Source organism: Pirellulales bacterium, assembly GCA_036267355.1.
Lineage (GTDB): Bacteria > Planctomycetota > Planctomycetia > Pirellulales > DATAWG01 > DATAWG01.
This window is the reverse complement of sequence record DATAWG010000095.1, coordinates 1-48504: the sequence shown is the minus strand read 5'-3', so window position 1 is coordinate 48504 and position 48504 is coordinate 1. Positions and strand designations below refer to the sequence as shown.

Genomic DNA, 48504 nt, shown 5'->3' with positions numbered 1-48504 from the left:
AGCTACCGCCGCTTTTGACAGGCCTGCGGCATGTGCGGCGCAGCGCCGGGCCGCCGGCAGTGCGATCGCAGGCCGGTTCAGCTTCGCACGATCCGCACCGGGTGGAAATCGCCGTCGAGCACCGGTTTGCTGGAGATGCCGAGCCATTGTTCTAGCACGGCGGCGTAGACCTGCCGGAAATCGGTGTGGTGGCGGAGCTTGTCCATCACCAAATCGCTGAGGCTCGGATGCGCGCCGATCACGCCCGGGCGCACGCGGCCGCCGATCAAAAACATCGGAGCGGCCGAGCCGTGGTCCGTTCCTTGGCTTTGGTTTTCCTTCGCGCGGCGGCCGAATTCAGAGAACGTCATCAGCAGCACGCGGTCGCGATGGCCGCGGGCCGACATGTCTTTGAAAAACGCGGTGGCGGCTTCCGACAGCTCGCGCAGCAGATTGGCGTGGATCGTCAATTGGTTGGCATGCGTATCGAAGCCGTTCAGCGTGACATAGAAAATGCGAGCTCCGATGTCGGCCTCGATAAGCTGGGCGACAAGTTTCAAGCGCCCGGCCAGCCCGCTATCGGGATACGGCACGGAGGGCTGATAATTTTGCGACAGATCGTGGAGTCGGCGGCTGTTGGCGTAGGTGTTCACCGCGGTGTGGCGCACGAAGTCGAGCAGCGCGGCGCGGCCCGAGCTATCGCTTGCCGGAGTGCGGCGGGCGGCATCAAGTTCGATCAGTTTGCGCTGGCGATCGTGGTCTGCCCGGCTGGCGGCGAACGTTTGCAGTTGAAATTCTTGCAAGCTGGTGAGCGACGGCACCTTGGAGGGCGCTCCGGTGAGTGCCAGCCAGCTTTGTTCATTCGGCGCCGCCACGTGAAATGCCGGGCTCGCCGGCATCTGCACCAGCGATTTGCCGAGCCAGCCTTCGGTCAACTCCTCGGCCAGACTCGCGGATTGCCAAATATCCATCGAGCGGAAGTGCGATTCGTTCGGATTCGGATAGCCGACGCCTTGCACAATCGCCAGCGCCTGATCTTGGACCAACTCGGCAAAGCCCGCGAGCGACGGGTGCAGGCCGATCGAGTCGTTGATCTTTTTCAAATTGGCCGTCGGAATGCGGAGCGCCTTGCGGAGCTTTGGATAGCCGTCGTCGGCGAACGGCACGACGGTGTTCAGCCCATCGTTGCCGCCGGTGAGCTGCACGACGACAAGAATCGTTTCCTTGGCGCCCGGCTTGTGGGTCGACGGCACGGCGGCAGCGGCGCGGCTCAAAAACAGCGGAGCCGTTTGCCCGCAGGCCACAATGCCCGCGGCCGTCATTGAATTCGCGAGGAAAGTGCGGCGGTTGTGCATGGTTGGCCTCCGGTGAGAGGGATGGCTGGATGCGGATGCAAGTACTCGTTTTGAGCGGTTGGAAACTCAGTTCCGATTTAAGGATAACTTTTGGCTTCGAACCGCTCACCCGGGCCCTCTCGCGCGCGGGAAGAGTGAGCTGACGAGTTGTTAATCCTTCGGTCGGCCCGTTAGTTCAACTGAAACTCGGCTTGTGTCAGCAGCAGATGACAAACGGCTCGCACGCGGTGGTCTTGTTGATCCTGCGCGCTCCAATAGGCAGGATATTTTTGCTTGTGGGCTCCGGCCAAATAGTCGAGCAGGCTGGCGCGGGCATCGGCAGGAATATCGTCTTGCAGAAACAGGCGAACGAAGAAAGCGACGATTTCGTCGTCGGAATGCTTGCCGCGCTTGCGAGCCAGCTCGGCCGGATCGGTGCGGCGGCCGAATCGATTGTCTTGCGTCGAAGTGATATTCAGGGCCAAGTTATGCCGCAGCAGCAGCGTCGTGGAATTGATCCACACGTCGCCTCCCGGCCAGCCCTTCACCGATGGCGGCGAGAACAGCCGCTGGCCCAAACCCTCGAGCGCGTCGGCCAACGGAATCGCACCGACATGGCCTTCAAGGGCGCGCACGATGCCGACGGCGAAATCGACCGGCGATTTGATCTGGGTGCGATAGACTTCCGGCGAGAAGAACAGGTTCGAGCGGAGCATGGTTTCGACCAGTTCGCGAAGGTTGTAGTCGCTTTGGCGGAACCGCGTGGCAAGCGGCTTGAGCAGTTCGGGAGAAGGGACGAGCGTTTCGCTGACGAAGAGGCGAAATAGCTTGCCGGCGATAAAATAGGCGGCGGCTTCTTGCTCGAGGCAGATTCGAACGATGTCTTCGCCGCCGAAGTTTCCGCGCTGGCCCAAATATTGTTTCAGGCCGTCGTCGTGTTGCGCGGCATTGAATGCAAACTTGTTGTCTCTTATTTCCCAGCCGGTGAAAGCGCGGGCCCCCTCGCGAACGTCTTGCTCGGTGTAGTGGCCGATGCCGAGGCAGAAGAGCTCCATCAGCTCGCGGGAATAATTTTCGTTGGCGGTTCCCTTCTTATTCAAGCTGGTATCGAGCCAGATCATCATCGCCGGATCCTTGGAGATTTCGGCGAGCATCGTGCGGAAGCTGCCCAAGGCATTGCGGCGCAGCAGTTGGTTCTGATCGAACATGTAGCGCAAGTTGCGGACCTTCGCGTTGCTGGTGGCGAAATGATCGTGCCAGAAGAGCGTCAGCCGCTCTTGCAACGGATGGGGCGTCTGCAGAATGCGAAGCAGCCACCAGGCACGCAATTCGGCCTCGTTGGTGTAGTCGAGCGAAGCGGCGATATCGGCCATTTGCCGCTCGAATGCTTGCTGCACGAGTGCCGGTTGGGCGGTGCCGCCGGCGAGTAGATTGCCGATCGTTTTCTCCGGACCGTCGGCAAGCGATCTATCCAACTCGTCGGAGCTCGCGCTGAAGCCGGCGCGGCGATAGAGATGGCCGACCTTGGCGAGGTTCCAAGGATTTTTGGCGTCGGGGTGGTACGCCTTCCAAGCCCAGTCGGGATCGATGGCCATTGGAAATCAAGCTCCTTGTGGCACGACTATAATAGGGCTCGGCCGAAAAATAACTTCCGCTTTTCGAACCCCTCACCCGCCTCTTCCGCAAGGGGGGGCCTGCGGAGAAGTTATTTTTCCCTAGTCTAGGGCACAATCCGGACGTCGAACTCGTAGCGGTTCGGCTCGATGCGCGTGTTGGTTTCGAGCGTTCCGAGCTGGTCGATCAGATTCAACAGCAGCGATATTTCTTTCGCTGCTCCCTCGGGACTATTGCCTTGCTCGAGCATATTTCGCGTAATGAATTGTTTCTTGAAGTAGCCGAGATAATCGGAAACACCGCCCCAGACGAGCCGGCTATGCACGGTCGTGACGCTGGAATTCGCTGCGCTCCGGCCATTTGCGCTGCCACTGCTCGGGCCGCCGCTGCTTGGGCTGCCGGGTTGCGAAGCCGCGTTGGCAGGCGATTCTTTTTGCGACGCTTCTTTTTGAATCGTGTCGACCAGCTGGCGGGCCAATTCGTGTGTCGAACTGATGATGTATTGGTTGCCGACCTTTGCACGGCAGGGGCTGAAGTTGAAGAGCCGGCCCCCGGCGCGGGCTTTGTTGGCGTCGTTCTCCACGAACCGGTAGCCGCTGATTTTTACGCCCTTGTAGGTTTCGTCGATCGAATCGAGCGGCACCTGCAAGCCGGCCAAGAAGGCGAGACCGATGAGCGGCTTGTCGATCGCGCTAGCGAAGGAATCCGGCGTGCGCAGCTCCATCACCCAGGCGAAGGCCGGATAATGCGTATCGCTCTGGAACGAATAGCCGGTGTTTTCTTGCCGCGCGACGACGAACCTGTGGCGTGTGCCGGAGAATTCGAGGAATTGGCTGAATCGAGTTCCTTGCAGAATCGCTTCCGATCGCTTGTCGCCCGCTTCGAATTGCTTCACCAGTTCGGCCGGAAGAAGCACCGTCCGCTGTTTCCAGAATTCGCCCAGATCGAGGTAGAAGCTTGTGCTGTAGAGCGTTCCTTCCGGGCAGAGGAGCGGCAGGGCGCCGGGCTGGCCCGGCGGCGGCACATGGGCCCGCACGAGTTCGTGCATGCCGTCGGTGCCGCGCGGCAATTGCACGGCCAGCGCCAGACCGCCGCTCTCCGGCCGAATCGATGCCACGAGGCAAGGCGACCGCCGCGCCACGTCGAGAAAGCCGCCGAACAACACATGCTCCGGAAAAAACGTGCTGGGCAACTGAAACAGCGTTTTTACCTCGGGCGATTGGTGGGCGTAGTTCAGGCTGAGCCACGCCCAGGCCAGCGAGTCCGGCGCGACGAGCGATCGGCCCTCCGCGAGCGCCTTGTCGTCGAGCAGGTTCGGTTTCGTCGGATCGAGATGCTGATCGATGGCCGTATGCAATGTCTGCGGCAGGTTGCTGTAGACGAGTGCCGCGTCGAGCGCCGCGGCATAGAGATCCTTGCCGACCTGATACGTCTCGATGCCCCGATAGGTTTCGGATTTGTAGCTTTCGGTCGTTCCTTGGCGGGCTTGTTCGTCGGCCACCATTGCGCGAAGGTTTTGGAAGAAGCGAGCGGTGAGTTTCGGATCGCGTCCTTGCAGCACAAGCAGAACCGGGGCCGGCTGTTTGGGTTGAAATTTCACCGCCACCACGATCCCGCCACCGGCGACTTGATCGAGCAGATCGGGCCACGAATGACCCAGCTCGCTTTCGAAATGGGCGACAAGCTGGCGGAACAGTTGATAGTTGGTCGAGCCGATGAAGTCGCGATAGCCGCGAAAGCCTTGCAGTTCCGGCTTGCCGGCGAGCAGGACTATCAGATCGGCAATCGCCCGCGGCTTCTCCACTTTGAGCACAAAGTCGGCCGCCGGCGCGACGAGGCGAAGCGGTTCGGCTGGCGCGGCCGATGCCGTGGCAGGCCGCGCCGCGGATGGTGGCGCGCAGACACCGATCGAGGGCGAGGAGCAAGCCACCGCGACGATCGCCGCAGAGAGGAATCTTGACCGAATCATTGCGGACCTCCGATGGTTTTATGGCCGGCGTGCGGAATCGTGCTTCGCAGCGCATCGAAAAGCAATCGGCAAATCCTCGGCCCGTTTGCGGCTTTGCGGCCCCGATACACAGCCGCGCGACGTAACCACGATTCTGCGATATCAATCTGTATATCGCAGTCGGGCGCCGGCATACAAGCTTATACCCGTAAAAGAGGGACGCGGTTGCTGCATTTTCAGCCGAGCGTGTCCGTGGCTGCCGTCAGCGGCGTACCTGCCATTCGCCGCTGCGCGCGATTTCGATCGTCACCGCGACTCCGTCGCACATGGTTTGGAACGTCGAGCGCGCGGCGTCGTGGTTGGTCGAGGTGGCGGCATCGAGTTTGGCCAGATCGGCGTCCGGCGGATGCGGCACGACGAGAAGGTTCAGATACGCCGCCTGGCCGGCTCGCATCGCAAGCCTGGCGTAGGCCGTGCGCAGGTCCAGATCGCGTTGAATTTCGCGATACATGCCGAGCCGGGCGCGTGGCACGATTTGCTTGCCGACCCTGGTGCCCATCGGACCGGAGAAATAAGCGCTCATGCCCCGGCGATAATGGCGGGTGTCGCCGAGAACGCAGGAAGGATAGGCACATTCGCCACGCGTGGAAAAACGGTTCGGCCCCTCACTGTCGATCGAATACATCTGCCAGAGCGAAAATGCCGGGCGGCCGTCCGCGCTCGCGCCGGGTCGAATGTCGTCGCGGACGGCCAGCACCCCTTCACGAGTAAGCACGATTTGGCGAATCAGGCCGCTGTCGAATGTCCCGTAGCTCGAGTACTCGAGCCGTGCCCAACAGTCGTCGCCATGCCGCTCGGTGCGGACATTTTTCAATAGCGCCAGCAGCGACGTCTCCTCGACCGGCATCCAGGACCGAGAGTCTGTCGTCGGCCGAAGCTGCGCACTGGGCCGTCCGCGGCCGGACAGGCCATCGGGGGGGCCGCCGAACCATTTCACATCGCAAAGCAGTTCGACGTATTTTTGCGGATCGAACTTGAGCGGCGAAAAACTTTTGAGCGTGCATCCATTCCCGTCGGCGAGGACGCGGATGGCCCGCGCTCCGGGCTGTTTTCCAGCGGTCACCGAATGGCTGTTCCCGCGCCAGGATCCCTGCGACAGATCGCAGACCGATTTTGTTCCGCCGGGGCCGGACAGCCGCAGATTGTCGAGCACGAAACCTCGATCGACCGATTTCTTGCGATCATCGGTGCGCAGCGAAACCGCATCGATTCGGGCGCTGCCATCCGCTTCGGTCAGTCGGTCTGCCGGAATGGAAACGGTCCGCCATGTGTCTGCTGGCCAAACGGGGTCGGGCTCGCTAGCGCCGGACTGGCCAAGGAAGATCTGGTTCGCACGGCTCGCTCCGCTGATGTAGCGGCCATATTGATAAAACAGCGGCACATGATTCGATTCGTAATAACCGATCGATGCGACAAATTCCGGCTGGCAATGGTCTCCCTGGCCCAGTAGATCCATCAGGATCATCGGCGCTGCGGGCACGAGCGATGGCCGCAAAATGAGGAAACCGGGCCGCTCGCCGCCGATTCTGGCGATGCGCCGCGTGACACCCGAGACAAACTCCGCTTGCGGCGCCGGCCCGCGCCGAATCGGAAAATCGTCGAGCAACTGCGGCATCACGTGAACACAACTGTGGATCGCGCTACTGATATTGGTGTCGCGAGCGGGGCCCGACTGGATCAACAAATTGAAATAGCGCCGCGCAGCGGCGGAAAAAGTTGGCTCGTGGTAGAGCGCCGCGGCATATTCCAAGAAGATCGGCGTGCACGCATAGCGATTGGGCGAAAAATAGCCGGCCCCGAATTCCGGCAGGAAACCGTTCGGGCTGATCGCATCCCGAAAATTGGCAAACATTCGCTCGAAGGTCGGCGATCGGGCGATCTCGTCCTCGCGGCCCAGATCGCGTGCGATTTGAATGAAGAAAACCAGCGACACCTCGAAATAGTTGCGCGAATCGGTGTAGAGATCGCCGTCGTGAATGAACCGTGTAAACGCCTCGTTCACCTTCGACGCGGCCGACGCGGCCTCGGGCATGTCGGGATAGAGCCGTCGGGCGAGCAAGCAGGCATACAATCGCGCGAGATCCTGATTGCCGTCGCTCGTCGGCCAATGCTTGTTGAGTTGTTCGAGACCGTCGAGCGTAAACCCGCGCAGCGCCGGCTCCCACTCCGCATCGAATCGACCCGCGGCCTTGAGCATGATGGCCGACTTGAGAACCGGGTAAAATCCGAAGCAATCGTGGCTGACAGCCGGATTGCCGTCGGTGTAGCCGATCAAGATGCCGAAAAGATCGTGGCCGCGGTCGAGATATTTGTTTCCGCCGCCGGACTGCGAAAGCCACAGCATCGCGGTAACGACATCGCCGAGTTGAGAATGCTTGAGCCGCTTGATCGCCACGTCGTCGGCCGGAGCAAAAAAATGGTCGGCCATGTATTCGTAGCGCTCGCGGTAGAATGCGCGATAATCGGGCGTGCCATCCGCCGCGAAAAAGATCTTCGGGTCCGCGAACGGCGCCTTGCCGACAACACATTCGACGGAAGCCGCGGTTCCACCGGCGACGGCCGGTGGCGTTTTCGCGGGATCCGCCGCACGGGACCGTGAGAGCAGAAATGGCAGAGCCGGCAGCAACGCCGCAAGAAGAAGAAAAATGCGATTCACGAATGCTCGACTTTTTGGGGCAAGATCGACTGCGAAGTTCCTGATGCAGCTTGACAAATAGACACGGCGACGACGATTGTGCGGCGCCATGCCCATTGCCTTGAGCGGGCATGTGCCTCGCTCGGATCATGCCCCACGCGACGCCGCCTGGGCATGGCACCCGGCGTGGCAACAAAGTCCATTATGATCCGGCGCGAGTCCAATCGGGCGCGGGATCGCTACAAATTTCCGCCGGCGCGAGTTGTTGCAGCCGCTCGATCGCCGATTCGGCTTGCGCGACCGACGCTCGGTCGCCGTGGGCTTCGATGGCGAATTCGAAGCGGACCGTTTCGCCCGGAGTCAAGCGGCGCACTCGACCATGTTCGGCTTCGAACGACCTGACGTTCGGAAAATTGGTGCCCGGCTCCAGGCCAGTCACGTAGCCGTCCTGCCGAGGTGGAGGGTTTTTCCAGAGCGTGAAGCAAGGCAATTCAGCGGTCGAAAACCGCAGATTGACCCCGCGATCGCCGGCAGCGTTTCGCAGGAGCACTCGGCTGCGGTGGTCGGGCTCGGCGAGAAGCTGAAAATAGTAGCACTGCTCACCGCCGGGGTGCGGCTCGCCGAATCGATCCCACTCGTCCAAACCTCGGGCGGCGGCGGCGTCACGCGGCATCATCCGCCGCACGGGCGCGATAATCCGCGAGCCCGGCTCCAACAGCGGCGGGCCGAAATTCGTGTGATACAGCAATTGCATTTCGCCGGGGCTGGCCGACAAGTTCGTCACTTCATCCGTGAGGCGCACGCCCGGTTCGCCGGGACAAGTCCGCAAGGTCGACGTCAGCCGCAGCTTGTGAAAATGAAAGCGGCATTCGTCCACCACGCCCGTCACTGCCAATTCGCCCGACTCCGAGTCCGACTGCACCACGAGCCGATGCGCCGGCAGATTTGCGATGCGTCCGTGCAGCGGATATTCAAGCGTTCCGCGAGCATCGAATTGCGGCGCGCCGTTGCTCAACAGTCCGCAGCGCGAAAGCAATTCATCAAACCCCTCGAGCCAGCCCAGGCCGCCGGGATCGAAAACGGGGACGAATCGCGGATGCACGGGGCCCCGCGCCGGCGAATCCCAACCGATGGCCCAATCGCCGAGCCACGCTTTCCAGAGATTCATCCCGCGCTGCGGCAACAGCCCCACACGAAATCGCCCGTTGTCGATCGTCAACAGTTCGACGCCGTCGCGCAGGCCGCCACGCAGCGTCTTGAGCGACACACTGCAACCGGGCAATCCCAGCTCCGTGGCGGAGAGCAAACAAGCGTCGCGATGAATATCGGCAGTCGTGTCGGGCGAGAGGTCGATGAGGGTCCAGGTTTTCATCAGTGCGGTATCGGACGGAGCCGAACAGTAGGTTGACTGCGCCATGCCGAGGTCTACAGACTGACGGCAGCGCGGGGCGTGGATGAGCCGATAATTTAGCGGCAAATCCGCCACGCCGCGAGGTTCGTCGGCCGTCGCACTCCACGTTTTGATTATGATCGCTTCCAAAGTCGGAGGCGATGGAATCGCGAGTGGACGAAGGCCGATCGTGCGGCTGCCCGCGAAATTCAAATCCTACTTGCCAGACATACTTGCTGAAGGCTTGCAGGCTGAATATGATGGACCCAATTGGCCGGGTCCCCAGTTCGACGGGGGAGCGATCAGGAGATCATTCGAGTTGCGGCTATTCAGCAGTAGCTCGAATCAAGTGACAGCCAACGCCGGTGGACATGCCAAGTTCGTCTGTCCAAGTTGGCTTCGTCTGTCATGGCCGCTGGCAAGAAGTGTAGCCGCCGGCAAGTCGTGTAGCCGCTGGCAAGATTCGTCGCGGAAGTTCGGGTATCTTGAGCCTCATCTAGTTCGATCGTTCAATTCCGTCGCTTTATGTTTTCGTTTGGCTGCGCGCTCGCGCATCGTGGTATGCCGTTTTGGAAGTTTTCGGTTGGGAATGCGTTGCATTCGGGGGAGTTGCAATTGCAGCCAGGGTGGTTCGGCCGCGACCGTCGGAACACGGTCGCGTCCAATGGCTGGCTCCTTTCCAATCGGCGATGCCCGAATTCGTAGAGATTGAGTTGCAACGCGGAGAATTCATTCCGGCGGTTCGGCGGTGATTGTTTTCCGCGTGTTAGTTCGCGAGTACAAGGCAATATTATTCCAGGGTCGACAAGTTCTTAGGGATGAGAAGAGGCAAGCCGCCGAGCGAAAGCCAGCAGGCGATCGCGCGGCGAGTCGGTTGTGCGCCAAGAGGTGTGTCAACTTGCTTTTCATCCGTTCGCTTCGGCGAACCGCACGCGGGGAACTTGCAATGAGTATCGCGGATTGGGATCCGGCGGCCTGCAATGGTCGTGCCGGACTCCCTGAGTCTGTCAAAGAAAATCAATCGCAACATTTCAAATCCGACCATCTCGAAGCGGATCAGTTTAAGCCCGACTCGACGGTCGAAAAAGCACCCAATGAGTGTGCAAAAGCGGCTCCAAAGCCCGAGCACGCCTTGCATCGTCTGGCGGCTGTTCGGCGGGAACAGGGCGTTTCATTGCGGAACATGGCACGCCGCCTCGGTACGGACGTCGCAAGCGTCTTGCACCAGGAACAAGAAACCAGCGACTTGCCGCTCACCATGCTCTATGAATGGCAGCGAGCCCTCGATGTGCCCGTGGCCGATCTGCTCGTCGATTCCGATGCGCCGCTATCGGCCCCCGTGCTGGAGCGGGCACGGCTTGTAAAGGTGATGAAAACGGTCGTCGCCATCATGGAAAAGGCGCAAAGCAACTCGCAGCGGCGAATGGTGACCATGCTCATGGAACAATTGATCGAGATCATGCCCGAACTGCGCGAAGTGTCGGCGTGGCATTCGGTCGGCCAACGGCGGACGCTCGATGAATTTGGCCGGGCCATCGAACGCACCATGCCCGAGGATTTGCTTCACCGGAATCGGTAATTAACGTCCGATCACTCTGCTCGACAACGACTTACCCCCGCGGATATTTTCTAGATGCCTTTTCTCTACAACCATTTGCTTGCCTCATCGATAAGCCGGACATTTGCGCGAATTCGCTCACGTCTCGGTTCGTCGATCGCTTCCGCGGGGCGATTTCTATTCCGACGGCCGGCAATGGCCCGCTACCGGAAATCAAATTCCGACGCATCGCGGCATCCTCCCGTTGTCGGCGGCAGGCGTTCTCAACCTCCGATGAACATCTGGTAGTCGCGCGGGGCGCAGCAATTACGACGTGGCGGTATCTGTGGGGCGGCGGTGTTCGGATGCTACAATGCGGCCGGTGCTTCGATTAGCTCGTCCGCCGTGGGTGCCGAATTGTCCGAATCCGTGCCAACCGCCAGCGTCGTCGCGGACGTTCCGTGTCCGTTCTGTGCGTGCTTGTGCGACGATCTGAAACTGACCGTGTCGGGCGGACGAATCGTCGCCGCGGCAAACGCTTGCCCATCGGCGCGGCAGCAGCTCTTGGCGCCCGGCCGGCGTCGCGGCGAGAATTGCCGAATTGCCGGCGGCCCGGCATCGCTCCAACAGTCGCTTCAGCGGGCCGCCGAAATCTTGCTCGCAGCCCGCTATCCGTTGTTTTGGGGTTTGCGCCGCGCTAGTTGCGAAGCCCAACAAGCGGCGGTCGAAATCGCCGAGCGTTCGCGTGGCGCGATCGACATTGCCGCCCATGGTTCCGGCGAGCGGAACCTCGACACACTGCAAACGGTCGGCGAAGTCTCTTGCTCGCTCGGCGAAATTCGCAGCCGGGCCGATCTCGTCGTCGTCTGGAATGCCGATCCCGTGGCCGACCTGCCGCGGTTTTTTGAACGCTACGCTCCGCAATCGCTCGGGCAACCCGGCGGATGCCCGCTCGTCGTCGTCGATTCGCGTTCGACCGCGACGGCGGCTATCGCAAGTCAGCACCTGCGAATCCACCCCGGCAGCGAATTCGAAACCGCGACGGTGCTATGGGCTCTGGCAAAGCGGCTCACGCTCGATCCGCGCCAAATCGAACGGCAAACGGGCGTGTCGCTCGCGCAGTGGCAAGAGCTCGCGGCGAGCATGTTGCGATCTCACTATGGAGTGTTGCTCGATGACGGTACGGATTCGCACGGTACGAATTCGCACCGCGCGATCGCCTCGCCGATTGCCGGCTTGGTGCGCACGTTGAACGAGCGCCGGCGCTGGGTTTCCTTGCGGCTCGCAAAAGTGTCGAACACAAATGGTGCGGAACAGGTGCTCGGGTGGCGAACCGGATTCTCGCGGGCCGTCGATTTCTCGCACGGCTTCCCGCGCTACGATCCAACTGCGTTCGCCGCCGAATCGCTGCTGGAACGCGGCGAAGTGGACGCGGCAATTCTGATCTGCGACGGCCCGCCGGTAAGTTTGCGCCACGCGGCCCAATCGCATTTGCAGCAAATCCCCAAAGTGTCCATCGATTGGCGAGAACCGCCGGCTTGGCCGGACGCCGACGTGACAATCCGCGTCGCCGTGCCCGGCGTTGAAGCTGGCGGCACGATGTTTCGCATGGATGGCGTGCCGCTCTCGCTGCGGCCGGCGCTCGCTGCTAATACGAACGCACCCGCCGATTTCGAAGTTCTGCGCATGTTGCAATCCGCACTGCGGCCACCGGGCAGGAGTTGAGCCGATGTCGACTTCCTCGAACCTGCTCAAAATCGCCGGGGCGACGGTGTACGATCCCGCCCACGGCGTAAATGGCGAAGTGCGCGATATTTGGATCGATGGCGGCCAAATCGTCGCGGCGCCGGCCGATCCGGCCGCCCGGCCCGCAACGACGCTCGATGCGGCGGGCTTGGTGGCGATGCCCGGCGGCGTGGACATGCATTGCCATATCGTCGGGCCGAAAGTGAATGCCGCGCGGCGGATGCGGCCGGAAGAAAAGCGGTCGCCCGCCGCGGCGCTCCATGCCCGAAATTCACCGCCTGGAGCTGAGGGCGGAGCGATCCGCAGCGGCACGCTCGGCAGCACGCCCAGCACCGCCGCTACCGGCTACCAATACGCCGGCTTGGGCTACACAACCGCATTCGACGCCGCGATCGCTCCACTCGCTGCCCGGCATGCCCATCTCGAATTCGCCGACACGCCTTGCATCGACCGCGGCTGCTTTATCCTGATGGGCAACAACCACTATCTGATGCAGGCGATCGGCCGCAACGAGCCGCAACTGGTCCGCGCCTTCATCGCGTGGCTGCTGCGGGCGACAGGCGGATTCGCTCCGAAATTGGTCAATCCCGGCGGCGTCGAACGTTGGAAGAGCGGGCAACTCGCCACCGCCACCGATCTCGACACCGCGATCGACGGTTTCCCGACGACTCCGCGGCAAATTATCCGCTCTGTTGCCCGAGCGGCGGCCGAATTGCACCTTCCCCACCCGGTGCATATCCATGCAAACCATTTGGGAATGCCGGGCAATTGGAATACCACGCTCGAAACAATGCGGGCGCTGGAAGGCCATCGGGCCCATCTGGCCCATATCCAATTCCACAGCTACGGCGGCGATGCAACGAAGGCCGGCACATTTTGCTCGGCCGCCCTGCCGCTCGCCGACTATTTCAACACGCACGAAAATATCTCAGTCGACGTAGGGCAAGTGCTCTTCGGCGCGACCACGAGCATGACCGGCGATAGCGCGGTGGGGCATTACTTGAGCCGGCTGCACGGCGCGAAGTGGTTTAGCCATGATGTCGAATTCGAGGCCGGCTGCGGCGTCGTGCCAATCGAATACAAACCAAAAAGCCTGATCCACGCCTGGCAATGGGCGATCGGTCTTGAATGGCTCCTTCTGGCAACCGACCCGTGGCGAATCGCGCTTTCGACCGATCATCCCAACGGCGGCTCGTTTCTGGCCTATCCGGAAGTGATTCGCCTGCTGATGGACCGCACCTATCGGGCCGACGTGCTGCGAACCATTCATCCGCGCGTGCGCGAGCGATCCCTATTGGCGTCGCTTGATCGAGAATATTCGCTTTCGGAAATCTGCATCATTACACGTGCCGCACCGGCCCGATTGCTCGGGCTTTCGCGCAAGGGACACCTCGGCCCCGGCGCCGATGCCGATGTGACGATCTATTCGCCGTCGGCCAATGCGGCCGAAATGTTTCAACTGCCGCGCTATGTGTTCCAGGCCGGGCGACTGGTGATCGAAAATGGCGAACTGCGGCAAGAAGTGTTCGGCAAGACGCTGCATGTCGCTCCGCAATTCGATCCGGCCGACGAAGCGCCGATCGCGCGCTGGTTCGACGAGCATTATTCGATCCGCTTTCGCAATTATCCGGTCGATGAATCGTATCTCGGCGAGCATCAGTCGGTTGACTGCGTCCAACGAGTTGCATCCGCGACGGAGTGTCGGGCTACGTAGCCCGCCGCTCCGCGGCGGATGGCTCGTGTGGCACTGGCAAGCGCAGTCTGCCAGTGCGAGCGCCGCGCGGCGCAGTTTATTCAGAGCGGCCGAAACGTTTGCTCCCGCACCCGTGCCAAGCGAAGCAAGGAATGAAATTTCGACTCGCCTGCCGGCACTGCCAGACTGCGCTTGCCAGTAGCACACGGCGGGAGGCGATTCTTATCGATCAATGCTGGTGCAGCACGAAGCGATACGGCTTGCTTTTCCAATCGCCGGCGTAGTCGACGCCGATGCGCGGGGTGCGGCGGATTTGGCCGCGGCGGATCGCCTGGCCGTGGTCTTCGATCCACAGCCCGCTCGCCGGCGCGACCGGCATGGCGTTGAATCTCTTGTCGATGCCGAGGGCCTTGGTAAGCCGGCCGGGGCCGCGATAATTGCCGGCCCCGCGAATCAAAACGCCCGACGCGGCGCCGTCGCGATCGGTGACGACATTGAGCATCCAATACATGCCGTAGACGAAATAGACATACCAATGCGCGGGCGGACCGAACAACACGGTGGTGCGCGGCGTGAGGCCGGCCCGGCCGTGGCAGGCTTCGTCGTGGGCGCCGATATAGGCCTCGGTTTCGTGAATTTGAAATGCGTCTTCCGCGGATTCCCCCGCACTATCGCTTTCGCGCCGCACGACGATGTATTTGCCAAGCAATTGCCGCGCGACCACCAGCGCGTGCCGCGCAAAGAATTCGGGCGGCAGGATTTTCCGGGTTGGCGTCACGCCGCTCGTCACTTGGCGTCCTTGATCATGAACCGACGCAGAACAGCGAACTACGAATGAAGCGCGCGAAAGCGGCGTAGTTCGGTTCGCACTGTTTCGATGTCCGCGGGCAATGGGGCGATGAATTCAAGGCGCTCGCCGGTTTGCGGGTGGGCGATCGCGAGCCGCAATGCGTGCAGCGCTTGGCGATCCAAAAGCAGCGACGCGTCACTCACATCGCCGCTCAATTCGCCGCGCGTGATTTCCGCCCGGCCGCCGTACAAGCGATCGCAGAGCACCGGGCAGCCGATATGGTGCAAGTGGACGCGGATCTGATGCGTGCGGCCGGTGCGGGGAAGAATCCGCACAGCGGCAAAACCGGCAAACCGCTCGACAACTTCGTAAAACGTTTTGGCCGGGCGGCTCGTCGGATGATCGCGGCGGATCGCCATTTTTTCGCGCTGATAGGGATGGACGCCGATCGGCAAATCCACCGCGTCGCGGTCGCGATCCGGATTGCCGACGACGATCGCGAAATACTCCTTCTCGACCGACCGCTCTTCGAACTGCGCCGAAAGCGCGAAGTGAATCTGGTCGGTCTTGGCGACAACCATGACGCCGCTGGTGTCGCGATCCAGGCGGTGGACGATTCCTGGTCGCGCCGGGCCCCCCGCACCGCTCAGCCGATCGAAATGAAATTGCAGGGCGCTGGTCAGCGTGCCGGCCCAATGCCCTTTGGCCGGATGCACGACCATTCCCGGCGGCTTGTTGATCGCCGCCAACCACTCGTCTTCATACAAGATATCGAGCGGGATATTCTCGGGCTGCGGCGCTTCGCGAGGGATCGGCGGAAGCCGAACGCTGATCCGCTCGCCGAGCCGCAGGCGATGGGCCGCTTTGGCACGCCGGCCATCGACCTCGATCGTGGCCGCATTGACGGCGCGGCGAAGCTGCACGCGGCTATGCGTCGGAAACTGCTGCGCTAGAAATAAATCGAGCCGCTGGCCGATCGAATCTTCGCCGACGATGCGCTCGACCGGATCGCCGGGCGGAGCGTCTGCCGCTTCCGCCGATTCGGGGTGTAGGTCGAGGTCGCTTTCGCCGTCGCCGGCAGTCGGTTCGTCGGCAGTCTCTTCTTCAGCCACGGCGAGAACGATCGGGCGTTGGGCGACGATTCAAGATTTTTTGTCGCTGGTGGCGGGAGGGGTGGAATTGCGGTCCGCCGGCGGTTTGCTGTCGGAAGGTTTGGGGGCTGTTGCCGACGGGGCCGGCGGCGCTGCGGACTTTGTATCGGGCGGCTTTGTATCGGCAGCCTTCGTGTCGGCAGCCTTGGTATCGCTGCTCTTGTTTTCCGCAGGCTTGGGAACGGTCGGAGCTGTGTCGCTGGATTTCGGTTTCTCAGTTGTTTTGTCCGCGGGCTTTTGAGTTTCGCCCGGCTTGGTTTCGGCGTTCTTGCCGGCTGTCTTGGCCTCGCCCGGCTTCGATTCTTTCGCCGGAGATTTGCCGGTATCGGGCGTCGGTTCGGGCGGAGGCGTTTTCGATTTGCCGCTGAATTGCGACAGCGGTTCGAGTTCGGGCGGAAAGGCCAGCGAATTGTCGCCGGTCTTATCGGTCCCCTTTCCGAAAACATGCGACGGCGGTTGGACGGCGGCAAACCAATCGTAGCGGGTTTTTGTCGATTCGCGGGTCAAGCTGTCCAGCCGTTGCTTCGCTCGAGCAAAATAGGCCCCGGTGGGATAATCCGTGACGATTTGCTCGTAGGCCTTGCGTGCGTCCTCGAGATTCTCGGCCTTGCAGAGCGATTCTTCCGTCTGACCGATGCCGTATAGCGCATGCTCGCGGATCAAGGGATCGACGCTGTTCGCCAGCACGGTTTTGTACATTGTCAAGGCGCGATCGAGCTGAGTGTGGGCCGCCGCTTTTTCCGTAAACCATTCGGTCACGCCTTCGTTCAGGTCCGCGTCGGCGAGCACGAGCCGCGCCCAATCGGTCGTCGGCCGCTTTGCATTGGCTTCGGCGAGCAATTCGAGTTCGCTCGCCCCGTTTGAACCGCCGTTCAAGCCGGCCCAAAGCTTGTTCCAGCTTTCGCGCCGTTCGACCTCGGTGCGATGGGCCATGAACAACAGCGCTGCCCAAAGCACAAGCCCGGCCAGCAACAGCCCCACCACAGCCTTCATATAAGGCTTCACCACCACGAGGCCTTCCCCCACGCGGTCGGCGAGCCAATTCGTTTGCAATTCGTGACGACGTTCGGTTTTCATGAGAACTCGTTGAGGGATTTTCAGCGTGAGATTTCACGCAAAGCATTTACGGAAGGGAGTATACGTCTATTATTCGAGGGGCGTCAAGGCCGGGCGGCCCGTGGCGGCGATTGGCGAGGTTCGGACGAAGCATGCTCACGCGGAGCCGCGGGGAATGCGGAGAGACGGGCGGAAGGGATTCGGTTTGCTTCAAGGCGGCGGCCGCCCAGTCTCCTCCGATTCCGAGACCACGCCAGCGCCGTTGGTTGCTTCAGTTTGTCGTTCGCCTTCCCATTTCCGTCCACGGGATAGCTGCTTAGCACTCCGACAAGCCCGCATCGAACGCCGCCTTTCAGAGAAGAGAATTCGCCGCCGAAAACGGATTTACCGAATCGGCCCGCTCGTCGCCAATTCGATCACGCGTCGGATCGCTAAATCGGTATCCGGGCCGATCTTGCAAGAGTTCGATCGGGCACGGGCCGGCTCTGTCGGCGAGACGGTAAATCGGGTATATTTAGCGATTCGAAACAGGCCGTTGGCAGCGAGGTTTTGCCGACTGCCGCCAGCCGGCTCCCGCCTGCATTCGTGACCACGAAAGGATTCTGTCTTGCCCTCCGATTCTGACGAGCCTGAACTGCCCGACGAGCCCGAAGCCGAAGACGGCGCAAGCGACCACGCCAGCAGCGCCGGCGGCGATGGCGCCTCGTCCGAATTTCGCCGCTTGATGACCGGCAAAGTCGTCGATCTGCCGATCGAGCAAGAGCTGAAGGATAGCTATCTCACGTATGCGATGAGCGTGATTGTATCGCGGGCATTGCCCGACGTGCGCGATGGTTTGAAGCCGTCGCAGCGGCGGATTCTTGCGGCGATGAACGATCTGCGGCTCACGCCCGGGGCGGCGCGGGTGAAGTGCGCCAAAATTTGCGGCGACACCAGCGGCAATTATCATCCCCACGGCGAGGCGGTGATCTATCCGACGCTTGTGCGCATGGCCCAGGAATGGAACATGCGCCATGTGCTCATCGACAAGCAAGGCAATTGGGGCTCGATCGCCGGAATGCCGCCGGCCGCCATGCGGTATACCGAGGCTCGGATGTCGGCGCCGGCCGCCATGCTGTTGGAAGATCTCGACCTGGACACCGTCGATTTCATTCCGACCTACGACGAAAAGCGGCTCGAGCCGACCGTGCTGCCGGCGAAGTTTCCAAACCTGCTCGTGAACGGGGCGAATGGCATCGCGGTCGGCATGGCCACGTCGATCCCGCCGCACAACTTGGGCGAGGTGTGCGACGCGCTGGTGGCGCTGATCGACAAGCCCGATCTGTCGGGCGACGAACTATTGCAGATCGTGCCGGGGCCGGATTTTCCCACCGGCGGCATCATTCTCAGCCGGGCCGGCATTCGCCGCGGCTATCTCACCGGCCGGGCCACGATTCCCGTTCGAGCTCGCACGCGCATCGAAGAGCATGGCAAGAACCGCTTTCGGATCGTGGTCAGCGAGATTCCGTTTCAGCAGTCGCGCGATCCGATCGTCAAGCGGATCGCCGATTTGGTGAACGAAGATCGCGTCAAAGGGATTTCCAATATCCGCGACGAAAGCGATCTGGAAGAGCCGGTGCGGATCATTCTCGAACTGAAGCGCGACGCCGATCCCGAGATCGTGCTCAATCAGCTCTATCAGTTTTCGCCGCTGCAAGATTCGTTCTCGCTGATTTTCCTGGCCCTGGTCGACGGCAAGCCCCGCGTCCTGACGTTCAAGGGAATGCTGGAGGAATTCTTGCGCCATCGCGTGCAAGTCATCCGGCGGCGAACGCAATTCTTGTTGAACAAAGCGCGGCAAAGAAAACACGTCGTCGAAGGGCTGCTGCTGGCGCATGCCAATATCGACGAAGTGATCCGCGTCATTCGTTCGTCGAGCACCACGGCGGAAGCCAAATCGCGATTGATGGAAATTCAGTGCCCCAAGGCGCTGATGGCCCGCGCGCTTGGCGAGACGGGCTTCGAAGCGTTCTTGGCCGAGCGCGGCGATGCCGAAAGCTATTCGCTCACCGCCGTGCAGGCCGAAGCGATTCTCCGCATGACGCTCGGCCAGTTGGTGAATCTCGAGCAGGAAAAGCTGGCCGACGAATATCGCAAGCTCCTAAGCGAAATCGGCGAATACCTGCACATTCTCTCCGACGACCGGCACATCCGCGACATGATCCGAGCCGATGTGCTGGAGATGCGCAAACGATTTGCCAATCCGCGCCGCACCGAAATCAGCGGCGAGGAAATCGGCCATGTCGACATGGAAGACCTGATCGCCGAAGAGACGATGGTCGTGTCGATCAGCCACAACGGCTACATCAAGCGCACGGCATCGAGCGTCTATCGGGCCCAGCGCCGCGGCGGCAAAGGCCTTACCGGCGCCAAGACGGAAGACGAAGATCCGATCGCCCACCTGTTCGTCGCCAGCACGCACGATTATCTGTTGTTTTTCACCAATCGGGGCAAAGTGTATTGGCAAAAGGTCTACGATCTGCCGCAATTGAGCCGCGAAAGCCGCGGCCGGGCAGTGGTGAATTTGCTGAATTTCGCCGAGGGAGAGCGGATCGCCGATTGCCGCGCCGTGCGCGATTTTAATACCGGATATTTTCTCATGATGGCCACGCGCAAGGGCCTCGTGAAGAAAACTCCGCTCGAACAATATAGCCGGCCGCTCAAGGGCGGAATCATCGCCATCAAGCTCAAAGACGACGATGAATTGATCGATGTCGTCGTGACTAAACCGGGCGACGAAGTGGTTCTTTCCACCGCCGACGGCATGGCGATTCGCTTCCACGAATCCGACGCCCGGCCGATGGGCCGCAACACCAGCGGCGTCAAAGGCATCGGCCTCCGCGCCGACGACCGGCTCGTGGGCATGGTCGTGGCCGAGCCGGAAGCCACGCTGCTGACGGCCTGTTTGCACGGCTATGGCAAGCGGACGCTCTTCGGCCCGAATACGCCCGTTGCGGTCGCTGTCGGCGAAGAGAGCCCGGGTGCGGCGGGCGGCCCGGCCGCTGACGAAGAAGCCAGCGAAGCCGCCGAAGAGCAACCGAGTGAAGCGGCTGCCGAGATGGGCGGCGACGAGGACGATTCGGCCGACGACGCATCGTCGCAGCATCGCTATCGCGCGCAGCGCCGCGGCGGCAAAGGGCTGCGCGACATCAAGACGACCGATCGCAATGGTCCAGTGATCGGGATCGCCGCCGTGCACGACGACGACGAACTGCTGATGATGACCGCTCGCGGCAAGATCCAACGGATCGCGGCCCGGGAGATCAGCACCATCGGGCGCAATACGCAAGGTGTGCGGATCATGAGCCTGGACGACGACGATTCGCTCGCGGCGATCGTGCGTGTTCCCCGCGAAGAAGCGGCCGAAGCCGCCGCCGAAAATCCGCCGATCGCTGCTCCGCAAGACGAAGCGGGCGGAATCAATGCCGATGTGCCCGAAAACGGCGATGCGTCCGGGAACGGTGATGCGTAGTGGCGGTCGCGCTGAATGTCTTGACGCGCAAAACCGCAAGCGAGCCGCATCGCGTTGCCGGGTGGTCTTCATTTTGCTTCGTGCCAGAGGGCTCCGTGTTCTCAAACCCCTCCATGAATCCATCCGGATGGTAGGTCCTGCATGAAGATCGCGGTTATTGGCACGGGTTACGTTGGCCTGGTGACGGGCACCTGTTTCGCCGAAAGCGGCAACGACGTCACCTGCATCGATATCGACGAGCGAAAGATCGCCCAGCTCCGGCGCGGCGAAGTGCCGATCTACGAGCCGGGGCTGACCGAGCTGGTGGTGCGCAATTCGCAAGCCAAGCGTTTGAGTTTTTCCACCGACGCCGCCCTTGGATCGAAAGATTGCCGGCTGATTTTTCTCGCCGTCGGCACTCCGCCGACCGCCGACGGCTCGGCCGATCTGACCAGCTTGTGGCGGGTGATCGAGCAGCTTGCCGCGCATCTTTCGCCGCAGTCGATCGTGGTGACCAAAAGCACCGTGCCGGTCGGCACCAACGCCCGCTTGCGCGATCGGCTTCGCGAATTGACGGGCCGCGAATGCGACGTGGCGAGCAATCCCGAGTTCCTGAAGGAAGGGGCCGCGATCGACGACTTCATGAAGCCGGATCGGGTGGTCGTCGGTGTGCGACGGCAGGAAGTGGCTAACGCGCTGTATAGTCTTTACGCCCCGTTTCTGCGAACCGAAAAGCCGTTTCTGGTGATGTCGCCCGAAAGCGCGGAAATGACCAAGTACGTCGCCAATGCCCTCTTGGCCACCAAAATCAGTTTCATCAACGAAGTGGCCAATCTCTGCGAGCGGATGGCGGCCGATATCGACGACGTGCGGCGCGGCATCGGGCACGATAATCGGATCGGCTTCTCGTTTCTGTTCCCGGGCGTCGGCTATGGCGGAAGCTGCTTTCCCAAAGACGTGCAAGCGCTGGTGGCAATGGCCCGCGACCTCGGCATTCAGCCCCAGCTATTGGAGGCGGTGCATGACGTCAATCTGCGGCAAAAGATGGTGTTGGGCCAAAAAATTGAAAAGCATTTCGGCGGCAAATTGAGCGGCCGCACCGTCGCCATCTGGGGACTGGCCTTCAAGCCTCGCACCGACGACATCCGCGACGCGCCGGCACTGTCGCTCCTCGACCGATTGCTGGCGCTCGGAGCAAAGCTGCGCGTTCACGATCCCGTGGCGATGGACAACGTGCGGCGAACGTATGGCGACCGCCTGCAATACTGCAAGTTGCCCATGGATGCACTCGACGGCGCCGATGCACTGGCGATCGTCACCGAGTGGGGTGAATTCCGCCGCCCGGATTTCGACGAGATGCATCGCCGCATGCGAGCGCCCGTGATCTTCGATGGCCGCAATCTCTATAATCCAGTGGAGATGCAAGCGAGCGGGTTCACCTACCACTGCATCGGCAAAACACCCGTCGAACCGGGAGCGGGCGACGACTAGAAGCAGTTTGACAGTTTCGAAACCGCAAGGCGGAAGGCGACAGTCCCCGTTTTTCTCCGAAAACCTACGCAAAACGGGGACAGTCCCCGGCGGTTCTGCTACGCAAACGGGGGACGGTCCCCAGCGATTCTGAAACTGCTGCTAGTGATGGGTGTGCCACGTCGCGTTTCACACGATCGCCGCCATATGAACACCGCACCGAACTTCGGCTGGATGTTGATCGTCGGCGGCTTGGCGCTGGCCGCGATCGGCGCGATTTGGCTCTTCGGCCCGTCGATTCCTTGGCTCGGTCATCTGCCGGGCGATATCCACATCGACCGGGGCAACACGAAGTTTTACTTCCCCTTAACGACTTGCATCTTGCTCAGTGTGGCCGTCAGCTTGATCCTCTGGTTGGTACGGCTCTTCTCGCGTTAGAATAGCGGCGAGCCGGGGTCTGGCTCATTTTTCGGCTTGCGACGCCGATCGGCCGGAAAGCCGAAAAATGTGCCCGACCCCCTTGGATTCGCGCAGTCGTCCGCCCATTAGCCGCTAAGGAGCCGTCCCATGCCCGACGTTTTCGAACTTGCCCGCCCGACCTACAACATGATGCTCGGCTATGCACAGAAGCTTGTGGCCGACGTGCCGGATGAGAAGCTGTGTGCCGAGCCGGCGCCTGGGCAGGTGATGAACCATCCGGCGTTTCTGCTTGGGCATCTGGCATGGGCGCACGATAGCCGGGCTGCGGCGCTCTCGGGCCAACCGCCTGGCCCGGCGGCAAGCGCGGAATGGAAGGAACTGTTCGGCATGGGTGCGAAGCCGTCGACGGATCGGAGCCGTTATCCGTCGAAGGCCGAATTGCTGAAGGCGTTCGAAGAAGCCCACGGCCGCCTCGGCGATGCGGCGGCGAACGCCACCGCGGAAGCGTTGGCCCAACCCACGCCCGAGCCGATGCGCAACCGCTTTCCCACCGTGGGCGCGATGGTGCTGGGCCTGATGACCTCGCACTTTGCAACCCATCTCGGCCAACTCTCCGCGTGGCGCCGAGCGATGGGTTTTCCGTCGGTGTTTTGAGGATAGAATTCTGAGAATTGCGGGAAAGGGCACCATCGGCCCGAACGAGCGCGGCCGCATTTAGCATTGCTAGCAGACAAGGATCGTTTCATGCAACGACCGACGCTTTGGAGCCGTCTTATAGGTGAGTTCGACAGCCATGATCGGAAGAGCGGAACGGAATACTTCCGCAACGGCTTTGCCAACATCGTAGGGGCCGGTCTCGAAGCTCTTGAAGCGAGGGTGGAAGGCTCGCGCAAATCTCCCTATCGCGTTCGGATCGCTTGGCCCGAAGCGCTTGACGGCTACATCCTAGCCGAATGCACCTGCCCGCGGTTCGAGGAAATGGGGAGTTGCAAGCACCTTGTTGCCGCGATCATGGAAGCCGACGCACGCGGCTTCGGCGAGCTGGTGCCGGGCGACCAGCAACTCGATCTGGAAGGTGCGGATATCGGTCTGCGATCACCCGACGGGTTCGACGAGCAGGACGATTCGATCGACGGCCAATTCGTCGAAGACGAGCTCGACGGCGTCGTGTGGGAAGGACCCGATGCGGCGGACGACGGAAATAGTCCCGGTTCGTCGGTCGTTGCTCGATCTGCCCACCGGACGAGCAAGGCAAACCAGCCCCTGCCGCCCCCCTGGAAGAGACAACTGTCGCTGTTGAACGCCCGTCAACAAGCGTCCGCCGCGCCAGATGCCGTTCGAGGCCGTTCCGCCGCCAAACCGCGGCAATTCTGGTATTTGCTCGATCTGGTCGCGTCTCGCGCGAACGGCTCGACTTGCGTAATTCTCGCGGCACGCACGATGAAAAAGAACGGCCAACCCGGAAAGCTCAAAGAAGCTCGGATCGATCGCCTCGACATCGCTCGAGCCGAGTCGCCGGTAGACCGCGCGCTGCTGGAATTGTTGGTGGGCAACCAGCACGACTCGTTCTCGATTTCGCTCTCCATCTACGAGGATTATTCCACCTACGGCGAATTTGCCATCGCGCCGGCGATGGCCGAGATCGTCTTGCCCCGATTGTGTGCGTCGGGCCGATTCGGCTGGTTGCCTCCGGAAGACTGGCCGAAGAGCGACGCCGTCAGGACATTGGCATGGGACGACGGACCGGCTTGGCAGTTCCGATTGCTCGTCTCCAAGACCGACGACGGAAAACAATGGCAATTGGAGGGCAAGCTGGTGCGCGGCGCGGAAGTGGAAGAACTGAGCCGCCCGTTGCTGTTGCTAAACACGGGCATTGTCGTGTTCGCCGATCGCATGGCCCGGTTCGATCCGGCCGGCGGATTTCATTGGATGCAAACCCTGCAAGAGGCGGGGCCTTGGCTGGTGCCCCTCAAGCAACAGGAAGAGTTCGTGACGACGATGGCCGAATTGCCGAGCTTGCCGGCAGTCGAATGGCCGAGCGAATTGAAGTGGGAAGAGGTCAGCCCAACCGCGTGTCCGCAGTTGACCATCGCGAAGTCGAAGCGAAATTGGCAGAACGATTTGAATTGCCTGCTCGAGTTCGACTACGGCGAGCGCTCGGCGGCATGGGGCGCCGGACCGGCGGCATGGTACGAGCCGAGCGCGCGGCGGGCGCTTCGCCGCGATCTTGCCGCGGAAGGCCAAGCCCGGGACCAACTCTTGGCCGCCGGCGCGACGCTCGAGAAATATCGCGCGCCAGACGAGAAAGGGCAATTTTCGTTGAAGCCGGCCAAAATGCCGGCGCTGGTGCGGCAATTGGTGGCGGCCGGCTGGAGGATCGAAGCGGAAGGCAGCGTGTTCCGGCAGCCCGGCCAACTCTCGCTGCACGTCGAGAGCCAGGTCGACTGGTTCGACCTGCGGGGCTCGTGCGATTTCGGCGGCGTCAGCGCGAGCCTGCCAAAGCTGCTTGCCGCCTTGCGCCGGGGGGAGCAGTTCGTCCAGCTCGACGACGGCTCGCAAGGCATGCTTCCCGCCGAATGGCTGGCGAAGTTCGGAAATCTGGTCGAGCTCGGCCATAGCGAGGGAGACCGGGTTCGGTTTTTGCCCTCGCAGGCCGCGCTGATCGACGCCCTGCTCGCGGCGCAGCAGTCGCAACGGATTTCCGTCGATGAGAAATTCGGCCAACTTCGCGAGCGATTGCATTCCTTCGAGGGCATCACGCCGCGTGTCGAGCCGCCGTCGTTCACCGGCGAGCTGCGGCCCTATCAGCGCGAGGGGCTCGGCTGGCTACATTTTCTCGACGATTTCGCATTCGGAGGCTGTCTCGCCGACGACATGGGCTTGGGCAAAACGATCCAGGTTTTGGCACTGCTCGAAGAACGCCGCCAACAGCGCTCGGCACACGGCGACGCAGCAGCCCACGGCGCGGCCGGGTCGACGAGCGCGGCCGGGTCGACGAGCGCAGCCGGCACCCCAAGCGCCGCGGAGGCCGCGACCGCTCCGTCGCTGGCGGTCGTCCCGCGGAGTCTCATCTTCAATTGGATCGAAGAGGCCAAGCGATTCGTCCCCGGTTTGCGCGTGCTCCGATACATCGGCACGGAGCGGCATTCCAATCTCGATCGATTGCACGAGCACGATCTCGTTGTCACCACCTACGGCACCTTGCGGCGCGACATCGCTAAATTCAGCGACCTGCACTTCGACTACGCGATTCTCGACGAGGCCCAGGCGATCAAGAACGCTTCGTCGCAATCGGCCAAGGCCTGCCGGCTCCTGCAATCGCGGCGGCGGCTGGCCATGACCGGCACTCCCGTCGAAAACCATTTGGGCGAACTGTGGTCGCTATTCGAATTTCTCAACCCGGGAATGCTCGGCCAAAATCAGAAGCTGCATGAAAGCTTCTCCTCCAGCCGCCGCGGTCGCCGCGCCAACGGCACGCCGGAAGATGCTCACGAACCCGCCGCCGATCTGGCGCTGCTGTCGAAAGCCCTGCGCCCATTCATGCTGCGCCGCACCAAGCAGCAAGTTCTCAGCGAATTGCCCGCGAAAACCGAACAGACCCTACTCTGCGAGCTAGACGGCCCCGAGCGCAAAATGTACGACGAGCTCCGCGACCATTACCGCCAATCGCTGCTCGAACGCGTCAAGCAAGTCGGCGTCAACAAGTCGAAGATCCACGTGCTCGAAGCGCTACTGCGCCTGCGCCAGGCGGCCTGTCATCCGGGATTGCTCGATAAGAAACTGGCGACCGCCGGAAGCTCGAAGCTCGACACGCTGCTCGAGCGCCTCTCGGAAGTGATTGCCGAGGGGCACAAAGCGCTCGTCTTTTCGCAGTTCACGAGCCTGTTGGCAATCGTCCGCCGGCAACTGGACGCCCGCAAGATCGTCTATGAATATCTCGACGGCAAAACCGCCAAGCGGCAAGAACGGGTCGAACGTTTTCAAACCGATCCCGATTGCCCGTTGTTTCTGATCAGCCTCAAGGCCGGCGGACAAGGCCTGAACCTGACGGCTGCCGACTACGTGTTCATTCTCGATCCCTGGTGGAATCCCGCCGTCGAAGCGCAGGCAGTCGATCGGGCGCACCGCATCGGCCAAGAGCGGAATGTGTTCGCCTATCGCCTGATCGCCCGCGACACGGTCGAAGAAAAGATCGTGCAATTGCAGAACAAGAAACGCGATCTGGCGGACGCCATCATCTCGGCCGACAACAGCCCGCTCCGCAACCTCACCGCCGAGGATTTGCAATTGCTGCTGGGCTGAGACGGCGCCGCATAGAACGGCTTTTCTGCAACCAATGCCGCACGGCCGCGACCGGTTACGTTCCGGATTGGCCCGATCGTCACATAAAAATTTTGTCGACATTTCGCGGGGCAATAGTTGTATCGCTTCCGACCGACGATTAAATTGTCAGGTCCATACGGTTACCGAGCGAGACGGTTAGCTGCTGCGCCGCTCGATCGGACGTAATGTGGACGTGCTTCTCTTTTTCTGACAGTTTGTTTTAGGTCAGGGAGTGCGCCATGGGGCAGACGGTCAGCGGCCGGTGGGTGATACTGCCGACAAATATCCGCAGTTACCTTTGCGGAATGTTGTTGGTCGCGGCTCTATTTTTTGTCTCAACCGGCACTGCCCGCGGCCAAACGCTCCTCTGGGATCCCACCGGCCAGCAGATCGACGGATCGGCAAATTGGGATTCAATTGATTCCTTCTGGTATACCGGGTCCGGCGATTCCACCTGGACCAACGGCGACTCGGCCGCCTTCGGCTACAGTTCCGGCAGCAGCGGTGGTTCCTACGCAGTTTCGCTTACAACGAATGTCGCCGTCTCCGGAATCAGCTTCAACAATGATCCCGGCGCTTTCAATTTCGTCGGCGCCGGCAGCCAGACGCTGGCAATCGGCTCCGGCGGCATTACGGTGGCTGCGGGCGGTGGCGCGGAAACGTTTGCCAATTCGCTCGGCATTTCCCTCGCCGCAAGCCAGTCGTGGGCCAACAACAGCGGCAATCTGCTGACCGTCAATAGTCCGATCGCAACTGCTGGAAATGTATTGACGGTCGCCGGCACCGGAGGCGGCGGCACGACAATCGGCGGCGCAATTACAGGCTCGGGCGGTTTGACGCTAAGTAGCGGCGTGCTCACGCTCTCCGCAGCGAACAACTACACCGGCGCGACCACGATATCCGGCGGAACACTGGCCCTCGCCGGCGGGTCGCTTGGCAACACGGCGGTCGCCGTCGGCAGCGGCGCTAATAGCGGCACGCTGCTCGTCGACGGCAACCACACCATCGGCGCAGGCGGCGCGGGCGGCGTCACCGTCGGCGGCACAAGCGGTATCGGCACGCTCGGCTTCAGCACTTCCGAGAGCAACCCAAGCACCCTGGCGATCGACACAAACGCGACAACAAATCTCACGCTCGGCGGTAGCACATCGGGCGCAGCAGTATTGAATTTCAATTACAGCGCGAGCGCGGCCGACGCGATAACCACCAATGGACAACTGTCCATGAACGCCGCCGGCGCGGTGATCAACCTCTCCCCCCTCGGCGGCGCCACGCTCGGCGGGCCGTACACTCTTCTTTCCTACGCATCGAGCAGCGTGCCCACTGCGATCACGCTCGGAAGTTATTCGGCTCCTGCCGGCTATGTCGCTTATCTCACCAGTTCCGCCACGTCGGTGATGCTCAGCACTGCCAAAGGGGCCGCCGCCAACGCATATTGGATCGGCGGCCATGGCAGCGTGTCGGTTTGGAATTCAACTCCCGCCGGCATCACCAATTGGCTGGCGGCAAGCGGCGGAAGCACGACTGGCCTTCCCATCAGCACCACGAACGTGTTCGAAAGCGCCACGGGGGCCGGCAATCTAATCCAAACGCTCGGGCAAAGCTTCACGATCAATAGTTTGAACTTCACCAACTCAGGCGTAGTTTCCATCGGGCCAACGACGGGCGAATCCAATTCCAATTCGATCACCATCATGGCCGGCAGCAGTAACGGCAACGCCGCCGGCTCCGGCATCACTGAATCGTCTTCCGCGGGAGCAAACACGATCAGCGCCCCGATCATCCTTGGAGCCGCTCAATCGTGGAACAACGCCGGAAGCAAGCTATTGACCATCAGCGGAACCGTGACGAATGACGGAAATCTTCTCACCATCTCCGACACGGGATCCGGTGGCACAACGCTGGGCGGCATATTCTCGGGCTCGGGCGGTGTGACCATGAACGGCGCGGATACGTTGACGCTTTCCACCGCGAACACCTACACCGGCCCGACGGCGATCAACAGCGGCGCCGTGATCGTCGGCGTCACTACCGTGGCAGGCATCAGCGGATCGCTCGGTGTCAATTCGGCCCTGACAGTCAACTCCGGTGGCACGTTGAGTCTTTCCAGTCTCGCCACGCAGGTCGGCTCGCTTGCCGGTTCGGGAGGAAGCGTGTCGCTCGGCACCGCAACCCTGACCGTCGGCGCCGACAACACAAGTCCGTCCGCGTTTGCCGGCGTCGTTAGCGGCGGCGGCGGACTGACAAAAATCGGCTCCGGCACTCTCACTCTCTCCAACGCAAATACCTACAGCGGAGCGACTACCGTCAACGCCGGATCATTGAGCCTGACCGCTGCCGGCAGCACGGATAGCAGCGGCGCCGCGCTCGTTTTCGGCGGCGGCACGCTGCAACTCGCCGACGGCCGCGCGGGCACCCTCGAAACGTTCTCCGCCACCACGCTCAACGCCGGCGCTTCGACCATTTCGGCGAGCGGCGCCTTGGGAGCAAACCTCGTTCTCGGCACTATCGCTCGCAACGCGGGAGCAACCATCGATTTCACGCTCCCTTCGAGCAACAGCATCCAGACTAGTACCTCGGCAATGACCACCACCAGCGGCGGCAATGGGATTCTGGTTTACGGCAGCAGCGACGTTGCTTATGCGACCGTGAATGGCGGCAGCGCTTTTGCCACCGTCGTTAGCGGAGCGATCGCCGCGGCGACCTATTCAAACTCGAACGCGTTCAGCGGCGCAACCAATGCATCCACCAGCATCACCACGAGCTACACCGCCACGAGCGCAGTGGAGACCGGCGTGATCGGCTTTACCACCAACCGAAATACCACCCTGACCCTGACCGGCAGCGACGATTTGGTTAACTCCGGCGCGATTCTCGTCACGGCCGCCGCTCTCGACACCACGATCGCCGGCGGAACATTCCATTCCGGCACTGCCAACCAAATCGTGTTGATCGACTACGGATCGCTCACGGTCGCTTCGGGCATTACCGACGACACGGCCGCCACGACGCTGACGATCTCCGGACCCGGTATAACAACCCTCGCGGCAGCGAACATTTACACCGGCGCTAATTATCTGAATGGCGTCGTCAGCATCAGCAGCGATGCGAATCTCGGCGCCGTCGGCAATGGCTCGGCAATCGATTTCAACGGCGGAACGCTCAAGGCCACGGCCACGTTCGGCTTGTATAACGGCGCCGCCGGCACCAACAATCGGGCAATTGTCCTGGGCAACAGCGGCGGACTTTTCGATGTCACCAGCGGCAACACCCTGAGCGTCGCCGGCGTCGTGAGCGGCACGGGCAGCCTTACCAAGATCGATTCCGGAACGCTCGCCCTCTCCGCATCGAACACATTTGCCGGAACCGTATCCGTCAACGGCGGAATTCTGAGCGTCGGCAGTTCAGGCGTAACCAGTGGTTCGCCATCCCTGGAATTCGGCGGCGGCACTTTGCAATTCACGCTCCCCATCGCATCGGCGGAGTCGTTCAATGGAACCACCTTCAACAGCGGCGCCTCGGCCATTTCCGCCGGAATTGTGCTGACCAACAAATTGTCGCTCAGCTCACTAACCCGCAACCCAGGGGCAACGGTCGACTTCAGTTTGCCGGACGGCGGCGCGTTGACGTCATCCGCCGTTGCCGGCGCCGCGGGTGTCTTGGTCGATTCCAGCGGCACGGCCTATGCCACGGCCAATAGCGGCAGCACCTGGGCCACCGTGAGCGCCGGCTCGATCGCTCCGCTCGCGCTCGCAAGTTATTCCAATACGAATTCCTTCGCCGGCAACACGGCGAGTCAAACGAATATCACGGCCAGTTATTCGGCGACCGCTGCGATCGAATCCGGAGTGCTGACGTTCAGCACCAATCCAAATTCCACGCTTACCTTGAGTGGCGCCAACGACGTTGCCGACAGCGGCGGAATCCTGGTCACCTCGGCCGCCACCGGTTCGGTTATCGCCGGCGGATCGCTCCACGCCGGCGCAGCTGGCGCGCTCGTGCTCATCGACTACGGTTCGCTCAGCGTTAATTCGAACATCGTCAATGGCTCGAGCGCCACGTCGCTAACGATTTCCGCGCCCGGCGTGACATCCCTCGCGGGCACAAACACGTACTCCGGAACCACGTATCTCAACGGCATCGCCAGCATCGCCGGCAATGCGAACATCGGCGCCAGCGCGATCAATTTTAACGGCGGCACGCTGCAGGCCACCGGCAGTTTCACGTTGACGAATTCCGGCGGAATCGTGCTGGGCAGCAACGGCGGCACGATCGATGTCACCAACGGCAACACCTTGACCATCGGCGGCTCGATCAGCGGCAGCGGCAGCCTGACGTTGACCGCTGCCGGCGCGCTTTCCCTCGGCACGCTGAACACCTACACCGGCGGAACCACGATCGCCTCGGGCATGCTCCTCATCGGCATCGGCAATTCCGGCACCACCAGCGGCGCGCTCGGCCCCTCTTCGGCGGCCGTTATGCTGGGCACTTCCAGTGGATCGAATTCCGCAAGCCTATTGACCAGCGCCGCGGCCACGTTCGCGAATCCGGTCACCGTCGCCGCCGGAAGCTCCGGCACGCTCAGGCTCGGCGGCAATTCGGCCAGCGCATCCACTTTTTCCGGACTGCTGACGCTCGATAATTCGCTCCAGATTTCTCAAGTCGCCGGCGGCTCGCTGGCCATCACCGGTCCGATCGGCGCCGGCATTTCCGGTGGCCAAACCTTGACGTTCGGCGGCGCGGGACCGATCGCGGTTAGCGGCGTCATCAGCAACAGCACCGGCGGCGCTACGGGCACCATCGCCGTCGTCGAGAGCGGTAGCGGCGCGGCAACAACACTTTCCGGCGCCAACACCTACTCCGGCGGCACAACGATCAATTCCGGCGCGCTTGTGGTCGGCGCAAGCAATTCGGGCACGACCAACGGCGCGCTCGGGCCGGCGGCGGCGGGCGTGGTGCTCGGCGCCCCGACCGGCTCCAACGCTGCCAGCCTGTTGACCGGCGGCGCCTACACGGTCAGCAATCCGATCACTTTTGCCGCGGGCAGCACCGGCACGCTCACACTCGGCGGCAATACGACAAGCTCGTCCACTTTTTCCGGAACGATGACGCTCGACAATAATGCGACCATTTCGCAGATCACCGGCGGGACCGTGGCCTTCAACGGCCCATCGATTACCGCCGGCGCGTCAACGCCCGTGACATTGACGTTCAACAATGCCGGCAGCGTCACAACCAATGACGTGATCGGCGGCGGCGCCGGCATGATCTCTGTTGCTCAAAGCGGCGGCGGCACGACCACTCTCAGCGGCGCAAACACCTACACCGGCGCCACAACCGTCAGCAACGGCACATTGCAAGCGGATATCGCTTCGGTCGCCGGCGTCAATGGAGCCTTCGGCTATAATTCAGCCGTGACCGTGAACGGAGGCACGTTGAGCCTTGGTTCTTCCACTCAGTACAACACGCAGATCGGCTCGCTCGCCGGCTCGGGCGGCACCGTGTCGCTCGGCTCGGCAACCCTGACCCTCGGCGGCGACAACACCAACCCAGCCGCGTTCGCTGGTAAGATCACTGGAAGCGGCGGAATCACAAAGATCGGCGCCGGTGCACTTTCGCTTGCCGGCGACAACACCTATAGCGGCGGAACGACGATTGCCGCCGGAACGCTGTCGATCGACGTAAGCAATTCCGGCTCCACGAGCGGTGCGCTCGGCCCTTCCGCCGCCGCCGTCACGCTCGGCCCGACCGCCGGCGCCGCGGCCGCCAATTTGTTTATCGGCGGCGGATTCACGCTTGCCAATTCAATGACGGTCGCTGCAGGCGGCACCGGGCTCGCCACGCTCGGCGGCAACTCCGCCAATGCCGCCACATTCTCCGGCGGAACGGTCACGCTCGACAACAGCCTCGCCATCCAGCAAACGAATTCCGGCGGATCACTCACGATCGCCGACCCAATTGTTTCGGGCACGGCCGGATCGCAAACGATCACTTTTGGCGGTTCGGGCCCGATCACCGTGAGCAGCGCCATCGGAAGCGGACCGGGAGCGATCGCCGTCGTTCAAGCAGGCCCGAACACATTGACCCTCGCCGCCGCGAATACCTACAGCGGCGGCACCACGATCACAAGCGGCACGTTCGTGGCCGGATCCGCGGGCGCACTGCCGAACACCACGGCCGTCAGCATCTCGGCCAGCGGAACGCTCGATGTCCACCAATATGCCAACTCGATCGCGTCGCTCACGATGTGTGGCGGGGCCTTGAACCTGGGGCTCAGCAACGACGCCCCGGCCCTGCTGACCGTCAACGGCTCCGCGACGCTGAATGGAGCGATCAGCGTCGCCGCCAGCGGCATCCAGACCCAGAGCGTCTATCAGCTCGCGACTTACACCTCGGAAAGTGGCGCTTTCACACAAGGAACCGTGCCAACCAACTACGCGCTGGTGGCAAATGCCAACGGCACCGAATTGGACCTCCAACATCTGGCCACGATTGGCACGGTCCTCGCCGCCCCGGCCTCGGCGTCGATCGTCACCGGCGGCAGCACTCCAGTGACTGTCAGTGTGTCCAACACCGCCCCGAGCAACTCCTTCGCGCTGGCGTTCACGGCCACGGCCGGCACCAGCATGATCGGCTCGGACACCGGCACGGCCCCGGCCGGGAGCAGCGGTAGTTCGACCGGTTCCGGCCTGGATTTCGTGGGTACGACCGTCGGCCCCGGTCAGACGGGCAATTTTACCGCAATCGCCGCGAACACCACCAACAGTCCTCAAAGCGGTTCGGTTTCCGTGAACGTCTACGATCATGCCACGACCAGCGGCTTCAGCGGCGGCACGCTGAATCTGGGCGATGTCCATTTCGGCTATGCGAACCCGGCGAGCAGCTCGAACAGCCTGAACGTCGCCAACGGGGCGGCTTCGGATTACCGCGTGCCCCTCATGGCGACCGGCGGCACGAGTGGAAACCTCACGGTCTCCGGCTTCACCGGCGTCGGGCCGGGCGCGTCGGGCTCGATCTCGGCTACCCTCGCGAGCGGTCAAGCCGTGGGCAGCTTGAACACGTCCGTCATCGAACAGTTCGCCGACAACTCGTCTCTCAGCGGCGCATCCTCCAATCTCGGCACCGCGACGATCAACGTCGTCGGCCAGGTGTATAGCGGGCAGAGCACCTGGACCAACGCGCGCGGCGGCGCTTGGGCTTCCGACAACAATTGGGCGGATAACAATGTAACCTCGGTCGACGCCGCACCCGGCCTCGATCCGAATTTAACCACCACCGACACGGCCACATTCGGCGCTGGCTCGATCGCCGGCAGCGTGCAGGTCGATTTGGTAAACGCCGCGCCAAGCCTCAACGCCCTCAGCTTTGCCGGCAACGGCACTTACACGATCGTTTCCAGCGGCGCCGGTTCGATTGCTCTAGCCGGATCCGTTCCCACGATCACGGCCATCGGCACGCAAACGATCAACGCCACCCTTACGCTTGCCGCGAACACCTGGATCACCGTAACCAACCCGTCCGACTGGCTTACGATTGGCGGCAACATCGGCGAGACCGGCGGTTCTCAGTCGCTCACGCTGTCGGGCCTCGGCACACTGGTCTTGTCGGGTACAAACACCTACACCGGCGGCACGACCGTCGATCGCGGCACCTTGCGGGTTTCGAGCCCCGGCTCTTTGGCCAGCGGCGCGACGGTCAGTTCCGGCGCGACGCTCAGCGGATCTGGAACGATCAACGGCTCAGTCACGGTCGCCAGCGGCGGCATCGTCGCGCCCAGCGGCGGTGGAGTAGCCAATGCACCGGCGGGCGGCGCTACGCTCACCGTCGGCGCCCTGTCGTTGGCCGCCGGCTCGCAACTCAACTATCAAGCTTCGGGCCCCGGCGTGCTCGATTCGATCGTCGTCACGAGCACCGCCAGTCCCGCGAGCGTTTTGACGCTCCCCGCAAGCGGCTCGGCCGAGTTCAATTTCTTCCAAGCCGGCTCGGCCACGCCGTATGTCTTCAGCGGCGGCGTTTATTCGTTGATGACCTTTGGCTCGGCCGCCAACGATCCGACGCCCGGTAATATCAGCGCGCTGTCGCTGAATCCGGCCGATCTGCCCAGCGGCGATCTGGCGACGTTCAGCACGACAAGCACCGCCGCCGGCGGCGTGCTCGAGCTGACCATCGTACTAAGCGGTCCCTTGTATGGCTCGGCCGGTTGGGCTTCGAGCATCAGCGGCGTCTACGACAGCGCGAGCAACTGGAATCCCGCCAAAATTCCCAGCGCCGCGGGCGTGATTGCCACCTTCCCGGCCGTCGCCGGCGCGACGTCGCCAATCGACGTCACGGTCGGCGACAGCGACGTGGCCGGGCAACTGACGTTCAACAGCAGTTCCACCTCGTACCTGCTGAAGTGCGGCACGCTGACGCTCGACAACAACGGCGGCAGCAACGGCATCGGCGGTTCGGGCGCGATCGTGAATGTGTCTGGCGGCGCGGCGCCGAAAATCGATTCGACGCTTAGCCTTGCGGATTCCAGTCAAACCACGACCTTCAATATCGACGGCACGACCAACAGCGCGCTGACTATTTTTGGATCGATCAACGATTCGAGCGGCACGCCCGGCCAATCGATCGTGCTCACCGGCGGCGGCATGCTGTATCTCGAAGGCGCGAATGGCTACAGCGGCGGCACGACGGTCAACAGCGGCACGCTCTACGCCGGCGATCAATCCCCATTGGCCACGCTCGGCGGCGGCTCCGCTCCGCTGGCCATCAATGGAAGCCTGTCGATCGTCAATCTCTCCAACACCCGCTTTTCGATCGGCAACCTTTGCGGCAGCGGCGCCGGCCAGTTGAACATGAATAGCGCTACGCTGACCGTGAGCCAATCCAGTTCGACCACGTTCGCCGGCACGCTCAGTCTCGCCGGCGCCTCCTCCAATCTGACCGTCATCGGCAACGGCAACACGCTCACGCTCAGTGGCCCGGTGAGCATCGGAAGCGGCAGCGCCTTGACGGTCAACTCCGGCACGCTCCAGATCGGCGGCATGCTGAATTGGGGAGGCGCCAATGCCGTCGCCGTCAACGGCGGCACATTGGCGCTCAATCCCAGTTCTCCGGCAACCGTTTCGGGCGCGGTCTCCGTAACCGTCGCCGCGGGAGCAACGCTACGACTCGCCGGCGCTGAAGCATTGTCGCAAGGCAGCACCGCAGCCAACATCACCACCGCAGGCCTCGGCAACAGCGGCGATGCCGCGCTGTCGGTCGTCGGCGCCACCTCGCAAACCGTGGGCGTGATCTCCAGCACCCCGCTAACCACATCGCCGACCACGTATGCCGGGAACACAATGGTCGGCGATGGCATGAACGCCGCCAGCCTGTCGGCCGCGCAGATTCTGCAAAACACGCTGGCGATCAACGCCGGCTCGACCGTGACGATCCTGCCCTACGCCGGCGACCAAGAGGGCGGTCAAAACTCCTCAATCGCCGCGACCAGTGCAACGCCGGCCGTCGCTTCCACCAGCACGGAGCCCTTCGATACCAGCGACCCCTTCTCGGCCATCCAAGCCGCGATCGCCTCCGGCGCGATCACAAGCGCCACCGGCCAATCGCTGGAAAATCGCATCACGGCGATCGCGCAATTGTCGGCCGCGGACCCAGGTTTGGATGCGAGCCAACTGGAAAGCCGCGTGCTCGCGATTCTGCCGTCGAATACGGCTGCCGATGCATTAGCCCTCGAAACGGTGTCAGGCCTGCTGGCCTCGGACACCGGCCCGCTTGGCTCTTCGCCCGCGTCAAAAATTGGAAGCGAGTCTGCCGCGTTCGCTCCGACCGCGACTTCCGCTGTCAACTCAGCCGCTGTCAATCCAGCCGCTGTCCCCGAGCCTTCAACGATTCTGCTGGCGGCCTTCGGCAGTGTGGGCCTGATTTTCGCGTTGCGCCGCCGACGCGATCGGCGCGAATAAATCTTTTGCCCGATTATTCGCTGGCCTTGATTAGCTCGGGATATTTCTGCCGCACGTGTTCCACCTTCGGAATCGAAACGTTGCGGATATATGATTCATCCGGATGGTCGTGAACGTAGTTTTGGTGATGCTTTTCGGCGATGAAAAACGTCTTGAGTGGCTCGACGGCAGTGACAATCGGATCGGGAAACGCGTGTGCCTTTGAGAGAGTTTGAATCTTCGCCTTGGCGGCGGCCTCTTGCTCGGCGTCGGCGTAGAAAATGGCGGAGCGATATTGCGGGCCTTCGTCGTTCCCCTGGTAGTTCAGCTCGGTCGGATTGTGGGCGGCAAAGAAGACATCGAGCAATTGATCGTAACTCACGCGGCTTGGATCGTAAGTCACGCGAACCGATTCGGCGTGGCCCGTGTTGCCGCGACAGACGGTATCGTAGTCGGCCGTTTCTTTGGCGCCGCCGCAATAGCCGCACTCGGCATGGACGACTCCCTTGATCTGATCGAAGGCCGCCTCGGTGGCCCAAAAACATCCGCCGGCAAATACGGCCGTCGCGGTCGTCTTTGTCGCGTTGGATTGTTGCAGCGCCCGGGCGGATCCCCGTTTTTCAGCGGCCGGGTCGGCGAGTGACGCGAGTTGGTCGTGCGCCACGAACCGCAGCGCGACGGAATCGAGGCAATACCGCAAGCCGGTCGGCTTGGGGCCATCGTTGAACACATGGCCCAGATGGCCGCCGCAGCGCGGGCAATGAATTTCGGTGCGCACGTCGTCGAAACTCCGATCGGTCATCTCAGCCACGTTGCCCTTGACGATCGGTTGAAAAAAGCTCGGCCAACCGGTGCCCGAGTGAAATTTCGCATCCGAAGCGAAGAGCGGCAGCCCGCATCCGGCACAAACATAGACGCCGTCGGTCTTGGTATCGACATATTCGCCGCTAAACGGCGGTTCGGTGCCTTGATTTCGCAACACATCGAATGCTTCGGGCGAGAGGCGTTTTCTCCAATCGCCGGCGCTCAGTTCCACCTTCGGCGATTCGACCGGGCCGACGAGTTTCCCTTCGCGATTGAAGACCTGCACGGCGACGGTCGCCGGCTTCGCTTCAGCGGCCGCGGTTTGCGAAGGGACAGCCTGCGGAGTGGCAGCTTGCGAAGAAACGGTCGTCGCCTGTTTTGGAGAATCCGTGTTCTTCGGCGCCGGAGCTTGCGGTTGGGCAAGTTGGGCATGTGCCAGCAACATTCCAAGGCCCAGTACCAAACAACCGCCGATCAATGCGACAAATTTCATGATTCTCTCCCTGATAAGAGCCCGACGCCCGTTTCGTTCGGTTTCGAGGGATACGCCGACCGCGAATTATACGCCGGCCGGCGGTTGTGGCGAATGGCTCTCCGCGCCTCGCCGCTTGTTAAGACGCCAGCCAGAGCAGCCACCAGCCCCGATCGCGGGCCAATCGGTCGACGATGCGGGATTGCGTCCGCCGCATAAACCGGCTCGAGGCCCGCAACTTGGCGAACGGCCGTAATGCTCGATTCAGCCGGATTCGGGCGTCGAGGCTCGGGAACCACGAGCGAGCAAGCTTCTCATCGTCGCGGAGGCTCAAGATTTCGGCGACCAGCGTTCGGATGGCGCGAGGAAAGTCTTTCAACTGGATTTCCGCGGTTTGATCGACGAGCGGCTTTGCGACCTCGAATCGGCCGGCGCCGGCTTCGAGCGCCGCGAGATAGATTTTTTGCGCCGGCGTGGTTTGATCGGCCGGCAGTGCGATTGCAGATCGGTGAACTTGAGCAGCTTCTTCATAACGGCCGAGCATCGCCAGCGCGACGCCCAGATTTGTCAGCATCCAGGGCTGGACGCCGGGGCGCGTTTTCCAGGCAGCGAGCCATTTGACCACCGACCGATATCGGCCAATGGTGAGCAATGCGTAGCCGGTGCTTCCCCAGCAAGAGAGATCTCGCTTCAGGCGCTGGCGATTCCGACGAATAAACCAACTGACGGCAATTTTCTTGCGGGCATCGGCCATTCCGGAAATCAACGGGCCGGCGGCGGCCGACCATGCCGCGTCGTTGCCCACCAGCTTCTTGAGCTGCTTCAGCGCCCGCTGCCATTGCTTCAGCTTGACTTCGACACGGGCCCATTCGGCGGCGATCTGCGGATTTACGCCCGGCTTGGCCATTGCCGCGAGCAGTGTCAGCCGCACTTGGTTTTGCCAGCGCTGTTGGCTCATCGCGGCGATCGCGGTCTTCAGCGCCCAATCGGTCGGCAACTCGCCCGTGCAGAGCTCTGCCAGGGCCGCGATCGCTTCATCGGTTTTGCGTCGCGCGCTCAGTAGTTGGATATGCCGCGTTAGCGTATAGGCGTCGCGATCCGTCTGGAGCGCCCCTTGGAGGGCTTCGCCCGCGGCGTCGTATTCCTTGTCTTGAAAATGGAGATCGAACAGGCAGCGGCGGGTGTACGCCCAGGTCGGAAACAATTCGATGGAGCGGCGAAACCCTTGCTTTGCCTCTTCGCGGTTTCCCAGTCGCCATTGCGCTTCGCCTTGGAACCGCCATCCGGACGTGTCTCGTGGGAAAATCGCGGTGAGTTGCCGGGCGGCTTCCAACAGTTCGGCGCCATGGCCCGAGCCGGCCGAATACCATTCGCACAACTGCCGCCAACCACGGCAAAAGTCGGGATTTTCTTGCAAGAGTGCCCGTGTCTCGGCGATCGCATTTGTGGTTTGTCCTTCCGCCGCGCAGACGCGGGCTGCTTCGAGCCGCAGTTCGACCGGCCGCCGCTCACCGTAAACCGCCGGAGCGCAGGCCGCATGGGCGTCGGCAAACCGCTTCGCGTCGCGCAGCAATTCCACCCGCAATACGTGCGCGGCGGTGGCGCGAGGATCGAGTTGCGTCGCACGGTCCAGCGCCGCCATGCGCTCGTCGAACGACGCGGGAGAGCGGAGCATCTGCGCCAGCCGGTGCCAGGCTCGCGAATCGCCCGGACAGCGAGCCACCGCATCGCGGGCCGCCTGTTCGGCCCGTTGCGGACAGCCGGCCAGGCTCGCTCGTTCCACGAGGCTCGACCAGGCCTTATCGTTGTCGGACACATTTCGAACGGCCGACACAAGCGATTCGACCGCCTTTTCTCGCTCTCCCGCTCTCCATTGCGAGTCCGACAAATAGCAGCGCAGCACGCCGTCCAGCGGCAAGCGGGCCACGGCGCTTTCCAAAACCCTTCGTTCGCGATCCCGCTGGCCGGCGCGCTCCAACGCTTCGACCAGCGCGCAAATCGGCGTGGTCCAATTCGGATTGATCCGCAGGGCGCAGTCGAGCGCGGCGATCTCCCCCTCGGAGTCGCGGGCGGCGCGGCGAACCGCCGCCAAGTCGCACCATAGCCGCGGCAGCAAGGGAAATTTCGCCGTGGCCGCGGTCGCAATCTCCGCCGCCTCGACGAGTTGGTCCATGTCGGTCAACTGGCGGATCATTGCCGACCATGCGTGCCATAGATCCGGGCGGGCGGCGAATGCATCGCGTAGATTCGCCAAGACCGCATCGGGCTTGAGCACTCCGCGCGCCTGGTCGCGATAGGCCAGGATTCCCATGCCGAGCGTCGTTTGCCGCTTCAATTGCTCATGAACGAATTCGAGCGCGGCAACCCGATCGGCGTGCGCCGGCGCACAATGCAGCAAATGCCGGATCGACGGCTCATCGTCGGCGGAATGCTCGACGGCCAGGCGATAATCGGCCATCGCCTTGGGAATATCGCCCGACCGTTCGCGAGCGTAGCCGCGCATTCCATAGCCGTGGTTATCGCCGGGCGAGAGCGCGATCGCGGTGCCGGCTTCCAGCGCCGCTTCATCGAATCGTCCATCGGCCACCAGCAGCGAAGCCAATTCGCGATGCGCCCAGGCATCGGTCGGATTGATGTCGAGCAAGCGGCGGAGCATCGTCTCGGCTTCGTCGAGGTGTCGTGGGTTGAACGGCTGGACCGTCAGCCGCACGAGCGCCAGATTGCTCGGCCAGCGCGCGACGGCCTTCCGCAGATATTCGAACGCCGCGTCTTGGCCTTCGGTTGCTTCCAAGAGACTGCAGAGCGCGCCGTGGGCATCGGCAGCTTGCGGTTCGAGCTCGACGACTTCCGTCCGATAGCGGCGCGCGACCGTCAGGTCTCCTTCCGCCTCGGCGATGGCGGCCGCGATGCGAAGCCAATAGCCGCGCCGCGAGTGACCTTCGGCATCCGCCAACAGTTTCTTGGCTTGTGCATGGTTGCCGCGGCAACCATGCGAATCGGCGGCGAAAGCGAGCAGTTCGCCGTCGTCGGGCCGGCGGCGAACCGCCTCCTCGAGCATTGCCAGCGCATCTTGCCCCAGGCCCAGATCGTTGTAGGCGTTGGCAAGCGTGATTGCCGGGCGATTCGATTTGTGGCCGTAGCGGGCGAATCGGGAACGCAAGAACGCGAGGGCTTGATCTCCCTGTTTCACGTGCCGCGAGGCGAGAAACCAATCGCGCGCGAAGCGGTCGTTCGTGTCGTTCAAACAGGCGGCGCAGCGATAGAGATCGGTGGCTTTGGCAAAATCGCTGGCCTCCCATTCGATGCGCGCTTGCGTGTAGTAGCAGCGGGCTTCATAGGGGCGCTGGACGAACAATCGCCGCAGCAACCCGCCCGCTTCGGCATGGCATCGCGCGTCGAACGCAAGCTCTTCCGCGAGTTGCAAGCGGAACAAGCCGTTTCGCCGCGGGCTGGATTCGATTTCGGTGAGAAAATCGATCCGTTCCTGCCGCGTCGAATCGTCGCGCATCAGCCCGAGCCGCGCCAAGAGCAGCATCGTGTCGTCGGGAAATTGCTGGAGCAATTGCTCGTAGGCATGGCGGGCCGCGATCGGATCGCTGTCGTAGGCGGCAAGCGCTCGGCGGGCGTAGAGCGTGACGCGGTGGTCCGGGCTGTGCTCGCGCATGCGGTTCGATAGCTCGCCCGCCCGCTCGCGCTCGTGCCGCTCCAGCGCGATCTGCAACGCGTGCAGTTCGTCGTACAACTCGGCGTCCGGTAGCGCCAGGCCGTCGAGCAATTCCGATCGCTCGCGCGGCACCATCACCATCCCCAGCGGCCCGGTCGAGCGAAATGCTTCGAGCCCCTCTTTGCCGAGCATCTCGCTACGGCACCGCAGCGACGGATCGCGCAACAGGAGCGTTCCGCGACGAGCATCGTAGCCCATCACCGCGACCAGGTGCGACGTCGGCGGCGAAACGGTGACCAGCGTAAACGGCGCCCCCCGATCCACGAGCGCGACGGTCGTATTCCAATCGACGGAGAACTGTCGGACCACGAAGCCGTTGGCCTCGGCCCACTGCCGCTGCAAATGTTGCGGCGTGCCGTCGAAGCAGATCTGGTCGGCGATTTCGACATGTTCCGCTTCATGCCGCCAAAACTTGCAGAGCGCCGTCATCGTCGCCGGGGCGCAGGTGACATGCTGCTGCTGCACGAATTCGACGGGCAGCAAGACGCGCTGATCGCTCGGCTTCGAGGCTTCGAGATTGGCGACGATGTGTTCGTAATACCCCTTGCCGGCGCGGCGGCCGGCCGCGATCGCCGTCGTGAGATCGTCGCGCTGCGAGTTCAAATCGCATTCGACGCCGGCAATCCAAGCGGCCATCGTTTTATCTTGCAGTGGAAACAGTTCGTGCAATCGGGCGAGGCTTTCGCGTGCCGCCTCTTCGTTGCCGAGTTCTCTTTGCACGGTGGCCAATTGGGCGACGACATTGCCGCACTCCAGCCGTTCGGAGGCGGCGGTCAGCAAGTCGACCGCCTCGCGATCGCGATTGAGACGGCACAGGTATTCCGCCGCGGCTTGCACGCCAGGGCGAAACCACGGCCGCAAATCGAGCGCCCGCTCGGCCGCGGCAAGCGCTTCTTCAAACCGATCTTCGATCTGCAAGATGCTCGAATGCTCGACATGAATCCAGGGGCGCTCCGGCGCAATCGCCAGCGCTTCGTCGATAAACCGGTCGGCAACTTCGAAATCGCGCAACGTCGCGCAGAGAAACGCGTAGAACGAAAGCCAATCGGCCCGTAAGTGGGCGGGGCCCTCGGCGAGCGGACCGGCCTGCAACCATAATCGCCGTGTGTTCCACGGACCGCGGCGTTGAAATACGGCCCGAAGACCGTAGTAGCGCGCCAAGGGATCGCCCGGATTCTCGCGCAGCGCGGCCAAGTGCAACGCTCGGGCCAATCGCAAGCCGCCGAGCACTCCGGCCAACCGGCCGGCCAGCACCCGCGGCCGCGCCCCTTTCCAATCCGCGAGCGGAGCGATCGCCTGGGCCTTGGTATACGCCTGCAAATAGAGCCCGTCGCGATACAGTCGCTGCGCTTCGGCCAGCCGCTCCGCCTCGGACATCGGCGGCAGAAGTTGCTCGATCGTCATGAATCACTCTGCGATTTGGTGCGGCAGCGATATCAGGAATTGATATGCGACGTGGCGGCGCGGCCTGATTGAATTGACAAGCGCGATTGCGATCAGGTTCGTTCTCCCAGCGGGTCAAACGCCCCTTGGTATGGTGCCAGATCGAATCTGGAAAATCAACTTTCTCGCGCGCTACGGGTATACAAGGAAGGATAGGCTATTTATTCGCCGTGCACTCCCTTGCTCGTGCGGTCGGCACCGGGTGGAAAATGCGGTCGGAGCGGGCCACTTGCCCCGAGCGCATCGCTTCCGCTAGGATCGCTGGCATGCACGACCAGGAACAATCGCCTGCGGAATCGAGTTTGCAGCCGCAACGACGAATGCGCGTGATGCTGCTGGGCTATGGCGACGGGGCGCTTGTGGCCCGCGAGGCCGAGCGGTTGCGGCCGGTGATCGAGCGGCACGCCGATCTCGTGCTTGCGGATCTTGGCGATTACAAGGATCTGGCAGCGGTCGATGCCGATCTGGCGATCGTATTGGGAGGAGATGGCGCGATTCTGCGGGCCGCCAACCGGATGTGCTATCGGCAGGTGCCGGTCGTTTGCGGAAATTTGGGAAAGCTGGGTTTCCTGGCCGATCTCACGCCCGACGAACTCATCGATGCCTTGCCGACGGTTCTCGCCGGCAAGTTTCACACCGTCGAGCATTTGATGTTCGAATGCACCGTGTCGCGCGACGGCAAGCAAGTGCAGAAGCAATTGGGGCTGAATGAAACGGCCGTGTTGGGCGGCCGGCCCTTCTCGATCCTCGAAGTGCATCTCTACGTTGACGCAGAATTGGTAACTACCTATAGTTGCGACGGTTTGATTATCAGTACGCCCGTCGGTTCGACGGCCCACAGCCTTTCCGCGGGCGGTCCGATCCTGCGAAAAGACCTGCAGGCGTTCGTGATTTCGCCGATCAGTCCGCATACGTTGACGAATCGGCCCGTGGTGGATTCGGCCGATCGGGTGTACGAATTGACTGTGCCGCGGCCGCACGCCGGCACGGCGGTGGTCGTCGATGGGCGGGTGTTGTGTGCGCTGGAGCCGGGCGATCGGATTCGCGTGGCCCGCGCGAAGCCGCAGTTCAAATTGGTCGAAGTCACCGGTCGAGGCTACTACCGCACTTTACGGGAAAAGCTGGGCTGGGGCGGAAACAATTGGCCGCGGGGCGAGGCAAAATGTTGACCCGAATGCCGGCTCGCGGTAAGCGCCGCTCAAAAAATAAATTCGCTGGCGAGGCTTCCCTCGCTAACGCGTCGGGCTAGTGTGAGCACCAAAACTGGTGCTGTTTTTCGGCGCGGGTGAATTGCGGCGCACGGTCGGGCCGGCGGCATGCGGCGGAACGCCACGGATGGCGATCCTGAAAAATTCGCTCTGATATGCGACTTTTGCTCGAAAGGATGCGAGCCGATGAGATCTGCTCTTCTTCTTTGCGGCGGCGCGCTTGTTGTCGCCGTGGCTGCAAGCGCGGTGCCCGCAAATGCCGCCGAGCCGCAGTCGACGTCGGTCAAAAGCACCGCGGCAAAAGCTTCCGCCGCGACGCCGCCCACTGCCGCAACGCAGTATACGCTCCGCTACAAGCTTCATTCGGGCGAAGAGCTTCGCACGCGTGTCTCGCAATTGGCGACGATCGAGACGACGATCTCCGGCTCGACGCAATCGACGCAGATGATCAGCCTCTCGACCAAACTGTGGCGGGTCAAGAACGTCGACGCCGCCGGCAATATCACCTTCGAGCATTCCGTCGAAACCGTCGATATGCGCAATGAAATGTCGGGCCGGCAGGAAATTCGCTACAACAGCCAGACCGATAAGAAAGCTCCGCCGGGATACGAAGATGTCGCGAAATCGCTCAACACGACATTGGCGGTCGTCACGATCGATCCGGCGGGCACGGTGCTTTCGCGAGAAGAAAAGCATCGCCCGGCGATCGACGCCAGCGGCAGCGTGCTCGTGGTGCCGCTGCCCAAGCAGCCGGCCGCGATCGGATGCGTGTGGACGTTGCCGAACGAGGTCACCGTGCCGCTCGAAGACGGAACCGTGAAAAAGATCGAAACCCGGTTGCGATACGAACTCGAAGAAGTCAAAGACGGGATCGCCACGATCTCGGTCGAAACGCAGATCCTCACGCCCGTCGATAATCCCAAAGTTCGGGCCCAACTGATTCAACGCTTGTGGAGCGGGCAGATTCGCTTCGACATCGATGCCGGGCGGATGGTCGGCCAGCGGACCGACTTGGACGAACGTGTGTTGAGCTTCTCCGGTCCGGAAAGCGCGATGCACTATGTGGCGCGATTCACGGAAGAGCTGTTGCCGTCGGAGGCGAAGACGGCAGCGCTGCGGTGAGGCGGTCGTCCCTAAGTTCAACGGCGGCCAGCGCCTTGGCGCTCACGACAGCGTATTAGCGGCAAGGCGCTAGCCGCCGGTAAGTGCGATCGTTTCGGGGTTGGAGTTCAGGCTTCGCGGCAAGCGGGCGCGCGCTGAAGCGTGAACGCCAACAAAAGCGTGGCAGATCTTATCTAGTCGTTCGACAAAACAATTCGTTGGTTCGCAAATGCCGCCGAATTCTCGGCTGTGCTTTGCGGTCTGAATTCTTTCCTTGCATCGCCTTGTTGGCGAAGAATAGCGAGTCTCTATGTTTCTGCGCCCGTTTTTCAACCGTCGCACGAAAAACTCGCCCGCTTCACCGGCGCCTTCGACGAGCGGTGGCCGAAAGCGCCGCCGCGTGCTCCGAGCCGAATCGCTCGAAAAACGGGCGATGCTTAGCGTCTCGCCGAACCTCGGCATCCTTACCCTCGACACCACCTCTTCCGGCTCGCTGGTTCACTCGGGCAGCGGCAGCATCGTCGTCACCAGCGGCGATATCGTCGTCGATTCGGCCAGTGCGGCCGGCGCCGAGGGATCGGGGTCGGGCCACGTTTCCGCCAACAACGTCTATGTGCATGGCAATCTATCCGCCGCCAGCGGTCAATACTTGGGCAACGTCGTCACCGGTTCGGCGGCAGTGGCCGATCCGCTGGCCGCGTTGCCGCTTCCCACGGCGCCCGCGACGACTTATTACGATGCCGTCGTCAACGGCGCCAGCGTTACGCTTTCGCCCGGCACGTATATCGGCCGCATCCAAATCAGCGGCAATGCGCACGTCACGCTGCTTCCCGGCCTCTACTATTTGGAAGGCGGAATGAGCATCAGCGGCGGCACCGTGACGGGAACCGGAGTGACCATCTACGATTCCATCAATAGCATCAGCATCAGCGGTTCGGCGAGCGTCTCACTCTCGGCGCCGACCAGCGGCGTCTATCAAGGCATTGTTCTCTTTCAGAACCGGACGAACATCCGGCCGATTTCAATCTCCGGCAGTGCGACCGTCAATTTGACCGGCGAGGTGTACATCCCCGACGCCCAGTTTCAGGTAGCCGGAACCGCCGGCACCTCGATCCACGGCAACGGCAGCACGATTCCCGGCGCATTGATTGTCGATGATCTGAGCGTTTCGGGCGGCGCCAATCTTGCCGTGGCCGCCAATGCCGGCGGCTTGAGCGGCGACCTATCGATCACCAAGACCGACAATCTCGGTGGCTCGAGCGCCAGCGGCGCCGCAGGTCTGGCCAGCGCCGGCGGCACGATCGTCTACACGATTACCGTGGCCAACAACGGCCCGAGCGCCGCGGTCGGAGCCACCGTCAGCGATGCGTTTCCGGCAGCAATCGCCAGCGACACGTACACCGTTGCCACGACCGGCGGCGCCGCCGATCTGACGCACACGAGCGGCAGCGGCGCCATCGCCGATTCCGTGTACCTGCCCATCGGCAGCACGATCACCTACACGGTCGCTGCCACCATTAGCGCCAGCGCCACCGGACTGATCACCAACGCGGCCAGCATCGGCGCGCCGGCATTGTTTACCGACACCAACACGGCCAACAACACCGCCAGCCTGACGGATAACCTGCTCAAGGCCGATCTGGCAATCACCGACACCGACAACGAAGCCTCGGCCGTTCCCGGCACGCCAGACACCTACACGATCGTCGTCAGCAACAACGGCCCGAATGCGGTTACCGCCGCGGTGGTGAAAGACCTGCTGGCCGCCAACGCCGATATCACGAGCGACACTTTCACCGTCTCGACCACCGGCGGCGCCGCCGACACGACCAATGCATCGACCGGCAGCGGCAGCATCAACGACACCGTGAATATGCCCGCCGCGAGCACGATCACGTATACCGTGACGGCCAACATCGGCGCTACGAAAACCGGCACGCTGACCAACACCGCGACGGTCGCAACGCCCGCCAACGTCGCTGATCCGGTCCCCACGAACAATTCGGCGACCGACAGCGACAGCCTGACGCCCCAAGTCGATCTAGTTGTCACGAAGACCGACAATTCCGGCGGCAGCGTCGTGCCCGGCACGCAAGTGACCTACACGATCACCGTCGAAAACACCGGCCCGAGCAATGCGGTGGGTGTCAAAGTGGCCGACTCGTTGCCCGCCGGAATCGCGAACGACACGTTCGCGGCCACGGGCACCAGCGGCGCATCGGGATTCACCGCCAGCGGCAGCGGAAGCATCGACGACACCGCGGTGAATCTGACCTCCGGCGCGAGTATTACTTATACCGTCGTGGCGAACGTCGCGGCCTCGGCCACTGGCACGCTGAGCAACACCGCCACGGCCACGGCGGGCAGCGGCGAAACCAACACCAATCCAAACGAAATCGCCGGTGTCACCTCCGCAATCGATACCGACTCGCTTACGCCGTATGTCGACCTGCTCGTCACGAAAACCGACAGTTCCGGCGGCGATCTCGTGCCCGGCCAAAGTGTCACCTACACGATCAATGTCCAAAACATCGGTCCAAGCAACGCCGTCGGCCTGACCGTCGCCGACCTCGTGCCGGCCGGCATCACCAGCGATAGTTTCACCGCCACGGGCACCAGCGGCGCTTCCGGTTTCACCGCCAGCGGCAACGACAGCATCGACGACACATCGGTCAATTTGGCATCCGGCAGCAGTGTCACGTACACCTTGACGGCGAATGTCAGCAGCGCCGCGACCGGCACGCTTACCAATACGGCGACTGCCACGGTCGCCAGCGGCGAAACGAACACCAATCCAAACGAAGTGTCCGGAGCGACCTCCGCCACCGACGCCGACACCCTCACGCCGCTAGTCGACCTGCTGGTCACTAAGACCGATAGCGGCGGCGGCTCGAGCGCCGGCGCGGGCACTACGGGCATGGTCGTGCCCGGCGAGGCGATCGTCTACACGATCACGGTGCAAAACACCGGTCCTAGCGATGCTGTGGGAGCGGCGGTGGTTGACACCTTGCCGGCCGGGATCACGAGCGACACCTACTCCGCCATCGGCACCAGCGGCGCTGCCGGTTTCACCGCCAGCGGCAGCGGAAACATCGACGATGCATCCGTGAATCTGGCTTCCGGCAGCAGCATCACCTACACGGTGACGGCGAATGTAAGCGCCGCCGCCACCGGCACGCTGAACGAC

The 48504-nt window shown here is 62.5% G+C and carries 23 protein-coding genes; 12 read left to right on the top strand and 11 right to left on the bottom strand.

Annotation, left to right across the window (positions count from 1 at the left end; genetic code table 11):
- Positions 1-77: 77 nt before the first annotated feature.
- From VHX65_14745 to VHX65_14720, 6 genes are all read right to left on the bottom strand, one after another.
- On the bottom strand, positions 78-1334 hold the full coding sequence (locus tag VHX65_14745) for a DUF1501 domain-containing protein (protein HEX3999806.1): 1257 nt from the start codon (positions 1332-1334) through the stop codon (positions 78-80).
- A 170-nt stretch (positions 1335-1504) separates the two neighbouring features.
- Entirely contained in the window at positions 1505-2908 is a 1404-nt protein-coding gene (locus VHX65_14740) for a DUF1800 domain-containing protein (protein ID HEX3999805.1), read from the bottom strand.
- 125 nt (positions 2909-3033) lie between these two features.
- A complete protein-coding gene (locus VHX65_14735) occupies positions 3034-4896 on the bottom strand; it encodes a DUF3352 domain-containing protein (protein HEX3999804.1) in 1863 nt (620 codons plus the stop codon).
- Positions 4897-5137: 241 nt separating this feature from the next.
- Positions 5138-7591: a hypothetical protein gene (locus VHX65_14730; protein ID HEX3999803.1), complete on the bottom strand. Its 2454-nt coding sequence runs from the start codon at positions 7589-7591 to the stop codon at positions 5138-5140.
- A 181-nt stretch (positions 7592-7772) separates the two neighbouring features.
- Complete coding sequence (locus VHX65_14725) at positions 7773-8942, bottom strand: aldose 1-epimerase family protein (GenBank protein HEX3999802.1); 1170 nt, start codon at positions 8940-8942, stop codon at positions 7773-7775.
- 808 nt (positions 8943-9750) lie between these two features.
- Positions 9751-10098 carry a hypothetical protein gene (locus VHX65_14720; GenBank protein ID HEX3999801.1) on the bottom strand — a complete coding sequence of 116 codons (348 nt, stop codon included), beginning with the start codon at positions 10096-10098 and terminating at the stop codon, positions 9751-9753.
- 45 nt (positions 10099-10143) lie between these two features.
- Between VHX65_14720 and VHX65_14715 the strand changes: the two genes are divergently transcribed.
- The 3 genes from VHX65_14715 to VHX65_14705 all read left to right on the top strand — a co-directional run bounded on the left by VHX65_14715 (position 10144) and on the right by VHX65_14705 (position 13957).
- Positions 10144-10539, top strand: a complete 396-nt coding sequence (locus tag VHX65_14715; GenBank protein HEX3999800.1) for a hypothetical protein — start codon at positions 10144-10146, stop codon at positions 10537-10539.
- A 375-nt stretch (positions 10540-10914) separates the two neighbouring features.
- Positions 10915-12222, top strand: coding sequence for a hypothetical protein (locus VHX65_14710; protein HEX3999799.1), 1308 nt, complete (start codon positions 10915-10917; stop codon positions 12220-12222).
- Positions 12223-12226: 4 nt separating this feature from the next.
- Positions 12227-13957, top strand: coding sequence for a formylmethanofuran dehydrogenase subunit A (locus VHX65_14705; protein ID HEX3999798.1), 1731 nt, complete (start codon positions 12227-12229; stop codon positions 13955-13957).
- Positions 13958-14165: 208 nt separating this feature from the next.
- Here VHX65_14705 and VHX65_14700 read toward each other — a convergent pair whose 3' ends face one another.
- From VHX65_14700 to VHX65_14690, 3 genes are read right to left on the bottom strand one after another with little or no spacing between them, the layout of a single operon-like run.
- Complete coding sequence (locus tag VHX65_14700) at positions 14166-14726, bottom strand: DNA-3-methyladenine glycosylase (protein HEX3999797.1); 561 nt, start codon at positions 14724-14726, stop codon at positions 14166-14168.
- Positions 14727-14764: 38 nt separating this feature from the next.
- Complete coding sequence (locus VHX65_14695; GenBank protein HEX3999796.1) at positions 14765-15838, bottom strand: RluA family pseudouridine synthase; 1074 nt, start codon at positions 15836-15838, stop codon at positions 14765-14767.
- A 30-nt stretch (positions 15839-15868) separates the two neighbouring features.
- Positions 15869-16954, bottom strand: a complete 1086-nt coding sequence (locus tag VHX65_14690; GenBank protein ID HEX3999795.1) for a hypothetical protein — start codon at positions 16952-16954, stop codon at positions 15869-15871.
- Between the two features lie 703 nt (positions 16955-17657).
- Between VHX65_14690 and gyrA the strand changes: the two genes are divergently transcribed.
- From gyrA to VHX65_14660, 6 genes are all read left to right on the top strand, one after another.
- Complete coding sequence (gene gyrA, locus VHX65_14685; GenBank protein HEX3999794.1) at positions 17658-20444, top strand: DNA gyrase subunit A; 2787 nt, start codon at positions 17658-17660, stop codon at positions 20442-20444.
- Positions 20445-20585: 141 nt separating this feature from the next.
- Positions 20586-21914: a UDP-glucose/GDP-mannose dehydrogenase family protein gene (locus tag VHX65_14680; protein HEX3999793.1), complete on the top strand. Its 1329-nt coding sequence runs from the start codon at positions 20586-20588 to the stop codon at positions 21912-21914.
- A 186-nt stretch (positions 21915-22100) separates the two neighbouring features.
- On the top strand, positions 22101-22331 hold the full coding sequence (locus VHX65_14675; GenBank protein ID HEX3999792.1) for a DUF2905 domain-containing protein: 231 nt from the start codon (positions 22101-22103) through the stop codon (positions 22329-22331).
- A gap of 129 nt (positions 22332-22460) precedes the next feature.
- Positions 22461-22967, top strand: a complete 507-nt coding sequence (locus VHX65_14670) for a DinB family protein (GenBank protein ID HEX3999791.1) — start codon at positions 22461-22463, stop codon at positions 22965-22967.
- Positions 22968-23057: 90 nt separating this feature from the next.
- On the top strand, positions 23058-26615 hold the full coding sequence (locus tag VHX65_14665) for an SNF2-related protein (GenBank protein HEX3999790.1): 3558 nt from the start codon (positions 23058-23060) through the stop codon (positions 26613-26615).
- 260 nt (positions 26616-26875) lie between these two features.
- Complete coding sequence (locus VHX65_14660; protein ID HEX3999789.1) at positions 26876-36586, top strand: autotransporter-associated beta strand repeat-containing protein; 9711 nt, start codon at positions 26876-26878, stop codon at positions 36584-36586.
- Positions 36587-36599: 13 nt separating this feature from the next.
- Here the strand turns inward: VHX65_14660 and VHX65_14655 are convergent, their stop codons facing one another.
- Both VHX65_14655 and VHX65_14650 read right to left on the bottom strand, forming a co-directional pair.
- Positions 36600-37862 carry a bifunctional methionine sulfoxide reductase B/A protein gene (locus VHX65_14655; GenBank protein ID HEX3999788.1) on the bottom strand — a complete coding sequence of 421 codons (1263 nt, stop codon included), beginning with the start codon at positions 37860-37862 and terminating at the stop codon, positions 36600-36602.
- Positions 37863-37980: 118 nt separating this feature from the next.
- Entirely contained in the window at positions 37981-42969 is a 4989-nt protein-coding gene (locus VHX65_14650) for a C39 family peptidase (protein HEX3999787.1), read from the bottom strand.
- A gap of 305 nt (positions 42970-43274) precedes the next feature.
- Between VHX65_14650 and VHX65_14645 the strand changes: the two genes are divergently transcribed.
- The 3 genes from VHX65_14645 to VHX65_14635 all read left to right on the top strand — a co-directional run.
- Complete coding sequence (locus VHX65_14645) at positions 43275-44177, top strand: NAD(+)/NADH kinase (GenBank protein HEX3999786.1); 903 nt, start codon at positions 43275-43277, stop codon at positions 44175-44177.
- A gap of 225 nt (positions 44178-44402) precedes the next feature.
- On the top strand, positions 44403-45338 hold the full coding sequence (locus tag VHX65_14640) for a hypothetical protein (protein HEX3999785.1): 936 nt from the start codon (positions 44403-44405) through the stop codon (positions 45336-45338).
- Positions 45339-45717: 379 nt separating this feature from the next.
- Positions 45718-48504, top strand: a 2787-nt coding sequence (locus VHX65_14635; GenBank protein ID HEX3999784.1) for a hypothetical protein, incomplete at its 3' end; no start/stop codon positions are given.

Excerpts from the sequence above, each read along its gene's own strand:
- VHX65_14745 (HEX3999806.1), bottom strand. The coding sequence starts at position 1,334 with ATGCACAACCGCCGCACTTTCCTCGCGAATTCAATGACGGCCGCGGGC.
- VHX65_14740 (HEX3999805.1), bottom strand. The coding sequence starts at position 2,908 with ATGGCCATCGATCCCGACTGGGCTTGGAAGGCGTACCACCCCGACGCC.
- VHX65_14735 (HEX3999804.1), bottom strand. The coding sequence starts at position 4,896 with ATGATTCGGTCAAGATTCCTCTCTGCGGCGATCGTCGCGGTGGCTTGC.
- VHX65_14725 (HEX3999802.1), bottom strand. The coding sequence starts at position 8,942 with ATGAAAACCTGGACCCTCATCGACCTCTCGCCCGACACGACTGCCGAT.
- VHX65_14720 (HEX3999801.1), bottom strand. The coding sequence starts at position 10,098 with ATGCAAGGCGTGCTCGGGCTTTGGAGCCGCTTTTGCACACTCATTGGG.
- VHX65_14715 (HEX3999800.1), top strand. The coding sequence starts at position 10,144 with ATGGCACGCCGCCTCGGTACGGACGTCGCAAGCGTCTTGCACCAGGAA.
- VHX65_14705 (HEX3999798.1), top strand. The coding sequence starts at position 12,227 with ATGTCGACTTCCTCGAACCTGCTCAAAATCGCCGGGGCGACGGTGTAC.
- VHX65_14690 (HEX3999795.1), bottom strand. The coding sequence starts at position 16,954 with ATGAAAACCGAACGTCGTCACGAATTGCAAACGAATTGGCTCGCCGAC.
- gyrA (HEX3999794.1), top strand. The coding sequence starts at position 17,658 with ATGACCGGCAAAGTCGTCGATCTGCCGATCGAGCAAGAGCTGAAGGAT.
- VHX65_14680 (HEX3999793.1), top strand. The coding sequence starts at position 20,586 with ATGAAGATCGCGGTTATTGGCACGGGTTACGTTGGCCTGGTGACGGGC.
- VHX65_14675 (HEX3999792.1), top strand. The coding sequence starts at position 22,101 with ATGAACACCGCACCGAACTTCGGCTGGATGTTGATCGTCGGCGGCTTG.
- VHX65_14670 (HEX3999791.1), top strand. The coding sequence starts at position 22,461 with ATGCCCGACGTTTTCGAACTTGCCCGCCCGACCTACAACATGATGCTC.
- VHX65_14665 (HEX3999790.1), top strand. The coding sequence starts at position 23,058 with ATGCAACGACCGACGCTTTGGAGCCGTCTTATAGGTGAGTTCGACAGC.
- VHX65_14660 (HEX3999789.1), top strand. The coding sequence starts at position 26,876 with ATGGGGCAGACGGTCAGCGGCCGGTGGGTGATACTGCCGACAAATATC.
- VHX65_14655 (HEX3999788.1), bottom strand. The coding sequence starts at position 37,862 with ATGAAATTTGTCGCATTGATCGGCGGTTGTTTGGTACTGGGCCTTGGA.
- VHX65_14650 (HEX3999787.1), bottom strand. The coding sequence starts at position 42,969 with ATGACGATCGAGCAACTTCTGCCGCCGATGTCCGAGGCGGAGCGGCTG.
- VHX65_14645 (HEX3999786.1), top strand. The coding sequence starts at position 43,275 with ATGCACGACCAGGAACAATCGCCTGCGGAATCGAGTTTGCAGCCGCAA.
- VHX65_14640 (HEX3999785.1), top strand. The coding sequence starts at position 44,403 with ATGAGATCTGCTCTTCTTCTTTGCGGCGGCGCGCTTGTTGTCGCCGTG.